Raw genomic sequence first — 57,671 nt, 5'->3', positions numbered from 1 at the left:
TAGCTTTTTAGGATCTCTAAAACATAAGCATTTGAGATGGGCCGTTATTGCACAATTTTTTTATGTAGGTGCCCAGGTATGTGTTACGAGTTCATTTATTCGTGCAGCGCAACAAGGCGCTGGTTTTGATGAAAGAACCGCAGGCATTTATTTATTTATCTATGGTATACTCTTTACAGTCGGTCGCTTTGTAGGCACAGCCTTATTGGCTTATGTAAAATCACCTAAGTTGTTGTCTATTTACGCCTGTGTGGCCATCGTCTTATGTTTAATTGCGATAACAGTTAAAGGTCCTATTGTAGTGTATGCACTAGGTGGTTTAGGTTTTTTCATGTCGATCATGTTTCCAACAATATTTGCATTGGGCATAGAAGGTATTGGTGACGATACCAAACCAGGTTCCTCATGGTTGATTATGTCTATAATTGGGGGTTCGGTGGTTCCATTGACAATGGGCGCTGTAATAGATGCAAGTAACGACAATGTACAAATCGGCTATATCATTCCATTAATATGTTTTTTGATTATCCTTTATTTTGGCTTACGGGGTTATAAAATCGCACATAAATAATGATCATTTCTAAAAATATCAGGGTTTTATGCTTCATACTGATCAGTCTTCACTTTTCAGCAAACCTTTTCGCGCAACAAAATGAAAATGCAAAACCCTGGGTATTTTGGTATTGGGTTAAAGGAGCAGTTTCAAAAGCCGGCATTACCGCTGATCTGGAAGCCATGAAATCAAATGGTATTGGAGGTGCATATTTAATGAGCATTCAAGGTCCTGATAAAGTACCAGCTTATTCACCATCTGCAGTTCAACTTACACCAGAATGGTGGAAAATGGTTGAATTTGCCATGAGTGAAGCCAAACGTTTAAACCTGAAACTGGGCATGCACGTAAGTGATGGTTTTGCTTTAGCAGGTGGCCCATGGATAACGCCGGAACTTTCCATGCAGAAAGTGGTTTGGTCAAAAATAAATATCAGTAATACAGATAATAAGATCAACTTACCTCAACCAGAATCGAACGAAAATTATTATAAAGATATTGCCGTTTACGCTTACCCTTCACCAATTGGCGAAAGCATTTCAACACGAACTGTTATTCCTAAAATTACAGCAAGTAATGGAGCCGATGCCACAGGTTTAGTGCAACAAGGTAATAAGAAAAACTTCGGTTCAAATGAACCTTGTTACGTTCAATACGAATTCGAAAAACCTTTCACCTGCAGAACAGTCACCATTAAAGTCAGTGGAAATAACTATCAGGCACAACGTTTAGCTATTGAGGTGAGCGATGATGGTAAAGTTTTCCGCTCCGTAGGCAGGTTGGAAGCCCCGCGACATGGATGGCAGGATACCGATGAAGATGTAACGCATTCAATTGTAACCACCACAGCAAAATTTTTCAGGTTTGTTTATGATAAAAAGGGTTCGGAGCCAGGTTCAGAGGATCTGGATGCAGCCAAATGGAAACCTTCTTTAAAATTGGTAAATCTGGAGTTATCTTCTGAAGCACAGATTAACCAGTTCGAAGGCAAGAATGGTTCAGTTTGGCGAATCAGCAAAAGAAGCACCGAAGCTGAAATTGCTAAAAATCTTTGTGTGCCATTGAATAAGATCATTAATCTAACCAACAAATTAAATCCGGACGGAACCTTAAACTGGAAAGCACCAAAAGGCAACTGGACCATTCTGAGAATAGGCCATACTTCAACCGGGCATACCAACGCAACAGGTGGTGGTGGAAAGGGTTTAGAATGCGACAAATTCAATCCCGAAGCGGTAAAACTACAATTCAACAATTGGTATGGAGAAGCTTTAAAACATGGCGGACCCGAAATTGCAAAGAAAGTTTTAAGCGTTTTCCATGTAGATAGTTGGGAATGCGGCAGTCAGAATTGGTCGCCGGTGTTTAAAGCCGAGTTTTTAAAACGCAGGGGTTACGATTTAACGCCCTATCTGCCCATCATGACCGGTTTGCCTATAGAAAATGCTTCAGTTTCTGAAAATTTCCTTTATGATGTCAGAAAAACCATCTCTGAATTGGTTGTCGATCAATTTTATAAAACCCTGGCAAAACTGGCAAAGGAGCAGGGCGTAACTTTTACCGCAGAAAGCATTGCACCAACCATGATGAGTGATGGATTGATGCATTACAAAACAGTTGATGTACCCATGGGCGAGTTTTGGTTAAACAGCCCGACACACGACAAACCGAATGATATGCTAGATGCTATTTCCGGAGCACATATTTATGGTAAAAACATTATCCAGGCCGAGGCTTTTACCACGGTCCGAATGGACTGGAATGAAAGTCCGGCCAATATGAAAACCCTGCAGGATCGAAATTATGCCCTTGGGATCAATAAACTCGTCTATCATGTTTTTACACACAATCCATGGACGGATAGGAAACCTGGAATGACCCTAGACGGTATAGGTTTATATTTCCAGCGTGACCAAACCTGGTGGAAGGCCGGAAAAGCATGGATAGATTATGCTGAAAGAACGCAGAACTTGCTACAACAAGGAAAACCTGTTGTAGATATCGCCGTTTTTACTGGTGAAGAATTACCACGCCGTTCAGTTTTGCCTGACCGATTAGTTGAAACCCTACCAGGTATTTTTGGTGCTAATGTGGTAGAAGCTGAAAAAAAACGCCTGGCAAATGTTGGAGAGCCATTGCGGCAGATTCCGGCAGGAGTTACCCATTCTGCAAACATGGCCGATCCCGAAAATTGGGTGAATCCTCTGCGTGGTTATGCTTATGATAGTTTTAATCCCGATGTTCTAAAAACAGCCATCGTTAAAGATGGAAATGTGGTGTTCGAAAGTGGTGCAACATATAAAGTTTTGGTGATACCGGGCAATATGAAAATGAACCCGAATTACCAGTACATGAGCTACGAAGTAGTTAAAAAACTTTCGGAACTGACTAAGGCAGGAGCTAAAGTGATTATTGGAGATAAGCCGCTATATCAATCTGGAATTAAGCAGGTTAATCAGGCAGTATTTCATAAGGCTGTCCAAGAAATATGGGATGGAGCTTTTGTTGAATTACCTAACGGTCCACATCCACTTTGGACAAAATTTTTGAAAATTGGTTCTATAGTAAAAGCACCACTTTATATTGAAAGTTTTAGTAAAATTGGGCTTGGACCAGATTTAGATATACGAGAAACTCCTACAGATTCATTATTCTTATTTGCCAAAAATATTGCTTTCACTCATAGGAAATCTGAAGCAAAAGATATTTACTTTATTTCGAATCAAGAAAATTTAGAACGTCAAATTTATTTTACTTCACGTATAAAGAATAGAATTCCAATTATATACGATGCAGTTTCAAATCAAACTAAATCCCTAAGTAAATGGTTTGCTTGGAGTGGAGGAACAAGTTTTGAATTAAAGCTCGCTGCAAATCAATCCATATTTTTAATTTTCGACAAACCAACAAACGAAACTCAATTAGACAAAGGAAACAACTGGTCCAATTTTAGATCTATTCAGGATATTTCTCAATCCTGGCAGGCAAAATTCGATACATCTTATGGAGGACCATCAAAGCCAGTAACTTTTAACGATTTAACCGATTGGACAACAAACACGGATAGTTTGGTTAAATATTATTCCGGAACAGCTGTTTACACCAAAACGTTCAATTTCAATGGAAATCCGAATGATAAAACATGGATTGATTTAGGCCAATTTTACAGTATTGCTGAAGTAAAAATCAATGGCATCAACTGTGGCACCTTATGGACTGCACCACACCGATTGGATATCAGCAAAGCCATAAAACAGGGCGATAACAAAATAGAAATCGAAGTTACCAATACTTGGGCTAACCGTTTAATCGGCGATAGTAAATTACCAGAAGATAAGAGGGTTACTAAAACTACCACACCTTTCCGTTTGGAAGGAAAATCATTAAATCCTGCTGGATTATTGGGCCCGGTGTTGATTCAAGTGGAAGAAAAATAAGATATGAAAGCATTAAAAAATAGCGTATTTATAACATTGTGTTTCACCTCGCTCTGCGTGCAGGCACAAGATAAGGCTTTGGTCAATACATCAAATTCTCCTTACGCGAAATTGCACAGCATCAATATGGCAGATGTAACCTGGACAAAAGGTTTTTGGGCCGACCGTTTCAAAGTAGCAACAGAAACCATGGTGCCCAATATGTGGGCCATTTATAATGATCCGAAAATCAGTCATGCTTTTGAAAATTTCAAAATTGCCGCAGGATTAGATACCGGATCACACGCAGGTCCCTCGTTTCATGATGGCGATTATTACAAGACTTTAGAGGCCGTGGCCGTTTTATATGCCTCAACGAAAAATCCAAAGCTGAACGAAATGATGGATAAGGCCATTGTGGTGATTGGGAAATCGCAACGCGAAGATGGTTATATCTATACTAAAGCAATGATTGAGCAGCGTAAAACAGGCTCTAAAAACCAGTTTCAAGATCGTTTAAGCTTCGAATCATATAATATTGGCCATTTAATGACGGCAGGCTGCATCCATTACCGTGCAACAGGAAAAATGACACTGCTTAACATTGCTAAAAAGGCAACCGATTATTTATATAATTTCTATAAATCGGCATCACCAACTTTGGCAAGAAATGCAATATGTCCTTCACATTACATGGGTGTGGTAGAAATGTACCGTACCACTAAAGATCCTCGTTATTTAGAACTGGCGCAGCATTTAATTGCGATTAAAGGAAAAATTGATGATGGCACAGATGACAACCAGGATCGGATTCCTTTTTTGCAGCAAACCAAAGCCATGGGCCATGCCGTACGCGCAAACTACCTTTATGCCGGCGTAGCTGATTTATATGCCGAAACGGGTAAGGATTCGCTTTTAAATACTTTAAATTTAATGTGGGATGATGTCAATCAGCATAAAATGTACATCACGGGAGGCTGTGGTTCACTTTACGATGGCACTTCTCCCGATGGAACGTCATATAATCCGGCCGACGTGCAGAAAATCCACCAGGCTTTCGGTCGTGATTTTCAATTGCCAAATTTTACTGCACATAACGAAACCTGTGCCAACATCGGTAACGTACTTTGGAACTGGCGCATGTTGCAGATTACGGGCGATGCCAAATATGCTGATGTAATGGAACTGGCTTTGTACAACAGCGTTTTGTCTGGAATTAGTTTGGATGGAAAGAACTTTTTGTACACCAATCCACTGGCCCAATCAGACGATTTACCTTTTAAACAACGCTGGTCGAAAGATAGGGTACCTTACATCGCATTATCCAATTGTTGTCCGCCAAATGTGGTGAGGACAATCGCAGAAGTAAGTAATTACGCTTATACTACTTCAGATAAAGGATTGTGGTTCAATTTATATGGCGGCAATAACTTAAGTACTACATTAACTAACGGTCAGAAAATTTCTTTATCCCAGGAAACCAATTACCCCTGGGATGGGAAGATCAAAATCAATATTAAAGAAATAGGAAATAAAGCTTATTCATTATTTTTAAGAATCCCGTCATGGACGCATGATGCACAGATCACCATTAATGGAAAAACTGAAAATATTAAAGCCATTTCCGGAACTTATGCAGAAATCAGCCGCGTTTGGAAAAAGGGCGATGTGGTGGAACTAAATCTCCCAATGGAAGCTACTTTGATTGAAGCTAATCCACTGGTTGAAGAAAACAAAAACCAGGTAGCCGTAAAACGCGGACCGATTGTTTACTGCTTGGAATCAACTGATTTACCTGGTAAAAGTATTTTTAATGCTTTTATTCCGGCTTCAACCAAATTTGAAGTTAAACCCATTAATATCGACGGGGCTGCAATGATGAGTTTAGTAGGAAATGCAAAAATCATAGCGCCAAACAACTGGAAAAATGTATTGTACAGGCCCATAGATAATGAAAATGCAGCCACTGAAATAAAACTGGTACCATACTTTGCCTGGGGAAACCGGGGCCACTCTGAAATGTCGGTTTGGTTACCAGTGAGTAGATGATGTAATAGGGGGCGTCATTCCCAACCCGATAGCTATCGGGTTGATTGGGAATCCTAATGCCTTGGTAGGGGCTGTAGGTTGCATTAAGATTAGCTTCGCTGAGCCCTGCGTGGTTCCCGCCTGCGCGGGAATGACGATCATTTTATAAAGAAATAAAGAAAAAACAAATGAAACTAAAACTCATCATATTCTTAAACCTAACCTGTTGCTTTATAGCATCTGCAACAGTTAAACCTGCATCGATTTTTACCGATCACATGGTGTTACAGCAACAAAGCAATGTTGCAATATGGGGCTGGACCAAGCCTTCTACCAAAGTAAAAGTCAATACCTCCTGGAACAAACAGAACTACACGATTACATCTGATCAGGCGGGTAAATGGAAAGTAAAAGTTGCTACACCATCAGCCGGTGGCCCCTATAATATTGAATTAAATGATGGAGAGAAACTCGTTTTAACCGATATCCTGATTGGAGAAGTTTGGTTCTGTGGTGGCCAATCAAACATGGAAATGCCCATGAAAGGCTTTAAAAGTCAGCCTATAATTGGTTCAAATGAAGCAATTTTAAAATCAACCAATAGAGACATCAGGCTTTATACTGTTCCTCGTTCTTCCATCACCGAACGACAAGAAAACAGCAAACCTTCACAATGGAAATTAGCTGCGCCTGAAACCGTTTCGAATTTCAGTGCTACTGCCTATTATTTTGGTTCGTTATTAAGCGAAATGTTACATGTTCCTATCGGGATCATCAACAATAGTTATGGCGGTTCTACAATCGAGGCCTGGATGTCGCCAGAAGATTTAAAAGCATTCCCTGAGGTTAAAATCCCTTCAAAAACAGACACCATAAAAGAAGTAAGCAGAACACCCACAACTTTATACAATGGTATGCTTTATCCGGTAATCGGCTATGGCATCAAAGGTGCCATCTGGTATCAGGGAGAATCGAATTACGAACGCCCAGACCGCTACGAAAATTTATTCCCTGCAATGGTTTCATCCTGGAGAAAAAACTGGGATAATGGAGAGTTTCCATTTTATTACGCACAGATAGCGCCTTATAATTACGCCCAATTGCCACCTTATCACGTAGGAGGTAAATTCAATTCAGCCTTTTTAAGAGATGCGCAACGCAAATCCTTAACTAAAATTCCAAATTCGGGGATGGCAGTTTTAATGGATATTGGGGAGGAAAAATCAATCCATCCCGCCAACAAAAAACAGGGCGGAACACGTTTAGCTTACCTGGCATTGGCCCAAACTTACGGCATAAAAGGTTTTGGCGCATTAAGTCCAACCTATGATTCTTTCACGGTCGATAAAAATAAAGCGGTAATCAAGTTTCAAAATGTAGCAAATGGATTAACTTCATTCGGGAAAGAACTGGTCTTATTCGAAGTAGCTGGGGCTGATCATAAATTTTACTCCGCAAAAGCAACTATAACTGGTAGTATCATTACCGTTTCAGCAGAGCAGGTTAAGGTACCGGTAGCTGTTCGTTATGCCTTTAAAGATTTTGTAACCGGCGATTTATTTGGGAACGATGGTTTACCCGTTTCCTCTTTCCGCACCGATGATTGGGATAACTAATGATGATTTTAACCACAAAGGCACAAAGAGCACGAAGTATTTTATTTAGGAACTTAAATGTTCTTACATGTCTTATATGGTCAAAATTTTTGAATCATGCCTCAGGTGTGCTCAGGTGCCTTAGGTGGTCAAATGCCACATGCCAAAAAATATTAACCACAAAGGCACAAATCGCAAAAAGTATTTTATGTAGGAACTTAAATGTTCTTACATGTCTTATATCGTCAAAATTATTGAACCATGCCTCAGGTGTGCTCAGGTGCCTTAGGTGGTCAAATACCATACACCAAAAAAGAATAACCACAAAGACACAAAGCACACTAAGTATTTCATTTAAGAACTTAAATGTTCTTAAATTCCTTAAATGGTCAAAAAACCTTAACCTTTTCTTTGTGCTCTTCGTGTCTTCGTGGTACATACAATCAAATGCTTTTTGCCAGCAAAAATCCCCACCTAATGTGGTTTGGAACGCCCAAAGCCTTAATTCTTCAGAGTCGATGCCCGTTGGTGGTGGCGATATCGGCCTTAACCTTTGGGTAGAAAATGGTAATGTTTACCTCTACCTATCCAAAAGTGGTACCTTCGACGAGAACAATACCTTACTCAAATTAGGTCGTGTAAAACTCAAATTATCCCCAAATCCTTTCTTAGGAAAAACATTCAAACAAGAACTCATCTTAGAAGATGGTTATGCTCAAATTTCAGGTGCAAACGGTAATTTAAATACTAAAATCAAGGTTTGGGTAGATGTTTTCAATCCTGTTATTCATTTGGACATTAAATCCAGTCAAAAAATCACAACAGAAGCCAGTTACGAAAGCTGGCGTTTTGAAGACCACATCACTAAAGGTAAAGAGAACAACCAAAACTCATATAAATGGGCACCTCAGGGCACTGTAAAAACCTTCAAAGATGAAATTGCTTTTAAAAACAATTCCGTTCAATTTTACCATCAAAATAAACCTGAAACCGTATTCGATATTACAGTAAAACAACAAGGTCTTGATGACAGGAAGGCCGAATTATTCAATCCTTTAAAAGATCTGATTTTTGGTGGAAAAATGCAAGGTGATAATTTGATTCCGGCAGGGAATTATAATGGAATCTATCTAAGTACACCATTTAAAGCCTGGACCTTAAAAAGTAAAAAGCCATCAAATGCTACCAATATCACCATTACATTAAATACTGTTACAGCAACCTCTGCAAAGCAATGGGAGCAAAGCTTAAATGTTATAAACAACAAAAATAGCCAGAAAGCAAGTATAAAATGGTGGAATAACTACTGGAAAAGAAGTTTCATTTATATTAATGCTAAAGATGAATCTGCTAATCAATCGGCTAAAAATTATCAGCTATTCAGGTACATGTTGGGTTGCAATGCCTTTGGGAAATATCCTACAAAATTCAACGGTGGCCTATTCACTTTCGATCCACAACTTACCGATACCGCTTTAAAATACACACCTGATTTCAGGAACTGGGGAGGCGGAACACATACCGCCCAAAACCAGCGTTTGGTTTATTGGCCGATGTTAAAAAGTGGTGATTTTGAAATGATGAAGCCCCAGTTCGATTTCTACCTGAATTTGTTAAAAAATGCTGAAATCAGAACGGAATCTGCCTGGAAACATAAAGGAGCCAGTTTTACCGAACAATTAGAAAATTTTGGATTACCAAATCCTGCCGAATATGGCTGGAAACGGCCTGTTGATTTTAACAAAGGCATGGAGTATAACGCCTGGCTGGAATACGAATGGGATACCGTTTTAGAATTTTGTATGATGATTTTGGAAACAGAAAGATATAATGGCAATCACATCGAAAAATATCTTCCATTGATTGAAAGTTCTTTGACATTTTTTAAAGAGCATTATAATTATTTGGCCAAACAACGCGGAGCAAAAGCTTTAGATGCCAATGGACATTTGGTTTTGTATCCAGGCTCTGGTGCCGAAACTTATAAAATGGCCTATAACTCCACCTCAACCATTGCAGCTTTAAAAACCGTTTTGGAAAGACTTCTGGAGCAGCCCAATTTATCTGAAAAGCAAAAGGCAGAATGGTCTGCAATGCTAAAAACCATTCCACCAATTAGTTTTAGGGTATTCGACGGCCACACAACAATTGCTCCGGCAAAACTTTGGGAACGCATTAACAATACAGAAAGCCCACAGTTGTATCCGGTATATCCCTGGGGAATTTATGGCGTTGGAAAGCCCGCTTTGGATACGGCTATCAATACTTTTAAATATGATACGGATGTATTGAAATTCCGCAGTTATGTAGGCTGGAAGCAGGATAATATTTTCGCAGCCAGATTGGGCTTAACCGAAGAGGCGGCAAAATTAACCACAGCAAAATTAAAAGACTCTGGAAGGAGATTCTCAGCCTTCTGGGGACCAGGTTTTGATTGGGTGCCAGACCACAATTGGGGCGGATCAGGTATGATCGGTTTGCAGGAAATGCTACTGCAGGTAGATGGTAAAAAAATTTACCTTTTTCCTGCATGGCCTAAAGATTGGGATGTGCATTTCAAACTTTATGCGCCTTACCAAACCACTGTTGAAGGACAATTAAAGAATGGAAAATTAATAGATTTGAAGGTATTACCAGCATCAAGAAAAGCAGATATTAAAATAATGATTAACTAAGAGGCGTCGTCTTCCTGAACCTGTTTCAGGAATCTAACTAGCAATAAAGATGCTGATCCCGAAACTTCGGGACAGCATGACGAACGCTTTAAAATAATTAAAAAACTATGGATTTACAGTTAAAAGAAAAAGTTATTATCATCACTGGTGCTGCAAAAGGCATTGGTAGGAGCATTGCAGAAGTATTTGCTAAAGAAGACGCCATCGCTGTTATTGTTGGCAGAAAAGCAGAAGATAACCAAAAAGTGGTTGATGAAATTATTGCTCAGGGCAAACAAGCAGAACAATTTGTTGCAGAACTTTCCAATCCAGATGATTGCGGAAAAGTAATTAAAGAAATCGTTGCTAAATTTGGACGAATTGATGGTTTAGTAAACAATGCAGGCGTTAATGATGGGGTAGGTTTAGAAGGTGGAAATTACCAAGATTTCATGGCTTCGTTACATAAAAATGTAGTGCATTATTATTTAATGGCGCACCATGCCTTACCAGAATTGATTAAAAGTAAAGGTGCAATTGTAAATATCACTTCCAAAACAGCTGAAACCGGACAGGGAAACACTTCTGCCTACGCTGCAGCAAATGGTGGTAGAAATGCTTTAACCCGCGAGTGGGCAGTAGAATTGCTAAAATATGGGATCCGTGTGAATGCAGTGGTTGTTGCCGAATGCTGGACTCCTGCTTATGAAACCTGGATAGAGACTTTAGACAATGCGGAAGAAAAACTGAAAGAAATCACCTCCAAAATTCCACTGGAAAACAGAATGACAACTGCAGAAGAAATTGCAAACATGACTGCTTTTTTAATGTCCAATAAATCGAGCCATACCACCGGACAGATTATTCATGTTGATGGAGGCTACGTGCATTTAGATAGAGCATTAGCGAACGCATAATCAATTTTCAGTTTACAATTCGCAATTGACAGTTAACCTTAGTCAGTTTTCAGCTTACAGTTAACCGATTAACCAATTTATACAATTAACCAATAACAAATGAAAACCCTTACCTGTACAACACCGGGAACTTTTGAATATTCGGAAACAGAAAAACCTGAACTAAAAAAAGATCACGCCATTATCAAAATTAAACGGATCGGGATCTGCGGAACCGATTTGCATGCTTTTGAAGGCACTCAACCCTTTTTTAATTATCCCCGTGTTTTAGGACACGAACTTTCTGGCGAGCTGGTGGAAGCCGATGGAGCTGAAGGTTTTAAAATAGGAGAGTCTGTTACTTTTATTCCTTATTTTAATTGTGGTGAATGTATTGCCTGCCGCATGAGCAAGCCCAATTGCTGTGTAAAAATGCAGGTTTGTGGTGTACACGTTGATGGCGGGATGCGAGAATACCTACAGGTTCCATCAAGAACGCTTTTAAATGGCGAAGGGCTAAGTTACGATGAACTTGCCTTAGTAGAACCTTTGGCCATCGGGGCGCACGGGGTTAGAAGGGCAGCTGTTCAGCCCGGAGAATTTGTACTCGTTATTGGCGCCGGACCAATTGGATTAGGCACCATGGAGTTTGCTCGGATTGCTGGAGCCAACGTAATTGCACTAGATATTAATGACGACCGTTTGGCATTCTGTAAAGATAAATTGAAAGTGTCCTATATGGTTAACGCGCTTTCAGCTGATGTGGTTCAGCAACTGAGTGATATTACAAATGGCGATATGCCAACTGTTGTAATTGATGCTACAGGCAATCAAAAAGCAATCAATAATGCCATCAACTACATGGCCCATGGTGCAAGGTTCGTTTTAATAGGATTACAAAAAGGCGATTTAATCTTTAACCATCCTGAGTTTCATAAAAGAGAATCGACCTTAATGAGCAGCAGAAATGCCACGATTGAAGATTTTGAACATGTAATTAAATCAATGAAAGCAGGTTTGGTTAATCCTACTAATTATATTACCCATCAGGTTAAGTTCGATGAGGTGAAAGATGAGTTTGAAAGTTGGCTTAATCCGAAAAATGGGGTGATAAAAGCGATGGTGAGTATAGAATAATCGTCAAGCTGAAACTATGATCGAGGGATCGTCATTGCGAAGCAAATTTATCATTAAAATAATATAGCTATAAAATACTTATATTTGTAATCATTAGCTTAAATAATAAATCTGTTATGAAAATAGGCGATAAAGTTTCAATTTCTCCACAAGTAACCGATAGGACTGAGTGGATTGATGGGATTATAATAGAAATAGAAAAAAATCCATTTGCAGGTATTGTTATCACTGCAAAATCAGATGATGGTGAAGTTTTTTTTGAGAAAGAAGATCTTTTTAGATTTTTAGGTGAGGAAGCATGTACGCATTAAGCTTTGATATGACCATATCTGATTTAAAAAAAGAATATGGTGAAAAATATCATAGTGCCTATGCTGAAATAAAAAGTCATTTGAATAATAGCGGCTTCTATTGGATTCAGGGAAGTACCTATGTTACGGAAGAAAATTTAACCGCAGTTTATAAAGCCATTCATATTCTATCAAACATTGATTGGTTCAAGAAGTCTGTAAGAGATATTAGGGCATTTAAAGTCGAGGATTTTTCTGATTTTACTTCTATTGTTAAAGGATAGCTGTTTTTTTTCTGCCTGAATAAAATACTCTGCACTTATTTCCAATCAAGATGCTTGAATACAACAATTTTATAGTCAATGATAATTTACAAATAGATACAGAAACAAGTTCAGCATGACGATCGCGTTTAAAAAAAGCCGATAATCCTAAAATTACCGGCCTGAACATTGAGCGTTAATTAACCAAAAACTATTTATAAAAAACCTCATTCCAATGCAATTCATTTCTGAATTGATTGATTTTGGTATCTGCACCGATATTTACATATTCTAAACCGGCAATATTTGCGAAATCCAATAAATGCTCGGTGGTTAAATTCTGACTGTAAGCGGTGTGGTGTGCACCACCAGCATAAATCCAGGCTGCACAACCTGTTTTCATATCAGGCAATGGTTTCCAAAGTACGCGGGCCACTGGTAAATTTGGTAAATCATGTTCTGCTTCTACAGCTTTTACTTCGTTCACTAACAGACGGAAGCGATTGCCCATATCAATTAAAGATGCATTTAAAGCATCGCCACCAGCTACGTTAAAAACCAAACGCGCAGGATCTGCTTTGCCACCAATACCCAAAGGATGAACCTCTAAACTGGCTTTACCACTTGCCAGAGAAGCATCAACTTCAAGCATGTGCGAGCCCAATACCATTGAATTTGACGGATCGAAATGGTAGGTATAATCTTCCATAAAGGCATTACCGCCTGCTAAACCAGCACCCATTACTTTACAGGCACGTACCAAAGCAGCGGTTTTCCAGTCGCCTTCACCAGCAAAACCATAGCCATCGGCCATTAAACGCTGTGCTGCAATACCTGGTAACTGGATCATACCATGCAGATCTTCAAAAGTATCAGAGAAACCTTTAAAGCCGCCGTCTTCCAGGAATTTTCTCAAACCCAGCTCAATTTTAGCGGCCTCGTAAACAGACGAATGTCTGGCACCACCAACTTTTAAGTCAGCAGCCATTTCGTAAGTCTCTTCATATTCTTTCAATAGTCCTTGAATCGATTCCTCACTTATTCCATTAATTACCGCTACTAAATCACCTATACCATAAGTATTTACCGCGAAACCAAATTTCATTTCAGCCTCTACTTTATCGCCATCGGTAACGGCTACAAAGCGCATGTTATCACCAAAGCGGACAAATTTAGCCCCTTGCCAATCATGCCATCCGGCAGCAGCCCTGCACCAGGTATCAATCTGTTTGGCTACTTCCTCATCTTGCCAATGGCCAACCACTACCTTACGATCTTTACGCATACGGGTAACCATAAAACCAAACTCGCGATCGCCATGAGCACTTTGGTTCAGGTTCATGAAATCCATATCGATGGTATTCCATGGAATATCGCGGTTAAATTGCGTATGTAAATGTAATAAAGGCTTTTGAAGTACGTTTAATCCCCTGATCCACATTTTAGCCGGAGAAAAAGTATGCATCCAGGTAATTACACCAATACAATTTTCGTCAATATTAGCCTGCTGTAAAGTTTCGAAAATCTCTTCAGTGGTTTTTACAATTGGTTTATATACGATCGAAACGGAAATATTTCCATTTTGGTTTAACGAATCTGCCACTTGCTGTGCATGTTCTGCTACTTGTTTTAAGGTCTCTTCACCATACAGATGTTGTGTACCGGTAATGAACCAAACTTGTAATTTTTTTAAATCAATCATTACTATTTATGTTATTTTTAATTTGTTTAATCCTCTATAATCCTCGGTCTGTGTCCTCACAGACCGAAATGTTCTTTTTTTTTTTTGAAAAGCAGTGCCCTGTGTTTTATCGGTTAGGGCAGTCTTGCTTTTCGTTTTATCCTCAGATAGCAGCACAATTTTAGCCAACTAAACCCGACCGTAGCGAGATGCCCCCGATTTTACATCGGGAGCAGAAGCGGGGGCGGGACTGTTATCACCTAAATGATGCTGCCATTGCTTTCCAAATCAAAGCGCTAAATATTTATCTATCGTTGTAATTTATAAAATTGTTTAGTGAGCCACCAGGAATGGAATCATTCGCTGTCATGCTGAGGGTACGAAGCATCTGTTTTATCGGTTGCAGATGCTTCGTGCCTCAGCATGACAAATACTCCAAACTCATTTCTGCCCATAATAAGCCCCGTCACCATGTTTCCGCTCATAATGTTTCTCGATCAATGAATTTTTTAGTTTTGGTGCCTGTAGGTTAATCTGTTCTGTTAACAAAGCCATTTGTGCCACGGTTTCTAAAACAGCACTGTTATAAACCGCTTTTTCGGCCGTTTTTCCCCAGGTAAAAGGAGCGTGGTTCCCTACCAAAATCATTTCGACTTCTTTATGGCTTAAACCTAAACTTTCAAAATGGTTCATAATCTGAAACCCAGTTTCGTATTCGTAATTGCCCTTAATCATCTCATCAGCCATTGGTGGAGCACAAGGAATATCAACCGTTAAATGGTCGGCATGGGTGGTACCAAAAATAGGAATGGCCCTTTGTGCCTGTGCCCAGGCTGTACCATAAGTAGAATGGGTATGTACAATGCCGCCAATCTCTTCCCAATGCTTGTATAAAACAGCATGGGTTTTAGTATCAGATGATGGCCGTAAACTGCCTTCAACGGTATTGCCATCAAAATCGACGATGACCATATCATTTGGAGACAAATCTTCATAAGGAACACCACTTGGTTTAATGGCAAAAACACCTTTCGATCGATCAGCTGCACTTACATTTCCGAAAGTAAAAAGCACCAAACCCAGCTTAGGCAATTGCATATTGGCCTGGTAAGCCTGCTCTTTTATATCTTGATAGTTGCTCATGATAAATAAGGTTTTACATCTTTTTTATTGTATTTCTCCAGGTATCGGCCTAATCCCAGATACTGTTGATAATGAAGCCTGTAAAGCTTTTGTTTTTTGATATTGGGCTTGTATTCCTTTTCGAAACCGGTTCCCATTGAAGCCATTGCCTCTTCGATGGTAGGATAGATACCAGCCGCAACCGCCGCAAACATGGCAGCGCCTAAGGCACAGGTATGCTCAAAACGGTGAATCCTGATCGGCATTTCCAGTACATCGGCCATCATTTGCATGATGTATGATGATTTCTTCGCTACGCCACCAATACCTATAATACCTTTTACCGGAACGCCCTGTTCTTTAAAACGATCTACAATGGCTTTGGCACCAAAACAGGTTGCCGCAGCTAAAGCACGGAAAAATCTTGGCGCATCAGTTCCTAAACCCAAACCGGTAATTGCACCTTTCAGTTCCTGATTGGCATCTGGTGTTCTTCGGCCGTTTAACCAATCGATGGCCAGTTCAGCATAATCGCCATCTTCTAAAGCTTCAGCCTGTTTACTCAGGTTTGCAATAATTTTACCTTCTAATTCATCTTTTAAGGCAATGGCTGTTGCTTCATCAATTAAATTAGATTCAGTTAGTAAATGATTTAAAGGCCAGCTGATTAAGTTTTTAAACCAGGCATATACATCGCCAAAAGCCGACTGCCCGGCCTCTAATCCAGCCATACCTGGAATTACCGATCCGTTTACCTGTCCGCAGATACCGCTGATCAATTTACCATGCAAATCCTGGTTCGGAGCCACTAATATATCGCAGGTACTGGTACCCATTACTTTACTCAGGTAATAAGGTTCAATCTGGCCACCAACGGCACCCATGTGTGCATCGAATGCACCAACTCCAATTACTACATTGGTGGTTAAGCCAAGTTTCTCTGCCCATTCTTTACTCAAAGTTCCGGCAGCGATATCAGAAGTATAAGTATCTGCAAATAGTTTATCTCTAAAGCCTGTTAAAAGAGGATCAAGGCTCTTAAAGAAATCTTCGGGAGGAAGGCCATTAAACTCTTCTGCCCAAAGTGCCTTATGTCCGGCGGCGCAACGGCTACGTTTCATATCAGCAATATCGTTTCCACCGCAAAGTAGAAAAGGAATCCAGTCGCAATGCTCTACCCAGGATGCTGTACTGTTTTTAACAGTTGAATCGACCCTTAAAATTCGTAATAACTTAGACCAGAACCATTCTGACGAATAAATTCCACCAACGTATTTGAGGTAATTTACCGGAAACTTTTTAGCATGTTCGTTAATCTCGGCAGCTTCTTTAACGGCTGTATGGTCTTTCCAAAGCACAAACATGGCATTTGGATTTTCTTCAAAACCCGGTGTTAAGGCCAAAGGTGTACCTGTTGCATCAACTGCAACCGGACTGGATCCTGTGGTATCGACCGAAATTCCTTTCACCAAATGCGCAATTTCGGATCCTCCGGCTTTGGCCAAACAATCTTTTATGGTGTGGGTTAAACCCTCAATATAATCTAGTGGATGTTGCCTGAACTGGTTAACGGCTGGTTTGCAATACAGGCCTTTCTGCCATCGTGGATAAAGAAAAACGGAAGCGGAAATCTCTTTCCCGTTAGCGGTATCAACTAAAACGGACCGGACAGAATCCGTCCCGTAATCTACACCAATTACATAGTTTGCTGTGCTCATAACAATAAATAATCGTCTAATTAACGTTTATTTATTCGAAATAAAAAATTTAAGTGATTTTTTAAGTAAAATGCCAATATTGCTCATTTACATATGTCGTTTTTTTGGATTTTACACGGGTTGTGTAAAAAAAATGGAGTAAAACCAATCTATAAGATCTTTAAATTAGCACTGTAAACCACATCTGACTTTGGCATAGAAAATGAAGTGGAAATGGTAGAATAACTAGCAGAATAATATAGCCTGTATATTAATTGTGAATGACACATATTAGAAAACTACATCAGCAAAAACTCCACCGAATTGAAGAAATCGACCGTTCTGAAGAGATTTCCGGGCTGTATAAATACCAACAAAATCATTTAAAACTTGTGCCACACATAGAAACTGTATTGGGTTTTGAAGAAATGGAATTAGAAGCAATGATCATCCGTCAATTTAACTTAATAACTGCTGGTGGTTATGTATTTGGCGCCTTTGATGATGAAAAACTGGTCGCTGTTGCTTCGGTTGAGTATAAGAAAAGGGGCATTTTGAAAAATTATTGCAAAATGGACATCCTTTATGTGAGCAATTTATACAAAAATAAAGGGATTGGCAATCAACTCGTAGATTGCTGTAAAAAAACAGCTAAAGCTTTTGGGGCAGATAAATTATATATCTCTGCAACCCCAACAAAAAACACAGTTGATTTTTACTTAAAAAGAGGAGCAGTGCCTGTAAGCGAACCAGACACGGAATTATTTACCGAAGAACCAGAAGATATACATTTAGAATTGGGTGTAGATTAGTAATTTTTATTCTTTAACCGATAGAGGGTACAAAAACCGAAACGAATTGGATACCGCCTGATGCATGATGGTACCGTGATTTTCTAAAGGTAAATAATCAAAATAAACCTTTACATTCTTGTTCTTCATTTCTTTGATCTTCTCCGCCAAAAGATTCGCATCTACCTCCATAACCCTTGGTATTGCTGTGGGTGTTAATCCTTCTTTACCTACTGCAATATAAACCTGCGTAGGTTGATTAGAATTGCTTTCCGTTACTTTGGATTTCTCATTTAACAAGGAGCCGTTGTTCCACCACAAACTTGGGCTAATGATGATGTAATTGTTAAACAATGAAGGTTTTTTAAACAGGATTTCTGTCAGCAATAACCCACCCAAAGATTGCCCGATGATGGTTTTGGCTCCATTTGTTTTATATTTCTCCTGGATATAGGGCTGCAGTTCATTGCCGATAAATGCAATAAATTTATCTGAATGACCAGTTGTAGGATATTTTTTCTGATCAGTTTCAATGGTAGTGGGGAAGGTAAAATCCCTTTTGCGATCTACCGTTGCAATACCAACAACAATTGATTTCGGAACCTGATTAACCCATTCGAAACTATTAAACTGTACAAGCCCTACAATATGGATAAAATCTTCATCGGCAGAACCATCAAGCAGATAGATTACCGGATACTTCGTGGTATCGTTTTGATTATAACCTTCGGGAAGATATATATTCAGGATTCTTTTTTCGGCCAGTTCTTTAGATTCAATTTCGTCTATCACACCAAGCACAAAAGGTTTGCTATTGCCAGCCTCTTTCTTCTTTTTTGCTTGTCCAAAAGCCAGTAACTCACAAAAAAACAATAGTGTAACCAGAAATATTTTAACTGTATATTTTTGCTGTATCATTATAAAGGGTGTATCAGGTGAAAATCTGGATTAACTTTTCCTGATTTTTTGCGAAAATTAGCAATTTCTTTGAATCTATTGAGCCATTATGCAGGCTAAACATGCAACAAGCTATTAATCACTATGAATTATTCACCCTTTTAGTGTTTTATCAGTTATGATCCAGCTTTTCAATAATAGCACCTTTGATTTCCCGATAGCACAAAGTTGTTTTCACCCATTTTTAGGTTACTTAGCAATGGCAAGTTCTTGAAACGATGTTTAAAAGATTTATGCGTGGCAATAACCGAATCGGCCTGTGGTTCATCATCGCAGCCACCATCAGGAACAAAATCAATATCGATTACACCGGTAGAAAAATTAATTTCACATATATCCGCACCATAACAATTCCTTATTGATTTTAATTTGGAGCCAATCAGGTACCAGTTGCCATTTTGAAACCTGAAACGATGGGTATACTCTTCACCATAACGGCCGCCTAAAAATTTCTCCTGTTTCAGCACGATACAATTACGGGTAATGTACATGCTATCGATGGTTTTGTTTCTCGGCATGTTAATATTCTCAATGTGATCAATAATCGTTTTATACCAAAGTTGAGGTTTACCCTTAACATTTTTAGCGATTAATAATTGCCTCGTTATGGCTAATCTGTCTTTTGATGCAGGTACATCACAGATGTAAACAGTTTCATCTATACCGTCTTTATCCAGATCTCCATTTATTTGGTAAATAACCTGTTCTGAAGGAATGCCAAATACAGTTTGTGAATTGGCAGCAAAGGAAAGCAGGAGCAAAAGCACAGAAAAAATAAAAAACATAGTCGATTTCGTATGATTTTCTGGTCTTTTTTGCAATACGAATAGGAATGAACTGATTTGAGGCATCTTATTAAATTTTAACTAAGCTGGCAAAAACTGAACCAGATTAAATTTAAAATTAACTAAAAATGTAAAATCAGGGCATAATATTTTGCCCTGATAAAATATATTTCCTCAATGTCTGTTTCTCTCGCGGATGGCTTTTTCAGTTCTCGGAACCAGCATTTCTATACCAAATTTTGCTGCATTGTTTTGTACTTCTTCAATGTAAGGACGAAAATTCTCATGATATGATTTGAAGGCAAGTCCAAAATCATCAGGGTATTTTTGAAAGGCATCAGCCAGAGCAGCGGCACCATCTATTGCCAGCGATCCACCTTTACCAGCCGCTGGTGATGCACAGTATCCTGCATCGCCAACCAGTGCCACTCGGCCTTTAGTCCAGGAAGGCATTTTAATCTGACCCAGTTTATCAAAATAAAAAGTTTTCGATTGTTTCACCTCATCCAGTAACTCAGGCGTTCTCCAGCCTGATTCCGAGAATTGATCTAAAATCATATTCCGTTGTGCCTCTTCATCACGGTAATGGTAAGGAATTTCCTTTTCAGAGAAAAAACAAAGCACAATATCTGTTTTATTGTTATAAGCATTCAACATTACCGCTTTACCAGGTTCATTGTACATTTGCGTGGTATTCTTCCTGATTAATAATTTATCTACGATGGTGATAGAGAAATAAGCTTCAAGAAAATGTGAAAACTGTGCTTCTTCGCCGAAGCAATATTTCCTAACGGCCGAATGAATACCGTCGCAACCCAATACCAGATCGAATGATTTTTTTTCTCCATTTTTAAGCGTTACATCAATACAGTCCGGTTCCTCTTTTAAAGAAATAATACTGTTATCGAAAATAAACTCGACATCATTTTTAATGTTATCAAACATGATATTGAGCAAAACGTCCCGCTCGATTTCATATTCATTTTTTTTAAATCGATCACTATCAACCTGTAGTGGCATTGATTTTTCGGTAACATCATCCGAATTTTTGAATTCCATCACTTCCATTATGATCCGGTTGGCTTTAATTTGCTCCAATAGCCCCATACGTTTCACCACATCAACAGTATTCTGTTCAATATTTACCGGCGAACCACCTTTTTTAAGTCCTTTAGCAAGCTCTACAACAGTTACCTGATAGCCTAACTGGTTCATCCAATAAGCAGATGAAAGTCCGGCAAAACTTGCTCCCGAAACGAGTACACTTTTTTCTTTTAACGATTTCATTTTTTACGTGTTAAATTGATGATACAAATGAACATCACATACACATCGCAAACAATGAATATACAAGGTAGTTATTGTACTATTCGCGGTTTTTGTTCCTGAATGCTAATGGGCTCATTCCGGCAGCCTTTGAGAAAAACCTTGAAAAATAAGGGTAATCATCGTAGCCTAATTCGGAAGAGATTTCTTTTACAGATTTATCGGAATGATAAAGCAGGCGTTTTGCTTCTAAAATAACACGCTGCTGAATGTGGTGCGAAACAGAATAGCCGGTTGCAACTTTCACACATTCATTTAGGTAGGGAGTAGAAATATTCAGTTGTTGCGCATATACTGTTGGACTTTTAATGCGAATGAAATTACTTTCCAACGCTGATTTAAAGGCATCTGCAATAAGTTTAAACCTTGAAGTGGTATCTGTTGATTTAGTGAATGCCAAATATTGCGAAATTACCAGGGCCACTAATCCGTTGCAGCTATCTCTTAGTAAGGAATGATAAAGTTTATCATTTTTACGTTTGGCAAATTTTATAGAAAGCGATACCGCTTCAGAAAGGATAGAAAAAGTTTCCTGATCCAGCACTAAAGGCTTTGCAGGAGTGAGGCTTTCGAGCAGTTTCAGGTATTCCGGATGTAGGTTTTCATTATTAATGCCCCAAGCAGCCACAGTTACATCTTCGAGTTTTAAGATGCGGTGTACCTGATCCGGATGCATATATACAATAGAAGATGGCTCAATTTCGAATTTCTGAAAATCAATTTCGACAGTAACTTTTCCGCGCTCCAGCAGGAAAAATGAGTGACGGTCTTCTCTGTGTGCTTGTTTTGCTTCGTCTGACGCATTTAACGTTGCCTCATCCGAAGTGCTAAAAAATATCCGCTCAACGGCAATACCCGCATCGAAATGGTCGACCATTACATTTACCGGAATATTTTTGACTTTTTTTGGCACGATATAATTTTCTTTTGGTGCAAATATAATTTTTTACGCTGCAGAAGTTTAATGTGGCAACAACAGCTGTTTATTTCGCGCATAATTATTTTTAAAAATTTTAACAGAAAGTTATACTTTAGCATCTCAAAACATCAGAGTAATAATCCCTCTAAATACGCAAAATGAAAGCCGCTTCAATCTGTTTTTTAATCCTGTTTCCTTTTTTTAGTTTTTCTCAGTCTGTTAATAAAGACGAAATCCCTTTCGAACTATTACCATCAGGCCATATGTTGGTGAAAGCAAAGGTAGATGACGTACAGGGCAACTTTATTTTTGATACAGGCGCCGGGGTAACTGCATTTACCAAAAAGTTTTTTGATCAACTTAAGCACGCTAAAAAAGAAGATGGCGGATATACCGCTTTCAGGGCTACTGGTGAACGGCTGGATATAGATCTTTATCATGTTCCTAATTTCGAAATGGGGAGTTTTAAAAAAGCCGAAGAAGAAATAAGCTTTGTAGATGCTGATTTTGGTGGTATTGATGGCATTATATCCCTGAAACTTTTAGAACCCAGGATTTTTACGATTGATTTTGAGAAAAAAGTATTGAGACTCGAATCGCCTGCATCGCTTGCGGTGATAAAAAGAACAGCTAAGATGTTACCCATTCAATTGGAACAATCGAGAGGAAAATCGCTCACTATTTTTTCTTATTTTAAAATAAACGATAAGCTTACTTTACAACTCTCACTGGATGCCGGTGCCGGAAAGGATGTTTACAGGCTTAATACAAAATACCTTAAGGCTTTAAATATAGATATATCGGATAGCACACAGGTAAAGAAAATCCAAAAGAAGAGCGAAATAAATGAAACGTTTGTTTCTACCATTTACGTTACAAAATTAAAAAGTATAACAGCCAATGATCAGCCAATGGTGTTGGTAAAAGATTGCCCGGTGCAATTTGTAGATGGCCTTATTTATGATGGCATCATCTGGATCAACTGGCTGGGAAAAAGAATAACTTTTGATCTTGAGGATAAAGCTTTATTTGTTGAACGTTGACAGGAAGTTGAGAGGAATCTTCATTACCAACCTGATAGCTACTGTGTTAATTGGGGATCGTAATGCAATACACTTTAAGGTTCCCGCCTGCGCGGGATCCGATAGCTATCGGATGACGACCGTATTAATGATCTCACTATCATAATTCCATATATTTTTAGGTCGCGCCCATTGCATTTCGCGTAGACACGAATATTGAAATTATTTTTAGTGCTCTCTGCCGCACGGCATCAAAAGTATACAAAAATGCTTTGTCAATCCAGCAATGTGGCTTCTCACCATCCCACGCTCATCAAAAAAACAGCGGCACTTCGTTTTGTGTTCAATATTTTTTAAAACATTAAATCATCGTTTATGAACACAAAACCACTGCGTTTCATATTTGGAAGTGCCATTTGTACTGTTGAGCAACTGTTTTTTTGATTCTTCTGCCACCTGGGATTGACGGGCGTGCTTCGGTAAGGGTGGTGCTATTCCAAAGCAAGCCTGGCATAGTGCCTTAGTAGACTCTTCAGCGCAGGCTGTGCTTGCAATTGTCAGTAGATACGACTAAACCCTTCTAAATCGCCGTATAACCACCATCTGAGATGATGTAACTTCCTGTGGTAAAAGATGATTTATCAGAACTTAAAAAAACCACAAGATCTGCAATCTCTTGGGCCGTTCCCAGCCTGTTTATCGGGCTTTTAGCGGCAATGGCATCTTGGGCACTTTGATCAAGATTGGCAGAAAGTAAAGGTGTTTCAATATAACCGGGTCCAACGGCATTACACCTGATATTTTTCTGTGCATACTCTGCAGCAATGTTTTTGGTAAGACCAACTACTGCATGTTTTGAAGCCGTATAAGCCGGACTATTAGGTGCCGCTACCTGGCCATGGATAGAGGCAATGTTGATGATGGATCCTCCACCGTTCTTTTCCATTTGTTCTAATTCGTACCTGCAGGCATAAAATACACCATTCAGGTTCAACGCAATTACCCGATCCCACTCTTCTGGTTCATATTCGCCGGTTGGTTTGGCGGGGCCGCCCATACCCGCATTGTTACAGGCAATATCAAGTCGGCCATATTGTGCAACTACTTTCTCTACTATGGATTTATTTTCTGCAGCTTTTGATGAGTCGGCAGTAATGGCAAAGGCATCGCCTCCGGCATCTTTGATCATTTTAACGGTTTCTTCGGCATGTGCACCATTGATATCGGCAACAGCCACTTTAGCGCCTTCTTTTGCATAAGTGATGGCGATAGCCCTTCCAATTCCTGAACCCGCTCCCGAAACAACGGCGACTTTATTTTCTAATATTGACATGATTATATGTTTAAACTACTAATTCAACGTGTACCGCATTAGAATGTTTGTCAGCTAAAAGTGATTTAACAATATGCTGTTAATTGTCAATTGGGGCAACTGCGCAGAATTCGCAATAAATCATTACTATAAAATAATACTATTGTTTTTAAATTTGGCAAATTGCAAATTCAATAATCATCAATTCATAAACAGATGGCCGTTAAGCGTCGGAAAGAAAAAATCGAAGAGCACGAATTAACACCAAATGCAAGGGGTGGTGTTGCCATTATGAGTATTAATAGCGGCAATTCAAAAGAAGAACACGATGTTTATGCTCCTCACCGCGACAACCATTTTCTATTGATGTTTGCTACGGCAGGATCATTGCGCATTAATATCGATTTCGAAGAAAAACTGGTAACCGCTCCAGCAATCTTGTCTATATCTCCCGGACAGGTTCACCATATTATCGAACACTCGGATCTAAAAGGCTGGTCTGTCAGTTTCGATCCTGCGCTAATGAACGAAGAACTGCGCTATTTATATGAACAGTCGCTACCATGTCCTTTACCTGTTGATGAAGCAAATCTCTTTTGGCAAATAGAATCTTTAATGGTGCTGATTCACCAAACACTCTTGCATCATGATGCCGACAGGCTTGCCATCAGCACAAGCCACCACCTGTTATCTGCCTTATTGAATATTGTTGCCATCAATTCATCTGCAACTGAGCAATCTGGCAAAGAGAAACGTGGTCGCATCATCGAACAAAATTTTGGGCGCCTGCTGAGGGATCATTATAGAAACTGGAAACAGCCTTCGCAATATGCTGCAGAACTGGCTATTTCTGTTAGTCACCTTAACGATACCGTAAAAAGTATTACAGGTAAACCCGTATCATTGCATATCCAGCAAAGAAGTATTTTAGAATCCAAACGGCTCCTTTATTTTAGTGATTTAAGCATTAAGCAGATAGGGTATAAGGCAGGATATGATGATCCTGTTTATTTTAGCAAACTGTTCCGTAAAACTACCGGTTTTACTCCTTTGGAGTTTCGCAATAAATTCCGCGATTAGACCAATCCTTACCGTTATAAAGCCTACAATAACATTCTCCTGTACTTTTACTTTGCATAAAAAAAGATATGCAAAAAGAAATCGCAGTCCCCGTGATTATAGAAGCGGTAAGAAAAGCAGGTAACCTGTTTCTTCAGGACTATAAAAACAATACCATACCAACAGATAAAACCGACCTTTTAAGGCAATTGGAAACCATAGATGAGCGTTGCCTTAAATTATTGGAAGATGAAATTAATCCATACTATCCTGAAATCCCTTTCTTAGGAGAAGAATTTGATTTTGAGGGGCAGGCAAGCGCCATTAATACGGATGATTACTGGTTGTGTGATTTTATGGATGGCGCCATTCAATACCTTCAGCACATCAACGGCTGGACGATCAACCTGGTTTTGATCCGCAATGGCCAGCCTTACTTTTCAGTCATTTTTGATCCCATTGCCAAAGAAATGTTTTGGGCCATGTTAGGTAATGGGGCTTTTATGAATGGCAAAAGCATAAAACCAAGTATTAAAAAAGACAGCAGCATTATGGTCGCTGTATTTGAATATGGTCACCAGGAGAATGGCATCAAAGCGCTTCACCTGAAAACGGGGGCAGCAGTAACACGATTGTTAGATCATTTTGGAGTGGTGCGTAATTACGGACCACATGGATTGCAACTTGCTTACGTGGGAGCAGGGAGAATTGATGTTTTTTATCAGGAAGGGCAAGATGCCTATAACTGGCTGGCCGGCATGCTGATTGCGAAAGAAGCAGGTGCAGATGTATTAACTACTGATGGTAAACAATGGACCTGGGGCGATGACAGCTTATTGGTCACTTCACCCGGAACTGCAAATTTACTATTCGAAACCATTGCTGACCAACAAAACGATCCATCATGAATATAACCGTTATAGGGGCATCAGCGGGAATTGGATTGCTGGCTGTTGAAAAAGCATTAGAAAGCGGTCATGACGTTACTGCATTATCGAGAAATACAGACACATTACCCGATCATCCACGCCTTAAAAAGATCAACGGCAGCGCCACATCCAAAGAAACCCTGCTTAAGGCAACGCAACATACTAATGCCATCGTGATTACCATTGGTACAAAACAGAAAAAAGGTACCACACTCTTCTCTGATACGGCTAATGCTTTGGTAGGGATAAGCGGGCACTTAAGAGCAAATATCCCGATACTTTGGGTCTCAGGTTTTGGCGTTGGCAACAGTAAACCCTTTCTTAATTTTTTTATGAAAATGGTGATTCGCTTGTTCCTCAAAGATCAGTATGAAGATAAAACCAGGATGGAAAAAATTATGGAAGGAAGTAAATTGAAATGGGAGTTTATCAGGCCTGGAATCCTAACCGATGGCCCGGATAGTGATTATAAAGTGATCACTTCGCTTTTCAAATCGATGAAAGTTGGTAAAATATCAAGAAAAAATGTGGCCGATTTACTGATCAAAGAAGCAGAACAACCTAGCATGCTTTTTCAATATCCGGTACCTGTAAGCAAGAAATAGTGGAGCAAAATGGTTCGGGCTTCTAAATAGATATAAAAAATATGATACCCGAACCATTTACTGAAAAATGATTTCATCAAACTGATATTGGTAAGTCCACCGTTTGAAAGAATTTCAGCGCATACAATGAAATATCCCGGAGTAAAAATTAATTAAAAGAATGACGGAACTCCAGTGGCGAAAGATTGGTTTTGGTTTTGAACAATTTACTAAAAGATTGAAGATGCTCGAACCCCAGTTCGTAGGCAATCTCGCTAACGGATAGGTTTGTAGTAGAGAGCTTTTCTTTTGCCAGTTCGATGAGTTTATGATGGAGGTGCTGCTGGGTATTCTGTCCGGTAAGCGATTTAAGCAAACTACTTAAATAACCAGGTGAGATATTTAAGTTTTCGGCAATATAACTCACGCTGGGCAGGCCTTTTTGGGCAAGCATACCGCTATCAAAATAACCTGCAAGCAAATCTTCCAGTTTGGTTAATATTTCGTGGTTGATCATTTTACGGGTAATGAACTGGCGCTGGTAATACCTTTCTGAATACGTGAGCAGCAGTTCTAACTGGGCAATGATTACACTCTGGCTAAACCGGTCGATATTGGCATGATATTCCTGCTCTATATTCTGTGCAATGGTACTGAGTATGGTTTCTTCTTTATCGGATAGATAGAGTGCTTCATATACCGAATAATTGAAAAATTCGTATTGTTTAATGGTTTTGGCCAATGGGGTGTTCCATAAAAAATCAGGGTGAATTAAAATCATCCAGCCTTCGGGAGGGTGCGGCGCTGTACCTTTTTCAATTTCCATCCCAAATAACTGACCGGGTGACATGAAGAACAACACACCTTCATCAAAATCGCTTGCCTGCTGTCCGTATTTAAATTTAGCGTTCTTCACCCTTTTCATCGAGATCGAATAAAAATCATAGATCAGACTGAACGAACCTTCAGCCAGTGGTCTGGTTAAATCGTCCATATGCACCAGGCTAATCAACGGGTGTGCCGGTTTAGGCAGTCCTGCGGCTCGGTGATACTCGGTAATGCTACTGAAACGGTAAAGCTGATTATTATTCATGGTTATGATAAAGTTCGTTATTTTTTATGATAAGCTTCGGCAAACGCTTTTGCAAAATCAGCGAGTTTTACTTTGCCCATTTTTGGATTGTTTTGGTGGAAGTTCTCCAGGGTTTTACCACTGTGCATGGCAGCCTGCATTTCCACCAGGGTTTCGGCCAGCTTTTCTGGCAATTTGGCCATCTTTAATCCTTGCAGCATTTCTTTATCAGAGACTAATACCCATTTTAGCCAGGGTTTACCTATGGCAGTACCAATAATTTTCGCTGCCTGGTTACAGGTCATTTCCTCGCTGCCTACATAACGAATGGTTTTCCCATCTGGCAATAATAACAGTTCTTCTGCAACAGCAGCTGCAATATCCGTTGGCGATACGAAAACAATCCGGTCATCCCCGCCATAATTCCCCATCAAAAGACCTGTTTTTCCGCTAAGTAAAGCCCCAAGACCGGAATAACGCAAGGTCAGGAATTTCCCGATCAAACCTTTACCCTTAATCAAATCCATCGACTGGTAGAAATTGGTGTAAAAGGCCCCAGGCCGCATGATGGTAATGGAAGCTTCAAGTCCATCAAAAAGGTGTTCTACGTTTTCAGCCTTAACCAGGTCGGCCGCCCAACCACTCAATAGCACAATCCGTTTGGTATTGGCTTCTTTGAGTGCCTGTTTATAGTTTAATGCCATGCGACGCATGTAATCACCCAGATCTGGTTCGGTAAAACTTAGCGGAATCATGGTGTAAACAGCATCTGCACCTTTAAAAGTACTGGTTAAAAACGCTACATCGGCAATAGAGCCAATGGCAGCTTTGGCGCCTAAACGCTCAATATCGGCCTGTTTTTTAGAATCACTGCTCACCACGGTTACCGCATGTCCCTGGGCGATTAACATTTCAGTTAAAGGTCTGCTAATGTTCCCTAAGGAACCGGTTACTATAATTTTCATAGTTTATTTTTGGGTATAAATGCCGTTTTCAATATCAGTAAGTAGTGTAGCATGTAATGGCTTCCAGTTCAATTGTTCCTGTGTCCATTTGCTCGATGCCGGGCAATCTATTGCAGCCATGTGTGAAAACCAGCCAAAATGTTCTGCAGCTGCTTCAGGAGCTATTGATACTACCGGAATATTAAGTTGTTGGCCTATGGCTTCGGCTATTGTTTTAACGGTAATGGCTTCTTCGGCGGCAGCATGAAAACGAGCGCCGGATGTGGTATTTTCTAAAGCCAAACGATATAAACGCGCTGCATCTAAACGGTGTACTGCATTCCACCGGTTAAGTCCATCGCCAACGTAGGCAGAAACTCCTTTTTCGCGGGCGATGTTAACCAATATGGGAATAAAGCCATGTTTATCTTCTTCACCATGTACCGATGGAGATAAGCGAATGGCAGCTGTACGCACGCCCAGTGCCATCACAGCATCGGCGGTCTGCTCAGAAGCCCTTGGCCATGCCGGGTTAAAAGGAGATCGGATATCTTCAGTGGCCAGTTTACCGGGACTTACCAGTGCTGTACCAGAGGTAACAATAAAGGGGCAGTTAGAACCAGCCAGCATTTTGCCAATGGTTTCGATGGCGGTTTGATCAACTTTACACACTTCTGCAAAGCGGGTAAAATCATGGATAAAGCCCGCATGGATTACGCCATCCACAGCTGCCGCACCGCTGCGCAAACTGTCGAGATCTTCCAGATCACCGCGATGAACTTCAGCATCTGCATCGATCAGTTTTTGAGCCGATGCATCCGAACGGGCCAATCCCAATACCTGATGGCCGTTGTTAATTAATTCCTGCACAATGGCAGTACCTACGAAGCCTGTGGCTCCTGTAACAAATACGCGCATAATTGATTTCTTTTTGTTGATACAAAGATCAACAGCTTTAAGCAGCGGGATTTATCCAAATCTGCTTTTGATTTAGCCGAAACCATTATCTTCAAAGCAATTAAACGCAAAAGCCGCACATTGTTGTGCGGCTTTCATAAACCAACTGGTTTAAAATATTTGCAAATCAACCTTATCTACCGGAATACATGCGGAAAGCGATTGCGGTGCTCGTTGATCAAAACAGCAAGCTGATGATTCTCTTCCGAATCGACCGCTAAATTTTCGATCTCATCAATACCACATGAGTAGGGTTTTTTACCCACCTTACGGTTACCGTTAGCCAGGAATGTAGTCCGGTTAAAAATGTGCAATATGCCATCTTCTACAAAAGTATTAGGTCGGTCTTCGCGTATAAAATCGGTATCACTGTCGTAATACCTGCGGTTCAGTATCTTGATAGAAAATACCGAATCATATTTACGTTCTTCAGCATTAATTACATACTCCTCGTACATTTGGATTGCCCTCTCAATTGTTTCCTGTTTGAGGAAAGGGAAAATAGGCCCTAGCTGCAGAAAATGTTCACCTTCCGCATGCTTAAGCAATTCGGTGGTCAACTTGTCGGAAGTAAGCTCCAGTTCGATTTCCTGCGGTTCAGCACGGTAAACGTCGATCACTTTTGTTTTATTTGAGCGCGAATAATAGCTTTTAAGCATGTTTGAATCCGTGTTGATGATGATCTTGTCTATTTTACCAATTGCTTCGAGTTTTTCGATCATAATCTGATAAAGTGGTTTATTAGAAATGTATTCAAAATGCCTGTTGGGGAAAAAATATCCAGCTTCCTCAGGGATAGAAATGAGTGCCGTTAATGAATAATTGCTCATCGTTAAAATTTTGTTTGTTTATAGGCCTAATGTACGAATCGTACAGCACAATTTGCTGTAATACAGAAAAAGGTAAACAGTTACAAATGTTTAAGATTTAAGTAATAAAGCTTTAAATATAAAACAGTAGTTACCTAAATATCAGGCTACTATATCGCGGCCCGTTTTAGTCAGGATGGATTTTATAGATTTTTAGTAAGTTTATTCCCGATGGACAGATTAAGAAACCATATTGAAGAAATTGTTGGGCTTACCGACCTGGAGTATGAAAACGTGAAAACATTTTTTACACTGCGCAGGGTAAAGAAAAATCAATACCTGCAACAGGAAGGCGATTTAGCTAAATATGAGTTTTTGGTTTTATCGGGTATTTTCAGGATGTTTTACCTCGATGAGGAAGGGAAGGAGCACATTATTCAATTTGCAGGACAGAACTGGTGGATGGCAGATTACCAGGCATACTTTAACCAAAAACCGGCAACGCTTCATATCCTTTGTATGGCAGATGCAGAAGTATTGTACACCACGCTGGAAGGGCGCCAAACCTTATCGGCTAACTTTCATAAAATGGAACATTTCTTCCGCGTTAAACTCACCAACGGTTACGTGGCACAGCAGCGCCGGATTGTTTCGTTACTTTCAGGCACACCTCAGCAGCGCTATGAAGAATTTGGACAGTTGTATCCGCAACTGATACAAAAAATACCAAAGAAATACATAGCAGAATATCTTGGCGTGAGTCGTGAAACCTTAAGCCGACTCTATTCGGGCTAAATTGATAACATTTGTGTGATCCTGATCACACTTTTTTTGTGCGTTGGCTCCTCGTTTTCATATGGCCTGATGGCGCAATTTTGTGATGTAAATAAAACAAGAATCAATTGATTTTAAACATCACAAAAAATAAGGTTATGAAAAAGAAAATTTTAATCATCGTTTCTAACGCCAATGCCATCGGCCCTCAAAATAGAAGAACCGGAACATTTTTGCCTGAAGTGGCACATCCTTATGCCGAATTCGAAAAAGCCGGTTACCAGATCGACTTTGCCAGTTTAACCGGAGATAGTCCATATTTAGATGCCCTTAATCTGGCAGACGATCCTGAAAATCTTAAATTCCTTACAGGTAAAGGCTGGGCAGATATGCAAAAAGCCCCAAAGCTTGAAACTATAGAGGCAAGCCAATACGATGCGATATTTATACCAGGTGGGTTAGCACCAATGGTTGATATGCCAGAGGCTCCGTTGCTAAAACAGGTAATTGCCGAAACTTACGAACGCCATGCCATCGTGGGCGCTGTTTGCCATGGCCCTGTTTCGTTACTTAACGTAAAATTGAGTGATGGTTCTTATCTGGTAAATGGCAAGAACATCGCCTCTTTTACTACTGAAGAGGAGGATAATTATGCAAGAGCAGATGTCCCTTTCGATTTGCAAGCTGCATTAACTGAACAGGGTGCGATCTTTCATGCCGCTGCCGCATGGTCTGCTAACAGCATTACCGATGGCAACATTGTTACCGGACAAAATCCAGCTTCTGCAAAAGGAGTTGGCGAAAAAATGGTGGCACTGTTGAACAATACAAAAGCTTAATTAAAGTATTATTAACGATAATATAAAACAGAAGATGAACGAACAGAATATACATGTATTTGCCAAATGGCAGATTATAGAAGGCGAACTCCATAACGTATTGGCCTATCTACCCGAACTCGCTGAAAAAAGTACTGCCGAACCTGGCAATTTATATTACAAGGTTTACCAGGACAATGCTGATCCAAATCTGATTATGCTTAACGAAGCATACCAGGATGAAGAAGCTTTGGTTGCACATCGCAACAGTCAGCATTATCAGGACATTGTTGTTGCTAAAATTGTTCCGCTATTAAAAGAGCGGCAGGTAATGTTAACACACCAACTATAACGCAATAGTGCTCTATAATGCACCGTTAAAAGGTGATTGGATTAAACCGATCACCTTTTTTAATTTTATTGTAATTTGTAGCGTAATTTTAACTTAAGTTAAAATTTTACGGATCATCAATCCTGAACTTCGCCCTGTTTATCTTTTTGAGTGATCAGGTATAATTTTGATTAACGCGAACATCCTGCTATGAATAACAAAAACGAAATACTAACCCGGCACCTGCAAAATTTTGCACCCTTAACCGATCGGGATATTACTGAAAGCCTGCCATTTTGGAAACCCCGAAAGATTGCGAAAGGCGATTTCTTTAATATGCAAAGCATGGTATGTAACGACCTCGGTTTGATTGTAAATGGCATTTTTCGCATTTTTTACCGCGATCCTGAAACAGAAGAAGAAAAAAACCTCTTCTTTTTTTCAGAAAACCAGTTTGTTGTTTCCTTTAGGAGTTTCATTTCGCAAAACCCCTGCTGGTATTTTATCGAAGCCATGGAAGATTCAGAAATTATTTTTATCTCCTACCGTGATCTCAATGCTTTGTATGAAAAGAATCCCAATTGGGGAAAGTTCGGCAGGTTACTGGCAGAAACGTTTTTTGCCTATGCACAATCGCGCACCGAAGAGTTTATTTTCTTTTCACACGAGCAAAGGTTCCTGAGGTTGCTGGAAGAACATCCCAATATTGTAGAGCGGATTCCTGCTTACCACATTTCTTCATTCCTGGGCATCACCAACCCATCGTTAAGCCGAATCAGAAAGCGGATTAACAGATAAACCAATATTCATTTACCCGCATTACTCCGCAATCGTAGCTCCCGATTTGTTTCACTCTGCTATTATTAACAGTTTCGAATAGAAAGGTCGTCTTTCCCGCGCTGGCGTGAATCTCAAAGCCTTTGCAGTTTGATTATTCATAAATTTCCGTCTTTTCAAAGGCATTCGTTAATTTATACCTCAACCGATGTCTTTTTAATAGTTTTCGATAACCTGAAAGCCGCAAGCAGGAAATAAAATGCACCAAAAGCTGCATAGCCTGCCAATGTGCTAATGCCCTGGTTTGGTTGATGTGCCATGACAATAAAAGCGCCACCAGCCAGCATGGATTGCGCACCGCTAATGATCATTGGCCACTGTCCGCCCAATTGCTTACGCCTGCGCAAACCCAAAATAAGCTGAATAAGTCCTGTTAGTATGGCCCAGGCACCAAATACAATTAATGCTTCGGGGATGCCTTTCTGCAGGGCCAATGTTACGCCTACAGTTGTTGCAATACTGATTAGGGCATTAACATATTGTGGTGTTTTATTTACAGCAGAAGGATTTGCCTGAATGTCGAAATAGGTTGCAATGGCATCCCATGCCGGGTAAATGATAAATAAAACTGTTGCAATGTTGGTATTGGTTTTGGCTAAAGCGCTTACCAGCACCACCCAAACAATAGAAAAGCCTGCACGTATAAAATAAAGTTTTTGTAATGATCTCGCCGTTTGAACAGCAGTTTCAGAAACGCTAAAATCCGATTGATTTGTTGTTGTCATGATATATTTCTTTTAATTTTCTTTGTCAAAGATGTGGCTTATGGATTTTGTTATTTTTCACTTAAGTTAAAATTCGATAAGCCTTTATAAAATCTCCGTGTTAATCCGTGCATCCGTGGCTAAATACTAAGATCATTTAATCATTTGGAGCGCAATTGTTGTGCAAATCGGTACCGGTAGTCCCGCTTTCCTTCCTGCCCCGATGAAGAATCGGGGGCATCCATCCAATCGGGGCTAAGAATAAGGGCTGTGCTATATAAAACCAACTTTTGTTAAATAAACCTGATAGAGCAAGTTAGCCCGGACACCTATTTTTTCATCGGGGAGGACTAACAGCGATAGCAGGACTGCCACCCCCAATGAAACACTGACATTCGTTTTCAAAAAAAATTATAAAATCTCTGTGTTAATCCGTGCATCCGTGGCTAACTACTAAGATGATTTGATCATTTGGAGCGCAATTGTTGTGCAAATCGGTACCGGTAGTCCCGCTTTCCTTCCTGCCCCGATGAAGAATCGGGGGCATCCATCCAATCGGGGCTAAGAACAAGGGCTGTGCCATATAAAACTAACTTTTGTTAAATAAACCTGATAGAGCAAGTTAGCCCGGACACCTATTTTTTCATCGGGGAGGACTAACAGCGATAGCAGGACTGCCGCCCCCAATGAAACAGTGACGTTCGTTTTCAAAAAAAAATTATAAAATCTCCGTGTTAATCCGTGGCTAAATACTAAGATCATTTAATCATTTGGAGCGCAGTTGTTGTGCAAATCGGTACCGGTAGTCCCGCTTTCCTTCCTGCCCCGATGAAGAATCGGGGGCATCCATCCAATCGGGGCTGGGAACAAGGGCTGTGCCATATAAAACCAACTTTTGTTAAATAAACCTGATAGAGCAAGTTAGCCCGGACACCGATTTTTTCATCGGGGAGGACTAACAGCGATAGCAGGACTGCCAACCCCAATGAAACACTGACATTCGTTTTCAAAAAAAATTATAAAATCTCCGTGTTAATCCGTGCATCCGTGGCTAATCACGAAGATCGCTTTCGTATATTTGACCAACACATTCCCACCTCAATGAGCACCAGTACCGACATGAAAAGGCTTATCCGCCTTAGCGCCATCTTATTGCAACTGCAAACCAGGCGACTGGTAAATGCTAACGATCTGGCAGAAAAGTTTGCGGTAAGTGTGCGGACCATTTACCGCGACATCAGGGTGCTCGATCAAATTGGCGTGCCCATTGCCAGTTTCGAAGGGAAAGGTTACTCGCTTGCAGAAGGTTATAAAATTCCCCCGGTAATGTTTACAGAACAGGAAGCTAATGCGCTGATCACCGCTCAGCAACTGATCAACCTGAATAAAGACAGTTCATTGATTGATACTTACAAAGAAGCGGTAGATAAGGTAAAAGCCGTGTTGAATTATAGCACCAAAGATAAGGTAGAACTGCTCTCCAAGCGTGTTGCCGTAAGTCCTCCCAGCATTGAGCAGCCTACCAGCAACTCATTAGCCGCAATACAAAATGCACTCACCAGTTTTAACGTGTTACGTATTAGTTATAGGGCAGAAGGTAAAAATGAAAGTTCAGAAAGATTGATTGAACCTTTTGCCTTTTATTACAGCATGCAACAACACTGGACGCTGATTGCCTTTTGCAGACTGAGAAATGATTTCAGAATGTTCCGTTTAGATAGGATAGGAGCTGTTTACCCAAGCGATCTTAAGTTTGCCCCGCATCAGCTCAGTCTGCAGGAATATTTACAAGAAAAAGAAAAAAACTTTATCAGCCCTGACAAACAGTTGTCATAAGTACCCGATACCTTCGTTGCACAATTAAAATTAATTAGCAATGAATTTAATATCCACACGCATCATTACTGCTCAGGTAGAGGCAATGATTCATTTTTATGAACAGGTAACAGGTTTAACCGCCACCAGGTACACACCCGATTTCGCAGAACTCAAAACCAGGACAGCAACCCTGGCCATTGGAAGCACCCGGACTTTACAGTTTTTTGGAGGAGACAGTGTAGCACAACCTGCGCAAAACCGCAGCGTCATTATCGAATTTAAAGTTGATGATGTGCAGCAGCTTTTCGAACAATTAGCGGTTACCTTAAAAAGCGTAATCGTGCAAGAACCTACTATTATGCCTTGGGGCAATCAATCTTTATTATTAAGAGATCCTGATGGCAACCTGGTGAACCTTTTTACTCCGGTTACGCACGAGGCTGTAAAGAAGTTTGCAGAGGAGTAATAACAAGCATCTTAAATTACGCTCCAACTTAATAACATCTGGCTCAGGGAACTCCTCATTTTATAAATACAACAGGTTGGGCAGGCTCATTAAATAAATTTATATTCGCGGTATATTGCTTTTTAAATTCTATGCACAACAAGTTCGGACTCATCCTCTACCTAACCGTTTTACTAACCGCAAATTTTTCCTTTGCCCAAACCCAAAACCGTTATGTGGTTAAAATCGATAGCGCGAGGGCTGCGCAAACGAAAGCAATACTTAACAGCCTTGCCACAGATAAATTTCAAAAGCGGGTCTACAGCCACGGAAACGGAGAATTGCCTTATCGCTTTTTATTTCCCGAAAATGATAAACAAGGCACTAAATATCCACTGGTAATTGTGCTGCACAATTCTACACGTATCGGGAACGATAATGAAAAACAGCTGGAACCTTTATCCCGAATATGGATAAGGGATGAAATTTATAAAAAATATAAATGTTTTGTTCTGGCGCCACAATTTAGCACACGTTCCTCTGATTATGCCGTGGCTGAAAATGGCCTGTCTTCCTCAAAGCCATCAGATGAGGTTTATGCGGTAATGAAACTCATCACTGAGCTGCAGAAAGAATATGCCGGTATAGATACCAAAAGAATTTACCTCGTTGGATATTCAATGGGGGCATCTACCGCACAAAATATGCTCAGTATCGCACCACAACAGTTTGCAGGTATGGTTTCGGTTGCAGCAGTTCCCGATTTTTCAAATTTAGAAGCGTTAAAAAACAGCAACATCTGGTTAATCCATGGCGCAAAAGATACAGAGAATCCATACGATGGAAGTGTGGCACTTTTCGCAAAGCTCAAAAAAAATAAAAGGGTCATTTTTACTACCTATCCCGAACTGGATCATAACAATATAACCATTCCGTTATTGCTGGATGAAGAAATCCCGAAATGGCTGTTCAAACAACATCATTAAATACTTACCAGTTTAATCAAATCCATTGCGATTGCCCCCGGTACTATCTCAAACTGATCTTTATCGGTATCCTTACAATCGATTGATAAAAATTATACAACCGGTTTCAAGGGCAGGTAAGCGAAGTACCTGTTTAAATTTCTGAAGTTATTTAAAGTATTTTTTATATTGATACGTCTTCTTCATTATGATCCTTCCTGGCGCAAGAATTGGCAATAAGGAGAGAAATCATATCCTAAGAGATCAATATAGAACTAATGGCAAGAAAACAGTTAAACAGCGGAAATGCACCAGGCGTTGAATTATCAAAAGCAAAAATAAACAGGAAAAGTTTGGGTAATGTGGCCCGTTTGCTTACTTATTTAAAGCCTTATCGCGGCAAATTCATTGCAGCATTGTTTTTTCTCTTTTTATCGAGTTTGGTTGGATTGGCCTTTCCATCTTTTATAGGTGCATTAATTGATACCGCACAGGGCAAACACAGCAATAGTTACCTGCCAGGCACCATACAGGGCATCTTAATGTTGGCCTTTATCGTATTGGCACTGCAGGCTGTGGTGTCTTATTTTAGAATATTATGGTTTGTTAATGTAGCAGAACGCTCCCTTGCCGACATCAGGCGTGATACCTACTTTAAATTGATCACTTTGCCCATGAACTTCTTTTCGAACCGCAGGGTAGGCGAGCTGAACAGCAGAATCTCTGCCGACCTATCGCAGGTTCAAGATACTTTAACTACTACCATTGCAGAGATGTTACGGCAGTTTGTGTTGTTTGTGGGCGGGATTATTTTTATGGCCATCATTTCGAAAAAACTGGTTTTTGCCCTGCTTTTGATCTTACCCGTGATGATCGTATTTGCGGTATTGTTTGGCCGATTTATCAAAAAAATTTCACGTCAGGCCCAGGATAAAATGGCCGAATCAAACAGTATTGTTGAAGAAACCTTATCAGGCATTTCGAATGTAAAAGCATTTGTAAACGAAGCATTCGAAGCCACACGTTACAAGAATACCATCCGCGAGGTAGCCGATATTGCCATCAAAGGTGCGAAATACAGGGGCATGTTTGTTTCCTTTATTGTGCTCTGCGTTTTTGGAAGTGTACTGGGGGTAATCGGCTACGGCTGTATCCTGGTCAGTCAGCAGGAAATTACCTTTGGCGAACTTTTAAAGTTTTCACTTTATGCGATGTTCCTCGGCAGTTCATTGGGTAGTTTTCCGGAACTTTTCGCCAACCTGCAAAAGGCTGTAGGCGCCAGTGAAAGGGTACTGGAGATATTGGGAGAGCAGGGCGAACCGGTATCGATAGCCGAAATGGATAATGTGGTCAAACAAAAAATCGTGGGGAACCTTGCTTTCAACCACATCAATTTTGCCTATCCTTCAAGGCCGGAAGTGGAAGTGTTAAACCAGGTATCTTTCGAAGCCAAAGCCGGACAAAAAATAGCGATAGTAGGGCCAAGTGGCTCAGGTAAATCGACCACCGCAGGGCTGATACTGCAATTTTACCATCCGCAAAGTGGCGAAATATTGTTTGATGGCAAACCTGCCTCGGCCTATTCGCTTACGGATATCCGGAACCAGATCGCAATTGTGCCCCAGGATGTGATGTTATTTGGCGGAACGATATTGGAAAACATTGCTTATGGCAAGCTAACGGCTACAAAAGAAGAAATTATACTGGCCGCTAAACGGGCAAATGCTCACGATTTTATCAGCGCATTTCCTGAAAGCTACGAAACCGTGGTTGGAGAACGTGGGGTAAAACTATCAGGCGGACAACGGCAGCGCATTGCCATTGCCCGGGCGCTGTTAAAAAACCCGTCGATATTGATTTTAGATGAAGCCACTTCTTCGCTCGACTCTGAATCGGAACGCCTGGTACAGGAAGCGCTTGAAGAATTAATGAGCGGCCGAACCTCCATCATCATCGCCCACCGTTTATCAACCATTCGCGAAGCAGACAGAATCTTGGTGATGGAAAAGGGGCAGATTATTGAATCGGGTACCCATCAGGAATTGATTAGGAGTGAACAGGGTTTGTACAGGTATTTGAGCGGTTTGCAGTTTGAGGTGCAATCGTAAAGGCTAAACAAAAAAAGGGAAAGAACTTGACCTCTCTAGTCTTTCCCTCTAGTGAACCCCATTGCACAAAACTCTAACCATTTAGTAGCTATTTAGGCTTAATTATTAAAGCTGTCATGCGAATAGTAATATTGTCTCTATTTATATTAAAGAATAAGGAAATGAATTTAAGAACGTGCTTTGATAAAGGTGGTTATTACTGATCGTATCTAAATATGATAAGGTGAACAAAGCTGTATGTGTTGTGCAGTTATACGGCAACAGTTCAGAGAAATGCCTTAGCCTCATTAAATTTGCTTTAAAAGTTTATTTTCCTTGCTATAAATTAGATCAAATGAAACTATTCTCAGCTTATAAGGAATCGTCTTGTGTCTATTGACTTAGTGCAATTTACCTTTACGCTTCTATTGCGGCTAAAGTTGACAATATTCGGCAAAGTGACCTGATTTCAACCACATTGCTTTCCCTTCCGGCCAGAATTATTGACCTCATGATCTTGGGCTCGATTTTTTCCATTAGACCGTCCGAATAGTTGAGCATGTCCCGGGCTTTAAACATCAGCTGCCCCTCCTCATCCTCATACTTGGCGCCATCCTGTAGAAATATTGCTTTTAGGCCTACGAGAACTCCGTCTTCCGTGTCTTTTGTCAATTCGTTCTCTACGCTTAGGATTAAAAGAGATATAACCCATATCAACATCGCGAATCCTTTTCTGTTCCTACTTGGGGCTGTGTTCAGCAGCGATTTTAGTTTTTGTTTAAGATGTTGGGTGATCTGCTGTTTTTCAGTACCGCTGGATAAGCTAAATAGCTCCGAAAGGTTATTTAACTGCCGCAAGTTTAGCCTGTCCGGATTGTCACATAGTACATCAACAAATAACAGGAATTCCTTGCTCTGTATTTTATCGGTGGTTTCAAATAAGATGTCGAAGAATTCGAAAGTCAGATAGTTTTCGATGGCATGCAAATGCGCGGTCAACCGCTTGATAAAAGCCTCTTTTTTTTTGGGCTGGTCCAGTTGCAGGTCCATGATGTTGCGCAGAATGTTCCGTTGAAGTTCGGTCTGTTTCCTGTCATCGTATTTTTGACCTCCAATATCCAAAAGGTCAACATAGTCAAAATCTCCGATATCCATTCTTCTTGAGGTACTTAACACTAAGGCGAAGTATGCGGCGGTCGCCCCCTGGGCTTTTAGTTCCTGTAAATCGGTAGCACTGTAAAACTCCAGCAATATACTTGTCTCTACCCCTCTACCTAGAGAAACAGGGATTGCTTCCCCGTTGACCAATAGTTTATCAACTGCGCTCTGCTCCAAATATTTTTCCTGTGCCTTTCTCTGCGAAAAAATATTGATGTGTCCGGTATATCGTATATCCGGATGAAAGTTTTGGGGTATATTTCCAAGCCTAAATAAAAGCGCACAGGTAGTTTCGGTGGAAACCGCTGAAAAGTCAGTCAAAATACGTTCTAGGGAACTGTTTTCAAGCGAGCCAAATTCATGGGCCATCAGTGCAAAGATTGGTATATAATCATTGCGCCGATGCTGGTTGAAGGTTTCAAGCTCCATCATGCCCTTGAATGCCGAACCGATTTTTTTCCTGATGGTAGGCTGCTTGGCCGATAGCTTGACAAGTATCGCATATAATAGATAGGCATGGTGTGCATCGAACATCATCCTGGTAGTAATTGAGGTGATCAAAAAAGTTTCCCAGGTTTCGATATCATTTATCGCCTCATATAACTTGATTAGCAAGAAACTTGGTTTATCGGCAATTTCTTCGCACTCTTTTTGGTATTCATAAAGCTGGGCTACGAAATCAGTATTTTCAAGTAGCTCAATATGCTTTTTTATAAAGCTGTCCAGTCCAAATTCTGGGCTATAGTCAATATACAGCAGCCAAGCCTTGGCCTGGTCCTTGATGCTAATTTTATCAAGGTACCTGTCAATAATGACAGATGCAGCAGACCTGCGTATGTTAAAGTTGCTGTCTTTTAAGGCGGCATATATCAGTTCTGAAAACCGATCCTGGCGTACTATGTTTTCTACGCCATCATCGGATAGGGAATGACTGAAATCCAACGAACTGGCTTCCCCTAGAAGGCCGTAGACCAGTTCACTCAATAATTTTCCTTCAACCCTTGGGTCTCCTCTATGGAACAAAAGTTTCAGGGCATATATTTTGGGTACCGCTATCAACTCAGGGAGCAATCGATAGATATGGTCCAAAACCGTTTTACCAAGGTTGAGTTTTGAGCAAAACCTGAACCATTCATAATGGTCAGTGTCTCGGCTAAAAGTCGATCGTATTACGATTTCAACCCCTTTGGTTTCGTTTATTGGATCAAAAATTAGTAGAAGGCACGCGGCATTGTACCTTAACGGAAGGTCAATATTGGTTACGGCATAGCGTAGCGCTGATAGATACTCTGCCCTGGATATGATCTTGTTGAAATATTCCCTGAGCTCTGGATATCTGGAAAGCGTATATTTTCCCATAAACCTAACAACTGTCAAAAACTCGTTCTGATAGATCGCTGAAGATACCTCGAGGCATTTGAGAAAATAGCGCAGGTAAAGTTCTGATATCCCATGGTCATGTTCTGGAACAGGCCTGTTCTTTATGATGTACTCAATTTCCTCAGTGCCTGCTTGGGCAAAAAAATGATCAAGTATTCTTAGCCGTACCTCGGTATTGTATTCGAGAATAGAAGTTTTTTCAAGAATTGGCGGAACAATGAGTTTAAATTCCCTGACCTCATAGTAGAGGTAGAGCAAGATGGCAGATGCATCGCTCAACTTGTTCCTTTGCAGCACGCAATAGACCAGAAAGGACTTTAATGGCTCTTTGCCAACCCTTTGTTGAAGAATGGAAAATAATTTTTCATCGCCATCTGCAACGAATCGAACCGCTTTTTCAATAAAAGAAACCGATGGTGTTTCACTGGTGATGGTAAACCAGAATTTTAGGGCTTCGCTCTTGCCATAATCTTTGGCTATCTCGATCTCAAGCCCTTCGATTACATGGGAAAGATTGCCATCGGTCATCTCTTTTTTTAATATTTCTTGTGCCCGTGATGAAAGGGTAGGTTTTTTAAGACTTTGGACGACTAGGATAGACCGCACTTTGACATCAAAATATTCAGGTATGGCTAAGGCAATTGTGGGAAGAAAGGTCTGACACGAAAAGGTCATTGCGGCCATATGGTATTTTGCCACTTCGAAGAGCTCCTTTTTTTCTTGGTCGCCCAGCTCAAATCCCTTGTGTAGCAAAAATGCTGAGAGTAGTGCTACGGGCAGTTCATCGGAAGTAGATTTTGATGGATGTGCGGGAGATAGGTAGTTCTCGTAAAGCCATTCAAACCCCGGCCTGCCGAGGGCAGAAAATACATAACCAAAGGCGTTCGGAACCTGTTTGTCATCAATGCCCCAAAATTTCAACGGTGAGAATCCCAATTGTTTAACTCTTACCAGGAATATCTGGTTGAGCGAATCCGTTCTCGATTCAGCAAGCAAAAGCGCAGCTATTGGGGTAGCGCTTTCTGATGACAAGATTTCACAAAGAAAATTTTTCATGTAGTCGGTTACGGTAGCGTTTTCCCCTATTTTTCTGGCAACAGTTGACACGAAGGAAATAATTCTCCATTGTCCATAGGAATCGCTCCCTAGGTTGATTGTTTCACCCTTGGCAAGAGTGGTATAGGTATGGTGACCAACTAGCATCTGGAACAATTGGTGGGACTGGAAGGTTAAACCACCGGTTGTTTTTTGCAGAAAAGTTGTGGTGACGAATTTGATCGCTTCATCGATAATTAAGTTGCGGTTGGGATCATCAAGTGAAATTGCACATACCTTATCGATAGCAGCATGTAGCCCAGCATCTGTGATTGCTCTGTTTTTGGATAGAAAGATTGACCATGCTACTTCGGAAATAAAGGGCAGACGCTGAAAAGTGTTTGGGTAGAACTGGGTAAAATTTACAAAATCTTTTTTGTTGTCATCTACCGTCCAGGACAGCTTCTTAAGGATTACCTCATATAAAATATCCCCTAATGTGGAGGAACTATGTCCGGCAATCAAAAATTCCCTGATCAGCGTGGCTATCAATGGGTTTGTGGTATTGCCGAAAAGTTCAGGGTTTGACTTCAATATGTCCAACCTGCTTTTTGCATCTGTTAAAGCATCCTGCACTGAAAGCCCTTCGGCAAGAGCTTCGTTTTCCAGTATTTGGAAGATGTCCTCTTCAACCAGGTCGATTGTTGTTAGGCAGTTCCAATCGTTGAAATGGATGTATTTTTGGACTTCAAATGGCCTGCCGGATGCAACTACTCTAATGTTTACCTGGTGTTCAGAGAGGGAAAGAAGGTGAGTGGACAGGTTCACGATTTCAGAACGCGATAGTTCATCGACACCATCGACTACAAGCGTTATTTCTTTTCCGGAGTTCAATAAGCCATCAAGTTCAAAATAACTGCCCGCCAGTCCTAATTCTTTGTTCACGAATTCTTCGATTTCTTTCTGGAAGGTGCTGATCTCACTTTGGATTTTTCCTTTGAGGTAACCAGCTGTTAAGAAAATACAGATGTTTTCTTCACTTAATTGTTTTACGAAGTGCTGGGCAAGTAACGTGCTTTTTCCACTACCAATATCCCCGAATAAAAAAGTTGGCTTATCGCTGTCAAGCAGCTCGCCAATTTCCTTTATTACCACCTCTAGTTGCGTTACCTGTTTGATTTTAGTGGTCTCCAAGCTGGCTAGATCTATCTTAATCTCTCTATTGTGCCTGGCAACTTTTCTTTTTGCCATCTTGGGCAATCTTTGATGGTTTGCGTTGGCATAATATTTTGAACTGATTAACCTTTCGAGTTGTATTTTCGCATTTTTTGCAAATCCTGTGACATCAAAAAACAAATACCTGCTTGCTTCTGGAGCTCTGCGTCCCTGGCTAACTTTGAGGAAGGCGAGTTCGATATCTGCCTTGCTCAAGAATTTTTGAAGCAGGTCGCCTTGATCCTGCTTTTTTTCCAAGGCCAACATAAGTTCGGCGTAGATATGGTTTGGGGCAAATCTGTTCTGGGGATCGGTATAAAATTTACTGGATTTGATTTTTTTCAAAAGTATATCCTCGTACGATTTTTCGTCTGGTTGGTTAAATTGCCAACTTATCTGTTGTAAAAATTGGATTAGTTCGGAATCATTCAATGTTGGGCTATTGGTGGGATCATACTGGATTTTATACTCATCGAATATAAAACTCGATAGGATAGCGAGATCTTGTTTGTCTTGCTCAACCTGATGGGTTACTATCTTTTCAAGGATTGAATAATTAGGGAAGGTTATATCAAGTTTTTTGGAACGATCGCTGATACCTTCTGAGCCGATCTGGTTGGTTGAAAAAAAGCCAAATCTGGAACTGGCACTTTTTTCGCTGTCCAGCCACAACTGGAGGAAATAAACCATGGTATTCAATATTTGGTTTGAATTCAGCGTGAACTTGGTGTCTTTATGGTAGTTCTTTTCCTCCTCAACATAACCATTCTTACCATTCTGCAAGTATACGTCGCCCTTGTATTCGATGGCCACATTGACCGAGACGTTATCCACATGTTCGAGTTCGTCGAGCGCAAGCGAAATCGCACGTTGTTTTTGCAATGTAAAACCTTTAGTCTTGTCTCCGGCTTCCCTTTTTATATTTTTCATATCTTTTTGTTCACAGATCAAATATAGATTAAACATGGATTTTTTTTTAATCAATCAGATATCGCCCAAAAACTGGGGGATATATTCAGGGTATACAAAAGCAAGCATTTAAAAAAATGGCTTTATGGTACAATGAGGTTGAAGCATGTGAAATTGATTCCTTTAGGTCTGTTGCAAGGTCAATCCTATCATAAACTTCTTTATTAACAGATCCACGAATGCTTCTGCCAAATCTTTCAATGCAAAGATCAAAGCTTTCGGAGCAACGTCCAGAGGTGTAAGGGATATTAAATTCTTCTTATTTAGATGATCAAAAATATATGCCTAGAGTTTATCTCCCCCCAAGAATTCCGCTTGATCCGGATTAGGCACCATACAGTTCGAAATAAGTTACACTTAATTGATTGATTTACCTTTGAAGAGCTTCTTAGTTTAAATACTCTTAAACAGAAAAGGCGCAATTTCTCGCGCCTTTCTTGTGATCCCGCTGGGATTCGAACCCAGGACCACTACATTAAAAGTGTAATGCTCTACCAGCTGAGCTACGGAATCTACTTTGTTTAAAAACGTTATCCGTTTCCTTTAAAGTGGTGCAAATATAGGGTTCTGATGTATTTCATGCAAATAAAAAATCACCAAATCCCTTACTGTATTGATTTATAGGCAAATTAATTATTTACCTTCTGTTTTTTAAATAGATTTGATATTTTTATCGCTCCATATTTAATCTCTGCCATGTATAAATTTCTTTCCTTCCTGTTTTTTTTGCCGCTCTTATTTATATTTTCATGTAAATCTAACCGTGCCAAAGAAGAAGAAAAGGCCAAACACAGGCAGGATTCACTGGCTTCCTGCGAAAAGAACATGCCCAGCCGTTTTGGTGCGGTGAAAGATTCATCCAGTTTTGCTTCCAATAAAGTGAGTCACGAGGACATGGTTTTAATTCCCGCAGGCGAATTTGCAATGGGCGCTTTCGATAAAGAGGGCAGGGATGATGAATATCCTCAGCACAAGGTTAAATTATCCTCATTTTGGATCGATGTAACCGAAGTAACCAATGGCGATTTTAAAAAATTTGTGAATGCAACAGGTTACAAAACCACGGCCGAGCGAAAGCCCGATTGGGAAGAAATGAAGAAACAACTTCCGGCAGGTACACCGAAACCACCCGATAGCGTTTTTGTGGCGGCATCTTTGGTTTTTTATCAACCCAAAAGCATCACATCTTTAAACGATGCCTCACAATGGTGGCGCTGGGTTAAAGGTGCCGACTGGAAACATCCGCATGGCCCTAAAAGCGATATCAAAGGAAAAGAAAATTATCCGGTGGTTCATGTTTCATGGGATGATGCCATGGCTTATTGCAAATGGTCGGGCAAACGTTTACCCACCGAAGCAGAATGGGAATATGCTGCCAGAGGCGCTTTAAAAGACCAGAAATACCCATGGGGAAATGAGGATATCGAAAAAAGCAAAGCCAAAGCCAATACCTGGCAGGGCAGTTTTCCCATCAAAAATACCGATTGGGATGGCCACAACGGATTAGCCGCTGTAAAACAGTTTAAAGCGAATGGATATGGATTGTACGATATGGCGGGTAATGTATGGGAGTGGTGCAGCGACTGGTACCGCCCTGATTATTATGCCACGCTGCAGGGTGTAAGTAACAATCCCACAGGCCCCTCAGACAGTTACGATCCCATGGAGCCAACGGTACCGAAAAGAGTGGTAAGGGGAGGTTCATTTATGTGTAACGCCTCTTATTGCAAAGGATACCGCGTAACTTCGAGAATGAAAACCTCTACCGATACCGGGCTGGAACACACCGGTTTCAGGTGTGTAAGTTCCAATTAAAAATAAATTTAAAATCACGCAAACGTTTGACCCCTATATTTTAAATTATTATTGTTTAGTTTGGCCGCAACAAATTAAACCGAACCAAACTTTATGCAACAAACCACCAAACCGGGCCAGGCGCAGGGGCCTAAGCCATTAATTATCATCTGTGCTTTATTTTTTATTTTCGGCTTTGTAACCTGGGCAAACGGCACACTCATCCCATTCTTTAAATTATCTTTCGGCCTTTCAAACTTACAGGCATTCTTTGTAACCTTTGCCTCTTATATGGCTTACTTCTTTTTAGCCTTGCCATCATCGTGGATCCTAAAAAAAGTAGGTTTTAAAAATGGAATTGTTTTAGGTTTAGTAATTCTGGGTTTAGGTTCTTTAATATTTATACCTGCAGCGCAAACCAGGACTTTTGGTTTATTTTTAACCGGAATTTTTGTTCAGGGAGCTGCCTTGGCGCTTCTTCAAACCGCTTCAAATCCTTATTTAACCATTATTGGCCCTATCGAAAGCGCCGCAAAACGAATTAGTATTGCCGGTATCTGTAATAAATTTGCAGGCATGATTGTTCCTTTGATTATGGGCAGCTTGTTTTTGAAAAACGCTTCAGAAGTTGAAAAACAGATAAAAGCAGCTACAGGTGCGGTACATGAGCAATTGTTGAACGACGTTTTAGGCCGTGTAAATATGCCATATATTGTTTTGGCAATTGTTTTCAGTCTTTTTGCTATTTTTATCAAATTCACCGATCTGCCTGAAGTAGAGGTTGAAGAAGATATTGTAGATGAAAGTAAAGGCGCTGTGGTAAAACACAAAAGCATCTTCCAGTTTCCACACTTATTTTTAGGAGCCCTTTGTATTTTTGTATATGTTGGTGCAGAAGTAATGGCTGGTGATATTATAGGGATTTATGGTCGCGAGTTGGGTATTAGCACAGAGATAAGTGGAAAACTAACTTCGATTACCCTTTTTAGTATGTTAATAGGTTACATTATCGGTATCGTTACTATTCCAAAGTACATATCACAACAAAAAGCCCTTAGAATTTGTGCGATATTAGGTATTATATTTACCATACTGTCTTTCGCTATTTCCAGTTGGTTCGCTGTAATTTTTGTAGCCTTATTAGGTTTGGCAAATTCGTTAATGTGGCCTGCTATATTCCCGCTTGGCATCAGTCATCTAGGGAAATTTACCAAAATTGGTTCAGCCATTATGGTGATGGGTATTGCAGGCGGCGCGATTATGCCGTTACTATATGCTTTTTTAAATGAAAAATTACATGTCAATTTTCAGCTGGCTTATCTGTTAACCGTATTGCCATGTTACCTGTATATTTTGTTCTTTGCTATAAAAGGCCATAAAGCCGGACTAAAGTTAAAATAACCAAAACCAAATAAATTTTATGATTAAGCCCGGTCTATAATTAGATTGGGCTTTCTTTTGCAATTAATTTTCAGTTATTTTGGCAAAATTATAAGAGAGGTCTGGGTCTCAAATCTAATGTCTCAAATCTCATATCACATACTCATATCTCAAAAATGAATAAAGCTATTTTTCTCGATCGCGACGGTGTACTCAACCATGAAATGCACGATTATATCTGCCGTGTAGAAGATTTTAAAATATTAGAATACCAGATCCCCGTATTAAAAAAATTCTTTGATGAAGGTTACCTGTTAATCGTAATTACCAATCAGGGCGGCATTGCCTTAAAACGTTATACAGAACAGGAACTGGCCATTATGCACCAGATGTTAAGAAATGCTTTTGTGGCCAAAGGAGCCGATATTGCAGGATTTTACTATTGTCCGCACCACCCAACCGTTGATGGCGAATGTAAATGCAGAAAACCAGCTTCGGGAATGATTTTAGATGCCATTGATATGTACGATATCGACCCTGCACAATCTGTAATGATCGGTGATAAACCTCGTGATGTTGAAGCCGCAAATGGAGCAGGAGTGAAGGGGATTCTGATCGAACCTGATGAGCAGATTAATTATGAGAAGGTGAAAGAAGTCCTCAGTCGGGAGTCTTTAGTCTAGAGTCTCCTATTAGGGGGCATAAAAAATTATAAGTCCGGAGTTATTTGATTTGTTGATCAAAACCATTGGCTTGAGCATGATCATTTGGGCGTTTTAACACGCTGTACACTATATCTTTTTGGCTGTTCTTCGACTACGTTACCATTGACAGATGCGAAGAAAAGTCGTCATTGCGAGGTGGTACGACGAAGCAATCTTTCCTGCTAGCGATCCTTGCTAGAAAGATTGCTTCGTCGGCTGAAAAAGCCTTTCTCGCAATGACGATTCCTCCCGGCCAATAAACCGCATTAAAACCTTCTGTCATTTATATCGATTTTTATGAAATAAATTATCCCTCAGGATGACAGCCAAAAAGGATGCCGTTTCCATCGTTAACGCAGAATAACGCGTAATCATTTTTGCGGAATTTCTAAACAGACAAAAGAACTTCTATTACTGCCGCCTAGACCTGATTGCAATGGCATTCCGGTCTCAATAACTATCAATTTTATCCCGGACAATCACCGGAATACAATGTAAAGCAGGACTATCGTAACCGATAAGCACTGTAACCGCTCTCCAAAAAACATGTTAATGGGAAGAAATTAATAACCAATCATCAATTCGCAATGACCAATACCAAGCGCCGATAAAACCTTAATTGCCTTAACTTCTTAATGGTCGAAAAAATGGAAAATGTAAGAGGGGAGGCGGGAAATGTAACCTGCAATTTGCTTATCATACATTATACATCTTATATTATCCATAAAACAAAAAAATCCTAAGTCTTAAACCGGAAACCCGACTCAAGACTTAGGACTAAAGCCTCCCGACTTTAAATATTACTTACCCGCTGCTTTAGCGTGATCTGCTAAGAAAGTAGCTAAACCGCTATCGGTTAAAGGGTGTTTCAATAAGCCAACAATTGCAGCCAAAGGAGCAGTGATTACATCAGCACCTAATTTAGCACAGTTTACAATGTGTAATGGTCCGCGGATGGAAGCAGCTAAAATTTGAGTTTCGTAACCGTAGTTATCAAAAATAGTTCTGATGTCTTCAATCAATACCAAACCATCGCTCGAAATATCATCTAAACGGCCTAAAAACGGAGAAACATAAGTAGCTCCGGCTTTTGCAGCCAATAAAGCCTGTCCGGCAGAGAAAATTAAAGTACAGTTGGTTTTAATTCCTTTTGATGAGAAATATTTAATGGCTTTAACACCATCTTTAATCATCGGAACTTTAACCACAATTTTAGGGTTTAAAGCTGCTAAAGCTTCACCTTCTTTAACAATCTCGTCGAAAGTAGTGGCAATTACTTCAGCACTTACGTTATCATCAACGATATCGCAAATTGCTTTATAATGGTTGATTACATTTTGTTCGCCAGTAATGCCTTCTTTAGCCATTAAGCTAGGATTAGTGGTTACGCCATCTAAAATGCCAAGATCTTGCGCTTCTTTGATTTGATCAAGATTTGCTGTGTCAATAAAAAATTTCATGCTTATAAATTCTTAAAATGATTATTAGGTTCTGTTGCTAGAACCCCTGAAGAATTTAATATCCCCCCTTCAGGGGGTTAGGGGGTAAAAAAAAGGGCAAGCACCTTCTATCGCACCGCTACAACCTTCTACCCTTGCTATGTTCCCATCCTGGGGGAGTTCAAAGGGAGCTGGTCGTAAAAGACTTGCCCGGCCACAAAGGTAGAAAAAGAAGTTGTTTCACGAAATGCATTTTTCTATTTTTTTTCGCTTTTAAGCTATGTTGCTGATTAGTAAATTAATAAATTTTAAATGTGTATTTTTAAAAAGGCAAAAAATAGGGGCTAATCTGTGAGGAGAATACATTATATTTATATATAAATACTAAATTCATAAATAAACACATAATTAAAACGTTTTAGGCTTGTTTTTCTCCAAAAACCGCTAATTATTGTACGATATTACCATTACAAGTTTGGTAATTATTAACGTATAAAATTAAAAATATTTTAATTTAAAGGCATTAAATTGCATAAGGACTAAAATTTTTCCAAAAAACATATCAACTCTGTAATTTTAAATTTGTTTTTCCTATCTTAGTGTTTCCTATACACTAACAACTAACGAGCAAAGAATGGAACCAAACAGTGGATTGTACGATGCGCAATTTGAACACGATGCCTGCGGTATTGGGTTCGTTGCACATGTGAAAGGGCGAAAATCGCATCAAATCATCTCTGATGCACTTACTATTTTAGAAAACCTGGATCACAGAGGGGCAAGTGGAGCAGAACCGAATACTGGCGATGGTGCTGGTATTATGATTCAGATTCCTCACGAATTTTTTTATGATGAATGTTTAAAAGCTGGCTTTAGCCTGCCCGAAACCAATAATTATGGTGTGGGTATGTTATTTATGCCTAAGGATATCAGATCCAGAGAAGAGTGCAGAGAATTGATTTACCGTGCCGCCGAAAAACTTGGCCTGGAAATTTTAGGCTTTAGAAAGGTTGATGTTAATACAACAGACATTGGCAGCATGGCCCTTTCGGTTGAACCGGAAATTGAGCAGGTATTTATCGCCCGCCCTTATGCCGTAGCGCCAGGGGCAGATTTCGAGCGTAAACTCTACATTTTCAAAAATTACCTGATTAAACTAATCGTTAACACCGTTCATGGTGGTAAAGATTTTTATATCGTTTCGCTTTCGGCGCAAACCATTATATATAAAGGTCAGCTTACGTCGTTACAGGTACGTACTTATTTTACCGACCTTACCGATAAACGCCTGGTTTCGGCTTTAGGTTTAGTTCACTCTCGTTTTGCAACCAATACTTTCCCATCATGGAGATTGGCTCAACCATTCCGTTTTATTGCGCACAATGGTGAGATCAATACCTTACAGGGAAATTTAAACTGGTTCAGGGCTGGTGTTAAATCATTTGCTTCAGCTTATTTCACACCAGAAGAATTGGATATGTTATTGCCGGTAATCGATGAAACCAACTCCGATTCAGGCTGTTTGGATAATGTAATCGAATTATTGCTTCATGCTGGCAGAACTTTACCTCATGTATTAATGATGTTAGTTCCGGAAGCATGGGATGGCAATGAAGATATGGATCCTGTTAAAAAGGCTTTCTACGAGTTTCACGCTACTTTAATGGAGCCATGGGACGGACCTGCAGCGATTGCTTTTACCGATGGTAAATTGATCGGTGCCACTTTAGACCGTAACGGTCTCCGCCCTTCGCGTTATGCCATTACTTCTGATGACCGCGTAATTATGGGTTCAGAGGCTGGTGCATTGGCTATTGATCAAAGTACAGTAATCGAAAAAGGCCGCTTAACCCCAGGCAAAATGTTTGTTGTAGACATGGAGCAGGGCAGAATCATCAGCGATAACGAAATTAAACAACAGGTTTGCGGCAAAAGCCCTTACGCCGATTGGATCAATCAATACCAGATCCGTTTAGAAGAATTACCTGAACCACGTGTAATGTTCACAGGTTTATCAGACGAATCTATTTTTAAATATCAGCAGGTTTTTGGTTACAGCAGAGAAGACATCGATCTTTTACTTAAACCTATGGCCATCGAAGCCAAAGAACCAATTGGTTCGATGGGTACCGATACCCCTCTGGCTATTTTATCAAAACGCCCTCAGCATTTATCTTCTTATTTTAAACAGTTATTTGCTCAGGTAACCAACCCGCCAATTGATCCCATCCGTGAGAAAGTGGTCATGAGTTTGGCCAGTTTCATGGGCAGCATGGGTAACCTGCTGGATGAAACACCAAAACAGGCGCACTGTGTAGCCATTAAACATCCGATTTTAACCAACCAGGAATTAGAAAAACTGAGAAGTATTGATACCGGCGTTTTCCAGGCGAAAACTTTGCAGACTTATTTCAGGGCCGATGGTAAACCAGGAGCTATGGCGAAAGCTTTAGACCGTTTGTGCCGTTATGCAGTTGACGCCGTTGAAGATGGTTTTCAGGTTATTGTACTAACGGATCGGGCAATCGATTCAGAACATGCTGCAATGCCTTCTTTATTGGCGGTTTCGGCAGTACACCATCATTTGATCCGTAAAGGATACCGTGGTGCGGTTGGTATTGTAATTGAGGCTGGCGATATCTGGGAAGTACATCACTTCGCTACTTTATTGGGCTTTGGTGTGACCGCAATTAACCCTTATTTAGCTTTAGAAACCATTAACGGTTTCCAGCAAGAATCGGGTTTATCAGCAGAACAGCTGACCAAAAATTACATCTACGCGGTAAATAGTGGTTTACTAAAAATCTTCTCTAAAATGGGAATCTCGACCTTACAGTCATATCAGGGTGCACAGATTTTCGAAATTTTAGGCTTGAACAAAAAAGTAGTAAACACTTACTTCACAGGTGCGGTTTCCCGTATCGGTGGTTTAGGACTGGATGAAATTGCAAAAGAAACCTTAATTAAACACCACCGCAGTTTTGGCCCGCTAACGCAGACAGAAAACTTATTACCTGCAGGTGGAACGTATAAATTCCGTCGCAAAGGTGAAGCGCATTTGTTTAATCCGCAAACCATTCACTTATTACAGAATGCTACGCGTAAAAACGATTACAACATTTTCAAACAATACTCTAAACTGGTTAATGAGCAAACGCAACAGGCTTATACCATCCGTGGATTGTTCGAATTTAACTATAGCCGTCCTTCAGTTCCTTTAAACGAGGTGGAATCTACTGAAGCAATCTTAAAAAGATTTGCAACAGGAGCAATGTCCTTCGGTTCAATTTCTCACGAAGCACACTCTACATTAGCGATTGCCATGAACCGTATTGGTGGAAAAAGCAATACAGGAGAGGGTGGTGAAGATGAAATGCGTTATACTAAATTGCCTAATGGCGACAGTATGCGTTCGGCCATTAAACAGGTAGCTTCTGCACGTTTTGGTGTAACCAGTTACTATTTAACCAATGCCGATGAGTTACAGATTAAAATGGCTCAGGGTGCTAAACCTGGAGAGGGTGGTCAGTTACCTGGACACAAGGTAGACGATTGGATTGCAAAAGTACGTCACTCTACGCCAGGTGTAGGTTTAATTTCTCCGCCACCTCACCACGATATTTATTCGATTGAAGATTTGGCTCAGCTGATTTTCGATTTAAAAAATGCCAACCGTGAAGCAAGAATCAATGTGAAACTGGTTTCGAAAGCAGGTGTGGGTACCATTGCAGCTGGTGTGGCTAAAGCACATGCCGATGTAATTTTAGTATCGGGTTTTGATGGTGGTACAGGAGCTTCTCCTTTAACCTCAATCCAACATGCAGGTTTACCCTGGGAGCTTGGATTGGCAGAAGCCCACCAAACCTTAGTTAAAAATAAATTGCGTAACCGTATTGTATTACAAACGGATGGTCAGCTTAAAACAGGTAGAGATATTGCTATTGCTGCTTTATTAGGTGCTGAAGAATGGGGTGTTGCTACAGCAGCATTGGTAACATCAGGCTGTATCATGATGCGTAAATGCCATTTAAACACTTGCCCTGTTGGTGTAGCTACGCAGGATCCGGAATTGAGAAAATTATTTACTGGTGATGCTGATCATGTAGTAAACTTATTTCATTTCCTTGCTGAAGAATTACGTGAGATTATGGCTGAATTAGGTTTCAGAACCATTCACGAAATGATCGGTCAGGCTGATATTTTAAAAGCACGTGAATTACCTGCTGAAGACTGGAAATTAAAACACCTTGATTTATCGGCAATTTTATATAAAGCTGAAGACAATGGCCTGCCTTTATTCAATACCGAAGGTCAGGATCATGGTTTAGATCATGTTTTAGATCATAAATTAATCGCTGCAGCACAACCCGCTATTGATAACAATGAGCCTGTTTTTGCAAGTTTTGAAGTTAAAAACACCGACCGTGCATTGGGTACCATGTTATCAAATGAGATTTCGAAAGTGCATTTAGGTGCGGGCTTACCTCCGGATACCATCAACTTTAAGTTTGTTGGTTCGGCCGGGCAAAGTTTCGGTGCATTTAACACCCGTGGGGTAACTTTATCATTAGAAGGTGAAGCGAATGATTATGTTGGTAAAGGACTTTCCGGAGCAAGGTTAGCGATTTATCCTTTCTCCAATTCAACTTTTATACCGGAGCAGAATATCATTATCGGTAACGTAGCCCTGTATGGTGCAACTTCTGGTGAGTTATTTGCCCGCGGTAAAGCAGGTGAACGTTTTGCGGTACGTAACTCTGGTGCAACAGCGGTTGTAGAAGGAGTGGGCGATCACGGTTGCGAGTACATGACAGGTGGTGAAGTGCTGATCCTTGGTGATACCGGAAGTAATTTCGCCGCTGGTATGAGTGGTGGTGTGGCCTGGATTTATGATGCCAATGGAACTTTTGCGCGTAAATGTAATAAAGAAATGGTCGATTTAGATCCGTTACAGGCTGAAGATGAAGAACGCATTTTAGCTTTACTTAAAACACATATCCGCTTAACTGATAGCAGGGTTGCTGAATTTATCTTAAGTGATTGGAAAACACAATCTGCTCATTTTGTAAAAGTATTCCCTAAAGAATACAAAGCAGTTTTAAGCAAACGTAATCAACAAGTAAAAACACACTAGGCCATGGGAAAAGTAACAGGATTTCAAGAATACGATAGAGTTGCGCCCACAAGAGAAGAGGCTGCAACACGTGTAAAACATTATGGGGAATTTTTAAATGAATTGCCCTCACAAGAATTAAACAATCAGGCTGCCCGTTGTATGGATTGCGGCGTACCATTCTGCCAGTCAGGTTGTCCTTTAGGCAATGTGATTCCGGAATTTAACGATGCCGTTTATCAGGGAAAATGGGAAATGGCCGCAAATATTTTATTAAGTACCAATAACTTCCCCGAGTTTACTGGCAGAATCTGTCCGGCACCATGCGAATCTGCATGTGTATTGGGCATCAACCGTCCGCCGGTTTCAATTGAGGAAATTGAAAAACACATCATCGAAATTGCTTTCGAAAAAGGTTTTATCAAAGCGAAAGCACCATTAATCAGAACAGGCAAAAAAGTTGCTGTTATTGGTTCAGGTCCGGCAGGCTTAGCTGCTGCTGCTCAGTTAAATAAAGTAGGGCATGAGGTTACCGTTTTCGAGCGTGATGATGCACCTGGAGGTTTATTGAGATATGGTATTCCTGATTTTAAACTGCAAAAAAATGTGGTAGATCGCCGTATCGATTTAATGAAAGAAGAAGGCATCATTTTTAAATGCAATGCTAACGTTGGCGAAAATGTTGAAATAGGTACTTTGTTACGCGATTTCAACGCAGTTGTACTGGCTGGTGGTTCTACCATCCCACGCGATTTACCAATTGATGGCCGTTCTGCTAAAGGTGTTCACTTCGCCATGGACTTTTTGAAGCAACAAAATAAACGTGTGGCGAACAGAACTGTCGAAGTGGAAGAGATTATGGCTACAGGCAAAAATGTAATCGTAATTGGTGGTGGTGATACCGGATCTGACTGTATCGGGACTTCAAACCGTCATGGCGCGAAATCGGTTACACAATTTGAAATTATGCCGATGCCGCCACAGGCACGCAACGAACACATGCCTTGGCCAAATTACCCGATGTTGCTTAAAAATACTTCTTCTCATGAGGAAGGTGCACAAAGGGCATGGTCAGTAAATACCAAAAACTTTATTGCTGATGAAAATGGAAACCTTAAAGCACTAAAAGTAGTTGATGTGGAATGGGAAATCGATGCAAATGGTCGTCCGGTTACTTTTAAAGAAGTGGCTGGTACCGAAAGAGATCTTCCTTGCGAACTGGTATTGTTAGCCATGGGTTTCTTACATCCGCAAAAAGAAGGCTTAATTGAGAAATTAGGAGTGGAGTTGGATAACCGCGGAAATGTTAAAGCTTCTGAACATACTTACCAAACTAATATTGCAAAGATTTTTGCTGCAGGTGATGTTCGCCGCGGACAATCATTAGTGGTTTGGGCCATTTCAGAAGGTAGAGAAGCTGCCCGTAAGGTAGATGAATACCTGATGGGTACCACTAAACTGGCATCAAAAGATGCTGTTGCTTACGCTTAAATAAGTTTACAGTTCTATATTTTAGGGTCGTGGTGCAAACCACGACCTTTTTTGGTTTAAGGCGTCTGTCATCCTGAACGCAGTGAAGGATCTTTCTTTTACTAGCCAATACTGGTCTTAGCATCTCATTAAAACCTAGTCATTTCAGTTATTTTTGCTACAGCGACGCAGAAAGCACGGAGAAATTGATAGACAGGGTGATAAGCCGCAAGGAATCGTCATTGCGAGAAGGCTTTTCCAGCCGACGAAGCAATCTTACTACTATAGGTTATAGCGATCGTTGTAAGATTGCTTCGTGCCTCGCAATGACGGTACAATACAGGTCTTAGTTATTTTAGCCACGGAAACACAGAGCTCACGGAGAATTTAATAGGAGGGTCAGTATATAAGCTCGTCATTGTGAGAAGGCTTTTTCA

The 57,671-nt window shown here is 40.3% G+C and carries 43 protein-coding genes, 1 tRNA gene and 1 other RNA gene (1 of these 45 running past the window's edge); 28 read left to right on the top strand and 17 right to left on the bottom strand.

The features are described from left to right. From fucP to U859_RS0102900, 9 genes are all read left to right on the top strand, one after another. A protein-coding gene (fucP, locus tag U859_RS0102950) for an L-fucose:H+ symporter permease (RefSeq protein ID WP_025141950.1) crosses the window boundary here: on the top strand, positions 1–571 show its final stretch. 710 nt of this gene lie to the left of the window's left edge; 571 of the gene's 1,281 nt are visible here — the last part of the coding sequence; the start codon falls outside the window, past its left edge; the stop codon is at positions 569–571. Beyond that, complete coding sequence (locus tag U859_RS0102945) at positions 571–3,990, top strand: glycosyl hydrolase (protein WP_025141949.1); 3,420 nt, start codon at positions 571–573, stop codon at positions 3,988–3,990. Before fucP ends, U859_RS0102945 begins: the two co-directional genes overlap by 1 nt. A gap of 3 nt (positions 3,991–3,993) precedes the next feature. Next, positions 3,994–6,018, top strand: a complete 2,025-nt coding sequence (locus U859_RS0102940) for a glycoside hydrolase family 127 protein (protein ID WP_025141948.1) — start codon at positions 3,994–3,996, stop codon at positions 6,016–6,018. A gap of 167 nt (positions 6,019–6,185) precedes the next feature. Continuing rightward, positions 6,186–7,613 (top strand): sialate O-acetylesterase, encoded by a 1,428-nt coding sequence (locus U859_RS0102930; RefSeq protein ID WP_025141947.1) that lies wholly within the window; start codon positions 6,186–6,188, stop codon positions 7,611–7,613. Between the two features lie 458 nt (positions 7,614–8,071). Beyond that, entirely contained in the window at positions 8,072–10,267 is a 2,196-nt protein-coding gene (locus U859_RS0102920; protein WP_240183001.1) for a DUF5703 domain-containing protein, read from the top strand. A 107-nt stretch (positions 10,268–10,374) separates the two neighbouring features. Beyond that, positions 10,375–11,163, top strand: coding sequence for an SDR family oxidoreductase (locus U859_RS0102915; protein WP_025141944.1), 789 nt, complete (start codon positions 10,375–10,377; stop codon positions 11,161–11,163). Between the two features lie 99 nt (positions 11,164–11,262). Next, positions 11,263–12,279: a zinc-binding alcohol dehydrogenase family protein gene (locus U859_RS0102910; protein ID WP_025141943.1), complete on the top strand. Its 1,017-nt coding sequence runs from the start codon at positions 11,263–11,265 to the stop codon at positions 12,277–12,279. Positions 12,280–12,395: 116 nt separating this feature from the next. Then, positions 12,396–12,590: a hypothetical protein gene (locus U859_RS0102905; protein WP_025141942.1), complete on the top strand. Its 195-nt coding sequence runs from the start codon at positions 12,396–12,398 to the stop codon at positions 12,588–12,590. Next, positions 12,578–12,853 carry an endoribonuclease VapD gene (locus U859_RS0102900; RefSeq protein WP_025141941.1) on the top strand — a complete coding sequence of 92 codons (276 nt, stop codon included), beginning with the start codon at positions 12,578–12,580 and terminating at the stop codon, positions 12,851–12,853. The genes U859_RS0102905 and U859_RS0102900 overlap by 13 nt, the downstream gene beginning before the upstream one ends. Positions 12,854–13,043: 190 nt before the next feature. On the opposite strand, the gene araA is transcribed toward U859_RS0102900, so the two are convergent. The 3 genes from araA to U859_RS0102880 form a co-directional block, all read right to left on the bottom strand. Continuing rightward, positions 13,044–14,534: an L-arabinose isomerase gene (araA, locus tag U859_RS0102890; protein WP_025141939.1), complete on the bottom strand. Its 1,491-nt coding sequence runs from the start codon at positions 14,532–14,534 to the stop codon at positions 13,044–13,046. 420 nt (positions 14,535–14,954) lie between these two features. After that, positions 14,955–15,656 (bottom strand): L-ribulose-5-phosphate 4-epimerase, encoded by a 702-nt coding sequence (locus U859_RS0102885; protein ID WP_025141938.1) that lies wholly within the window; start codon positions 15,654–15,656, stop codon positions 14,955–14,957. After that, positions 15,653–17,353, bottom strand: coding sequence for a ribulokinase (locus U859_RS0102880; RefSeq protein WP_025141937.1), 1,701 nt, complete (start codon positions 17,351–17,353; stop codon positions 15,653–15,655). Before U859_RS0102880 ends, U859_RS0102885 begins: the two co-directional genes overlap by 4 nt. A 260-nt stretch (positions 17,354–17,613) precedes the next feature. Between U859_RS0102880 and U859_RS0102875 the strand changes: the two genes are divergently transcribed. Next, complete coding sequence (locus U859_RS0102875; RefSeq protein WP_025141936.1) at positions 17,614–18,144, top strand: GNAT family N-acetyltransferase; 531 nt, start codon at positions 17,614–17,616, stop codon at positions 18,142–18,144. Between the two features lie 6 nt (positions 18,145–18,150). On the opposite strand, the gene U859_RS0102870 is transcribed toward U859_RS0102875, so the two are convergent. From U859_RS0102870 to U859_RS0102855, 4 genes are all read right to left on the bottom strand, one after another. Continuing rightward, a complete protein-coding gene (locus tag U859_RS0102870) occupies positions 18,151–19,041 on the bottom strand; it encodes an alpha/beta hydrolase (RefSeq protein ID WP_025141935.1) in 891 nt (296 codons plus the stop codon). A 170-nt stretch (positions 19,042–19,211) separates the two neighbouring features. Next, positions 19,212–19,931 (bottom strand): hypothetical protein, encoded by a 720-nt coding sequence (locus U859_RS0102865; RefSeq protein WP_162799844.1) that lies wholly within the window; start codon positions 19,929–19,931, stop codon positions 19,212–19,214. Positions 19,932–20,039: 108 nt separating this feature from the next. Then, a complete protein-coding gene (locus U859_RS0102860) occupies positions 20,040–21,152 on the bottom strand; it encodes an FAD-dependent monooxygenase (RefSeq protein WP_025141933.1) in 1,113 nt (370 codons plus the stop codon). A gap of 79 nt (positions 21,153–21,231) precedes the next feature. After that, positions 21,232–22,104 carry a helix-turn-helix domain-containing protein gene (locus tag U859_RS0102855; protein WP_025141932.1) on the bottom strand — a complete coding sequence of 291 codons (873 nt, stop codon included), beginning with the start codon at positions 22,102–22,104 and terminating at the stop codon, positions 21,232–21,234. Between the two features lie 164 nt (positions 22,105–22,268). Here U859_RS0102855 and U859_RS0102850 point away from each other — a divergent pair, with 164 nt between their 5' ends. Next, positions 22,269–23,153 carry a retropepsin-like aspartic protease gene (locus U859_RS0102850; RefSeq protein WP_025141931.1) on the top strand — a complete coding sequence of 295 codons (885 nt, stop codon included), beginning with the start codon at positions 22,269–22,271 and terminating at the stop codon, positions 23,151–23,153. A 559-nt stretch (positions 23,154–23,712) separates the two neighbouring features. Here the strand turns inward: U859_RS0102850 and U859_RS0102845 are convergent. Next, positions 23,713–24,465, bottom strand: coding sequence for an SDR family NAD(P)-dependent oxidoreductase (locus U859_RS0102845; RefSeq protein WP_025141930.1), 753 nt, complete (start codon positions 24,463–24,465; stop codon positions 23,713–23,715). A 195-nt stretch (positions 24,466–24,660) separates the two neighbouring features. Between U859_RS0102845 and U859_RS30875 the strand changes: the two genes are divergently transcribed. From U859_RS30875 to U859_RS0102830, 3 genes are all read left to right on the top strand, one after another. After that, entirely contained in the window at positions 24,661–25,524 is an 864-nt protein-coding gene (locus U859_RS30875) for a helix-turn-helix domain-containing protein (RefSeq protein ID WP_025141929.1), read from the top strand. Positions 25,525–25,592: 68 nt separating this feature from the next. Continuing rightward, entirely contained in the window at positions 25,593–26,411 is an 819-nt protein-coding gene (locus tag U859_RS0102835; protein WP_025141928.1) for an inositol monophosphatase family protein, read from the top strand. After that, the gene (locus U859_RS0102830; RefSeq protein ID WP_025141927.1) at positions 26,408–27,037 is read left to right on the top strand and encodes an NAD(P)-dependent oxidoreductase; all 630 of its coding nucleotides are present in this window, start codon (positions 26,408–26,410) and stop codon (positions 27,035–27,037) included. Before U859_RS0102835 ends, U859_RS0102830 begins: the two co-directional genes overlap by 4 nt. A 148-nt stretch (positions 27,038–27,185) precedes the next feature. Here the strand turns inward: U859_RS0102830 and U859_RS0102825 are convergent, their stop codons facing one another. From U859_RS0102825 to U859_RS0102810, 4 genes are all read right to left on the bottom strand, one after another. Next, positions 27,186–28,109, bottom strand: a complete 924-nt coding sequence (locus tag U859_RS0102825) for a helix-turn-helix domain-containing protein (protein ID WP_025141926.1) — start codon at positions 28,107–28,109, stop codon at positions 27,186–27,188. 17 nt (positions 28,110–28,126) lie between these two features. Further along, positions 28,127–29,053, bottom strand: coding sequence for an NAD(P)H-binding protein (locus U859_RS0102820; protein ID WP_025141925.1), 927 nt, complete (start codon positions 29,051–29,053; stop codon positions 28,127–28,129). Positions 29,054–29,056: 3 nt separating this feature from the next. Next, positions 29,057–29,950: an SDR family oxidoreductase gene (locus tag U859_RS0102815; RefSeq protein ID WP_025141924.1), complete on the bottom strand. Its 894-nt coding sequence runs from the start codon at positions 29,948–29,950 to the stop codon at positions 29,057–29,059. A gap of 176 nt (positions 29,951–30,126) precedes the next feature. After that, entirely contained in the window at positions 30,127–30,819 is a 693-nt protein-coding gene (locus tag U859_RS0102810; protein WP_025141923.1) for a cytidylyltransferase domain-containing protein, read from the bottom strand. Positions 30,820–31,029: 210 nt separating this feature from the next. On the opposite strand from U859_RS0102810, the gene U859_RS0102805 reads away from it, so the two are divergent. The 4 genes from U859_RS0102805 (at position 31,030) to U859_RS0102790 (ending at position 33,519) form a co-directional block, all read left to right on the top strand. Continuing rightward, positions 31,030–31,593 (top strand): Crp/Fnr family transcriptional regulator, encoded by a 564-nt coding sequence (locus tag U859_RS0102805; RefSeq protein ID WP_025141922.1) that lies wholly within the window; start codon positions 31,030–31,032, stop codon positions 31,591–31,593. Positions 31,594–31,730: 137 nt separating this feature from the next. Beyond that, positions 31,731–32,411 (top strand): type 1 glutamine amidotransferase domain-containing protein, encoded by a 681-nt coding sequence (locus U859_RS0102800; protein WP_025141921.1) that lies wholly within the window; start codon positions 31,731–31,733, stop codon positions 32,409–32,411. Positions 32,412–32,445: 34 nt separating this feature from the next. Continuing rightward, positions 32,446–32,742: a putative quinol monooxygenase gene (locus tag U859_RS0102795; protein ID WP_025141920.1), complete on the top strand. Its 297-nt coding sequence runs from the start codon at positions 32,446–32,448 to the stop codon at positions 32,740–32,742. A gap of 189 nt (positions 32,743–32,931) precedes the next feature. After that, on the top strand, positions 32,932–33,519 hold the full coding sequence (locus U859_RS0102790) for a Crp/Fnr family transcriptional regulator (RefSeq protein WP_025141919.1): 588 nt from the start codon (positions 32,932–32,934) through the stop codon (positions 33,517–33,519). A gap of 173 nt (positions 33,520–33,692) precedes the next feature. On the opposite strand, the gene U859_RS0102785 is transcribed toward U859_RS0102790, so the two are convergent. Continuing rightward, positions 33,693–34,283, bottom strand: a complete 591-nt coding sequence (locus U859_RS0102785) for a DUF308 domain-containing protein (protein ID WP_025141918.1) — start codon at positions 34,281–34,283, stop codon at positions 33,693–33,695. A gap of 1,080 nt (positions 34,284–35,363) precedes the next feature. Between U859_RS0102785 and U859_RS0102780 the strand changes: the two genes are divergently transcribed. From U859_RS0102780 to U859_RS0102765, 4 genes are all read left to right on the top strand, one after another. After that, the gene (locus U859_RS0102780) at positions 35,364–36,098 is read left to right on the top strand and encodes a helix-turn-helix transcriptional regulator (RefSeq protein ID WP_025141917.1); all 735 of its coding nucleotides are present in this window, start codon (positions 35,364–35,366) and stop codon (positions 36,096–36,098) included. A gap of 40 nt (positions 36,099–36,138) precedes the next feature. Next, positions 36,139–36,546: a VOC family protein gene (locus U859_RS0102775; RefSeq protein ID WP_025141916.1), complete on the top strand. Its 408-nt coding sequence runs from the start codon at positions 36,139–36,141 to the stop codon at positions 36,544–36,546. Positions 36,547–36,677: 131 nt separating this feature from the next. Beyond that, positions 36,678–37,511: an alpha/beta fold hydrolase gene (locus U859_RS0102770; protein ID WP_025141915.1), complete on the top strand. Its 834-nt coding sequence runs from the start codon at positions 36,678–36,680 to the stop codon at positions 37,509–37,511. Between the two features lie 257 nt (positions 37,512–37,768). Further along, positions 37,769–39,598 carry an ABC transporter ATP-binding protein gene (locus U859_RS0102765; RefSeq protein ID WP_025141914.1) on the top strand — a complete coding sequence of 610 codons (1,830 nt, stop codon included), beginning with the start codon at positions 37,769–37,771 and terminating at the stop codon, positions 39,596–39,598. Between the two features lie 396 nt (positions 39,599–39,994). Here U859_RS0102765 and U859_RS0102760 read toward each other — a convergent pair whose 3' ends face one another. Next, positions 39,995–45,295 carry an NACHT domain-containing protein gene (locus U859_RS0102760; RefSeq protein ID WP_162799843.1) on the bottom strand — a complete coding sequence of 1,767 codons (5,301 nt, stop codon included), beginning with the start codon at positions 45,293–45,295 and terminating at the stop codon, positions 39,995–39,997. A 187-nt stretch (positions 45,296–45,482) separates the two neighbouring features. Between U859_RS0102760 and U859_RS32445 the strand changes: the two genes are divergently transcribed. Beyond that, the gene (locus U859_RS32445) at positions 45,483–45,605 is read left to right on the top strand and encodes a transposase (RefSeq protein WP_410477217.1); all 123 of its coding nucleotides are present in this window, start codon (positions 45,483–45,485) and stop codon (positions 45,603–45,605) included. A gap of 169 nt (positions 45,606–45,774) precedes the next feature. Here the strand turns inward: U859_RS32445 and U859_RS0102755 are convergent. Next, a tRNA-Lys gene (locus U859_RS0102755) sits at positions 45,775–45,847 on the bottom strand. A gap of 183 nt (positions 45,848–46,030) precedes the next feature. Between U859_RS0102755 and U859_RS0102750 the strand changes: the two genes are divergently transcribed. The 3 genes from U859_RS0102750 (at position 46,031) to U859_RS0102740 (ending at position 49,191) form a co-directional block, all read left to right on the top strand. Beyond that, entirely contained in the window at positions 46,031–47,149 is a 1,119-nt protein-coding gene (locus tag U859_RS0102750; RefSeq protein WP_025141912.1) for a formylglycine-generating enzyme family protein, read from the top strand. Positions 47,150–47,242: 93 nt separating this feature from the next. Continuing rightward, positions 47,243–48,529: a sugar MFS transporter gene (locus U859_RS0102745; RefSeq protein ID WP_025141911.1), complete on the top strand. Its 1,287-nt coding sequence runs from the start codon at positions 47,243–47,245 to the stop codon at positions 48,527–48,529. Positions 48,530–48,684: 155 nt separating this feature from the next. Continuing rightward, positions 48,685–49,191 (top strand): D-glycero-alpha-D-manno-heptose-1,7-bisphosphate 7-phosphatase, encoded by a 507-nt coding sequence (locus U859_RS0102740; RefSeq protein WP_025141910.1) that lies wholly within the window; start codon positions 48,685–48,687, stop codon positions 49,189–49,191. Positions 49,192–50,012: 821 nt separating this feature from the next. Here the strand turns inward: U859_RS0102740 and fsa are convergent. Both fsa and ffs read right to left on the bottom strand, forming a co-directional pair. Next, on the bottom strand, positions 50,013–50,672 hold the full coding sequence (gene fsa / locus U859_RS0102730) for a fructose-6-phosphate aldolase (RefSeq protein ID WP_025141909.1): 660 nt from the start codon (positions 50,670–50,672) through the stop codon (positions 50,013–50,015). 91 nt (positions 50,673–50,763) lie between these two features. Continuing rightward, an RNA gene (gene ffs / locus U859_RS31450) (signal recognition particle sRNA small type) lies at positions 50,764–50,863 on the bottom strand. Positions 50,864–51,285: 422 nt separating this feature from the next. On the opposite strand from ffs, the gene gltB reads away from it, so the two are divergent. Beyond that, the gene (gene gltB / locus U859_RS0102725) at positions 51,286–55,785 is read left to right on the top strand and encodes a glutamate synthase large subunit (RefSeq protein ID WP_025141908.1); all 4,500 of its coding nucleotides are present in this window, start codon (positions 51,286–51,288) and stop codon (positions 55,783–55,785) included. Positions 55,786–55,788: 3 nt separating this feature from the next. Next, positions 55,789–57,255: a glutamate synthase subunit beta gene (locus tag U859_RS0102720; protein WP_025141907.1), complete on the top strand. Its 1,467-nt coding sequence runs from the start codon at positions 55,789–55,791 to the stop codon at positions 57,253–57,255. Positions 57,256–57,671 lie beyond the last annotated feature (416 nt).

Origin of the sequence: Pedobacter jeongneungensis, from assembly GCF_000633455.1 — a bacterium.
GTDB classification, from domain to species: Bacteria; Bacteroidota; Bacteroidia; order Sphingobacteriales; family Sphingobacteriaceae; genus Pedobacter; species Pedobacter jeongneungensis_A.
This window is presented reverse-complemented; position numbering and strand designations above follow the sequence as displayed.

Coding starts and splice junctions, on each gene's coding strand:
- U859_RS0102945 (WP_025141949.1), top strand. CDS start 571: ATGATCATTTCTAAAAATATCAGGGTTTTATGCTTCATACTGATCAGT.
- U859_RS0102940 (WP_025141948.1), top strand. CDS start 3,994: ATGAAAGCATTAAAAAATAGCGTATTTATAACATTGTGTTTCACCTCG.
- U859_RS0102930 (WP_025141947.1), top strand. CDS start 6,186: ATGAAACTAAAACTCATCATATTCTTAAACCTAACCTGTTGCTTTATA.
- U859_RS0102915 (WP_025141944.1), top strand. CDS start 10,375: ATGGATTTACAGTTAAAAGAAAAAGTTATTATCATCACTGGTGCTGCA.
- U859_RS0102910 (WP_025141943.1), top strand. CDS start 11,263: ATGAAAACCCTTACCTGTACAACACCGGGAACTTTTGAATATTCGGAA.
- U859_RS0102905 (WP_025141942.1), top strand. CDS start 12,396: ATGAAAATAGGCGATAAAGTTTCAATTTCTCCACAAGTAACCGATAGG.
- U859_RS0102900 (WP_025141941.1), top strand. CDS start 12,578: ATGTACGCATTAAGCTTTGATATGACCATATCTGATTTAAAAAAAGAA.
- araA (WP_025141939.1), bottom strand. CDS start 14,534: ATGATTGATTTAAAAAAATTACAAGTTTGGTTCATTACCGGTACACAA.
- U859_RS0102885 (WP_025141938.1), bottom strand. CDS start 15,656: ATGAGCAACTATCAAGATATAAAAGAGCAGGCTTACCAGGCCAATATG.
- U859_RS0102880 (WP_025141937.1), bottom strand. CDS start 17,353: ATGAGCACAGCAAACTATGTAATTGGTGTAGATTACGGGACGGATTCT.
- U859_RS0102875 (WP_025141936.1), top strand. CDS start 17,614: ATGACACATATTAGAAAACTACATCAGCAAAAACTCCACCGAATTGAA.
- U859_RS0102870 (WP_025141935.1), bottom strand. CDS start 19,041: ATGATACAGCAAAAATATACAGTTAAAATATTTCTGGTTACACTATTG.
- U859_RS0102865 (WP_162799844.1), bottom strand. CDS start 19,931: ATGCCTCAAATCAGTTCATTCCTATTCGTATTGCAAAAAAGACCAGAA.
- U859_RS0102860 (WP_025141933.1), bottom strand. CDS start 21,152: ATGAAATCGTTAAAAGAAAAAAGTGTACTCGTTTCGGGAGCAAGTTTT.
- U859_RS0102850 (WP_025141931.1), top strand. CDS start 22,269: ATGAAAGCCGCTTCAATCTGTTTTTTAATCCTGTTTCCTTTTTTTAGT.
- U859_RS0102845 (WP_025141930.1), bottom strand. CDS start 24,465: ATGTCAATATTAGAAAATAAAGTCGCCGTTGTTTCGGGAGCGGGTTCA.
- U859_RS30875 (WP_025141929.1), top strand. CDS start 24,661: ATGGCCGTTAAGCGTCGGAAAGAAAAAATCGAAGAGCACGAATTAACA.
- U859_RS0102835 (WP_025141928.1), top strand. CDS start 25,593: ATGCAAAAAGAAATCGCAGTCCCCGTGATTATAGAAGCGGTAAGAAAA.
- U859_RS0102830 (WP_025141927.1), top strand. CDS start 26,408: ATGAATATAACCGTTATAGGGGCATCAGCGGGAATTGGATTGCTGGCT.
- U859_RS0102825 (WP_025141926.1), bottom strand. CDS start 28,109: ATGAATAATAATCAGCTTTACCGTTTCAGTAGCATTACCGAGTATCAC.
- U859_RS0102820 (WP_025141925.1), bottom strand. CDS start 29,053: ATGAAAATTATAGTAACCGGTTCCTTAGGGAACATTAGCAGACCTTTA.
- U859_RS0102815 (WP_025141924.1), bottom strand. CDS start 29,950: ATGCGCGTATTTGTTACAGGAGCCACAGGCTTCGTAGGTACTGCCATT.
- U859_RS0102810 (WP_025141923.1), bottom strand. CDS start 30,819: ATGAGCAATTATTCATTAACGGCACTCATTTCTATCCCTGAGGAAGCT.
- U859_RS0102805 (WP_025141922.1), top strand. CDS start 31,030: ATGGACAGATTAAGAAACCATATTGAAGAAATTGTTGGGCTTACCGAC.
- U859_RS0102800 (WP_025141921.1), top strand. CDS start 31,731: ATGAAAAAGAAAATTTTAATCATCGTTTCTAACGCCAATGCCATCGGC.
- U859_RS0102795 (WP_025141920.1), top strand. CDS start 32,446: ATGAACGAACAGAATATACATGTATTTGCCAAATGGCAGATTATAGAA.
- U859_RS0102790 (WP_025141919.1), top strand. CDS start 32,932: ATGAATAACAAAAACGAAATACTAACCCGGCACCTGCAAAATTTTGCA.
- U859_RS0102785 (WP_025141918.1), bottom strand. CDS start 34,283: ATGACAACAACAAATCAATCGGATTTTAGCGTTTCTGAAACTGCTGTT.
- U859_RS0102780 (WP_025141917.1), top strand. CDS start 35,364: ATGAGCACCAGTACCGACATGAAAAGGCTTATCCGCCTTAGCGCCATC.
- U859_RS0102775 (WP_025141916.1), top strand. CDS start 36,139: ATGAATTTAATATCCACACGCATCATTACTGCTCAGGTAGAGGCAATG.
- U859_RS0102770 (WP_025141915.1), top strand. CDS start 36,678: ATGCACAACAAGTTCGGACTCATCCTCTACCTAACCGTTTTACTAACC.
- U859_RS0102765 (WP_025141914.1), top strand. CDS start 37,769: ATGGCAAGAAAACAGTTAAACAGCGGAAATGCACCAGGCGTTGAATTA.
- U859_RS0102760 (WP_162799843.1), bottom strand. CDS start 45,295: ATGAAAAATATAAAAAGGGAAGCCGGAGACAAGACTAAAGGTTTTACA.
- U859_RS0102750 (WP_025141912.1), top strand. CDS start 46,031: ATGTATAAATTTCTTTCCTTCCTGTTTTTTTTGCCGCTCTTATTTATA.
- U859_RS0102745 (WP_025141911.1), top strand. CDS start 47,243: ATGCAACAAACCACCAAACCGGGCCAGGCGCAGGGGCCTAAGCCATTA.
- U859_RS0102740 (WP_025141910.1), top strand. CDS start 48,685: ATGAATAAAGCTATTTTTCTCGATCGCGACGGTGTACTCAACCATGAA.
- fsa (WP_025141909.1), bottom strand. CDS start 50,672: ATGAAATTTTTTATTGACACAGCAAATCTTGATCAAATCAAAGAAGCG.
- gltB (WP_025141908.1), top strand. CDS start 51,286: ATGGAACCAAACAGTGGATTGTACGATGCGCAATTTGAACACGATGCC.
- U859_RS0102720 (WP_025141907.1), top strand. CDS start 55,789: ATGGGAAAAGTAACAGGATTTCAAGAATACGATAGAGTTGCGCCCACA.